Source organism: Micromonospora sp. NPDC006766 (genome assembly GCF_040636055.1).
GTDB lineage: Bacteria > Actinomycetota > Actinomycetes > Mycobacteriales > Micromonosporaceae > Micromonospora.
Genome location: NZ_JBEYIX010000045.1, coordinates 1 through 48,728, shown reverse-complemented (window position 1 = coordinate 48,728; position 48,728 = coordinate 1). Strand labels below are relative to the sequence as shown.

The following is a 48,728-nucleotide window of genomic DNA, read 5'->3' as shown; positions in this document are numbered from 1 at the left end:
AAACGCATGGGCTACGGCCGCGCCAACTTCGACCTGCTCCGCAAACGCATCCTGCTCCAGGCGTGAGCCCCCGTCACAAGATCAGCGACAGAGCCCGTCAGCGCGTACCGGACTCTGTAGCGGAACCCGTACGCCGACATCAGGCCAAGGACCGCGGTCAACTCCGCTTCGAAGTCGGCGCGCACCTGGCGGACAGCAGCGGCTTCGCCGTGCTCGGCTTCGAGCAGGACGAGCCGCCGGGTGACCTGGCACAGATGTCGCCTCGGTCAACTACGGCAAGCCGTCACCCTGGCGGAAACCGCACGGACCAGCGACCCAGCTACGAGCCCGAAGGTGTCGGCAATCCTCGACCTGCGGGCTGCTGAGGTGTACGCCAACAACCGGTCGGTTGCTGATACCCGCCGCGCGCTCGACAGCGCCTTCGATCGGCTTACCGATGGTCGGCCCGAGCATGGCGATCCAGACTGGTCCTATTGGATCAACGAAGCTCAGGCCCACGGCCAAGCCGGATACTCCTTCGTCAAACTTGAGGACTGGCCGCGCGCCCGCGAGCACCCACGAACAGCGCTGCGTCTACAGGGCAACGAGTACACCCGCGAGGGCTCGCTGCGCAATGCCCTCCTCGCGACGACCTACGTTCGGCAGGGGCACCCCGACCTGGACAAGGCACTTGCCCTCGGTGACCGGGCCGTTGCGACCCTCACCGGCCAGGTCACCTCCGCCAGATGCATCAAGCATGTCCGCAATCTGGTCGGCGCCCTGGCTCCGTACCGGCGTACCCCCGCCGTCCGTCGATTCTGTCAAGACGCAAAGGTCTCATCGCCACCTAAATGACGGGTTGCCGTCGCCGCCGTCATCCCATCCAGGTCATCCCGTTCCGTTCCCGCATCAGTGGATCGAGGCTCAGTTCTCACGTCGGGGGTGGGGCGGCGCCGCGCAGCACCAGCGCGCTGTTGAAGCCGTCGAAGCCGCGCGCCCCGACCAACGCGATCCGGCTGCGCGGCGGGCGGGGCGACCGCAGGAAGGCCAGCTCACAACCCTCGGCGGGGCGCTGCGGGCCGGCCGAGGCGGGCAGCAGGTGGTGGTCGAAGGCGAGCAGCGCGGTCGCCACGTCCAGCGCCGAACCGCCCTGGTGGGCCCGACCGGTCAGCGGCTTCTGCGTGGTGACTGACGGGGTGCACTCGCCGAACACGGCGCGCAGGGCGTCCGCCTCCGCGCGGTCGTACGCGGGCACGCCTAGCGCGTCCGGCCAGATCACGTCCACGTCGTGCGGGCGTACCCGGGCTCGGTCCAGGGCCAGCCGCAACGCGCGGGCGTAGTGGGCCGGGTCCGGGCCGGCGACGGGGTCGGTGGGGGCGGCGTCGTGGGTGGCGGCCCAACCGGTGATCTCGCCGTAGATGCGGGCACCCCGCTCCAGCGCGTGCCCCAACTCCTCCACCACGAAGACGGCCCCACCCTCGGCCGGCACGTAGCCGGCGGCGTCGACGTCGAACGGCCGGTACGCCCGCTGCGGGTCGGCGACGTCGCTGAGCAGCCCGGAGCGGAGCTGGCAGGCCAGCGCGTACGGGCTGAGCGGGCACTCGGTCGCCCCGGCGACCACCAGCGGGGTGCCCCGCCGGACGGTCCGCACCGCGTGGGCGAGGCTGTCCAGCCCGCCGGCCGCCTCGGACACCGTCACCCCGGACGGCCCCTTGAACTGGTGATGAATGGACAGCTGCCCGACGCTGGCCGCGTAGAACCAGGCGATCGACTGGTACGCCCCGACGGTCCGCGTCGGGCCGCCCCAGAGCCGTTGCAGCTCCCGCTGCCCGAACAGGTTGCCGCCCGAGGAGCTGGCCAGGGTGACCGCCCACCGGTACGGGTCGGGGGCCCGCGCCGGCAGGCCGGCGTCGGCCAGGGCGAGCCGGGTGGCGGCGAACCCGAGGTGGGTCCACCGGTCGGTCTGCACCCGCTGCCGGGAGTCGGCGAACCCGGCGGCGTCGAAGTCGGGCACCTCCCCGGCGATCCGGGTGGGGTAGCCGGCCGGGTCGAACAGGGTGATCGGCCCGATGCGCCGGGCACCGGCGAGCACGGCGGCCCAGTGCGCGTCGGCGCCGACCCCGGTGGGCGCCACCACCCCGATGCCGGTCACCACCGCCCGCACGGTCACCGCGCCACCGCCAGCCGCTGGAAGATCATCGCCGATTGGAAACCGCCGAAGCCGCTGCCGACCGACAGGGCCACGTCCACCGGCACCTCCCGCGCCTCGTTGGGCACGTAGTCCAGGTCGCACTCAGGGTCGCGGGTGGTCCAGTTGGCGGTGGGCGGCACCACCCCGTACTCGATGGCGAGCGCGCAGGCGGCCATCTCGATCGAGCCGATCGCGCCGAGCGAATGCCCCACCATCGACTTGATCGAGCTGATCGGCACCTGGTACGCGGTCGCCCCGAGCGCCCGCTTGAACGCGGCCGTCTCGTGCCGGTCGTTCTGCCGGGTGCCGGAGCCGTGCGCGCTGACGTACGACACGGCCGACGGGGCGAGCCGGGCCTGGCGCAGCGCGTCGGTGATGGCCAGGGCCATCTCCACCCCGTCGGGGCGCAACCCGGTCATGTGGAAGCCGTTGCTGCGGCTGGCGTAGCCGGCCACCTCGCAGTAGACGTGGGCGCCCCGGCGGCGGGCGTGCTCAGCCTCCTCCAACACCAGCACGGCCGCGCCCTCGGCGAGCACGAAGCCGTGCCGGTCGGCGTCGAACGGCCGGGACGCGTGCTCCGGGTCGTCGTTGTCGGGGCTGGTGGCCCCGATCGCGTCGAAGGAGGCGACGGTGACCGGGGAGATCGGCGAATCGGCGGCGCCCGCGAGGACCACGTCCGCCTCGCCGTCGACGATGAGCTGGTGGGCATAGCCGATGGCGTCGATGCCGGAGGTGCAGCCGGTGGAGACCACCTGGGCCGGGCCGTGCAGGCCGTGCCGGCAGGCCACGTCCGCGGCCAGGCTGCTGGGGACCAACGCCTGATAGAGGTACGGCCCGCCGAGGGTGTGGTCGACCAGCCAGCGCCGGCCGGAGTCGCTGACCCGGACGTACTCCCGCTCCAGCGCCATGGTGCCGCCGACGGCGGTGCCGAGCACCACGCCGGCCCGGTCCCGCTCAGCATCGGTGAGGGTGAGCCCGCTGTCGGCGAGCGCCTCGGTGGAGCAGGCGAGCGCGAACTGCACGTACCGGTCGGCGCGCTGCCGCTCGGCGAGGGTGATCCCGGCGGCGTCAGGATCGAAGTCGCACTCGGCGGCGATCTGCGAGCGGAACGGCGAGGGGTCGAAGAAGGTGATCCGCCGGGTGGCGGTGCGCCCCTCGGTGACGGCCTTCCAGAACCGGTCCCGGGTGGCGCCGCCCGGCGCCACGACGCCGACGCCGGTCACCACCGTACGCCGGCTGGTCATGACGGTTCCCGAGGCGGCGGGGTGACCTCGGTGTCGACGTGGCCCAGTTCCGGGCGGGGGGCGAGCGGTCCCAGGTGGAACACCACCTCGGCCGGTTCGTCACCGGTGTTGCGCAGCCGGTGCCGCACGTCCTTCGGCACGAAGAGCGCCTCCCCGGCACGCAGCGGCACCGGGCGGTCGTTCAGGTCGACGGTGATCCCGCCGCGCGCCACGTAGAGGAACTCCTCGCTGTAGGGGTGGTAGTGCTCGGCGATCCGCTCCCCCGGTCGCAGCGTGGCCACGCCCATGAAGCCCGAGGTGCTGCCGACCGTACGGGGGCCGAGCAGCACCCGTAGCTCGCCGCCGCGCCGCCGGTCGGCGGGAACGTCACCGGCGTGGACGGGGGCGGTGGTGATCTCAGGCATCCCGGTTCCCGTTCCCGGTCGACGCGGCTGCCCGCCGCTCGATCCGTTCCTTGATGACGGCCAGTTGCACCTTGCTGTTGGCGTTGATCCGGTCGGTCATGCCGGCGTTGTCCACGGGCGCGTCGCGCTTCATCGCGAAGTCCTGCACCCAGGTCATCCGGGTGCCGCCGGGGATCTCCTCATAGCACCAGTGGATGTGCATGTACTCGAACGGCCCGGTCTCCACCCGGTGGGCGTGGACCTGCCGGGTGGCCCGGTCGGCGGTGCGTTCGCTGACCCAGCTCCACGCCACGCCGTTCTCGTCGGGGTGCATGGTGAGCCGGAACCGCACCGTGTCGCCGGTCCGGTCGAGAATCTCGACCGCGGCGTACTCGGTGAACAGCTCGGGCCACCGGGCGACGTCGTTGGTGATCTCCCAGACCAGCGGCAGCGGCGCGGCGATGTCTGTCCCGTTCTCGGTGTGCCCGGGCGGGTCGACCCGCCGGGCCACCAGGTCGGCCACGCCGGCGATACTGAGCTGCGCGGCCTGCTCGGGAATCCGGACCCGCCACCGGTCCGCGACGACGGCGGACAGTTCGAGCAGAGCGAGCGAGTCCATGCCCAGTTCCGCCAGGCTGGCGGCCGGGGTTTGAGCGGCGGCGTCGGCGTCCAGGCCACAGCGCGTGACCAGAATGTCGATGATCTCGGCGGTGTACGGTCGATCGGAAGCGACGGTCATCAGGTGCTCCTCAAAGGCGCGGCGGTGACGGGGGAACGGCCGGCCGGGTCTGCGTCGGCGCGGACAGCGGGCACGGCGGGTGCAGTGGGCACGGCGGGGGCGGTGACCGGCACGGCGGGGGCGGTGACCGGCACGGCGGGGGCAGTGACCGGCTCGGCGGCGGGAGTGAGCAGCCGGTCGACCAGGCCGGTGGTGTGGCGTCCGGCGCGAAAGGCCGGGTCCCGCAGCACCCGCCGGACGAACGGAATGGTGGTGCGCACGCCCGGACCGGTCACCTCGAACTCGCGCAGCGCGCGGTCGAGGCGAGCGAGCGCGCCTTCCCGGTCCGGCGCCCACACCGCCACCTTCGCCAGCAGCGAGTCGTAGTGCGGGCTGACCAGAAGGCCCGCGTGGCCGTGGGTGTCGACCCGGGTGAACGGGCCGCCGGGCGGGCGGAACCGGTCGAGCCGCCCGGGGGTGGGCGCGAAGTCACGATCCGGATCCTCCACGTTGACCCGGCACTCCACCGCCACCCCGCGAAGCCGGACCTGCTCCTGCCGCAGGCGCAGCGGCGTACCGGCGGCGACGTGCAACTGCTCGTGGACCAGGTCGACGCCGGTGACCAGCTCGGTGACCGGATGCTCGACCTGGATCCGGCAGTTGATTTCCAGGAAGTGGCACTGTTCGGCCTCGTCAACGAGGAACTCGACGGTCCCGGCGCCGGTGAAGCCGACCGACAGCACGCCCCGCAGCGCCGTCTCGGCGAGGGTGTCCAGGGTGGACTGGCGCAGCGCAGGAGCAGGTGCCTCCTCGACCAACTTCTGGTGGCGGCGCTGCACCGAGCAGTCCCGGGTGCCCAGGTGCACCCCGTTGCCGTGGTTGTCGCAGAGCACCTGCACCTCGACGTGCCGGGCGTCGGCCAGATACCGCTCGACGTACACCCGGTCGTCGCCGAAGGCGACCTGCGCCGCGGCGCGGGTACGGGCGTACGCGCGGGGCAGCTCGGCGGCGGAGCGGACCACGGTCATCCCACGCCCGCCCCCGCCGGCCGCCGCCTTGACGATCACCGGATACCCCACCTCGGCGGCCACGTCGAGCGCGTCGGCGGCGGTCGGCAGGGGCTCGACGCTGCCCGGCGGCAGTGGCAGCCCCGCCTTGCTCATCAGCGCCCGCGCGGTGGACTTGTCGGCCAGCACGGACATCACCTGCGGCGGCGGGCCGACGAAGGTGAGCCCGTTCGCGGCGCAGATCTCGGCGAAGTCGGCGTCCTCGGAGAGGAAGCCGTAGCCGGGGTGGACGGCCTGCGCGCCCGTCTGCCGGGCGGCCTCGACGATCGCGGCCGCGTTGAGATAGCTCCGCCGGCTGGCCGCCGGCCCGATCCGGACGGTCTCGTCGGCGAGCCGCACCGGAAGCGTCTGGGCGTCGGCGCTGGAGTGCACCACCACGGTACGGATGCCCAGTTCCCGGCAGGCTCGCAGCACCCGCAGCGCGATCTCGCCCCGGTTGGCGATCAGCACCTTCTCGAACATCAGTCACCCCGCTCGGTGAACGGTTCCAGGGCGAGCAGCGGCTGGTCGTACTCGACGGGCTTGCCGTCGGAGACCAGCACCTCGACCACCCGGCCGGCCTGGTCGGCGGTCACCTCGTTCATCAGCTTCATCGCCTCGACGATGCCCACCACCTGACCGGGCCGGACCAGGTCGCCGACGGTCACGAAGGGCGCGGCGCCGGGTTCCGGGGCCCGGTAGAAGGTGCCCACCACCGGCGCCCGCACGGCCAGCCGGTCGGGCCCGGGCACCGCCTCCGCGGCCGGTTCGGCAACCGGCTCCGGGCCGGTACGCGGCGCGGTGGCCGCCTCGGCCGGGCCGTGCCACTCCACCTCCAGCACCGTCGCGCCGCTTCGCAACCGGACCCGGCGGACCGGGCCGGCCAGTTCGGCGACGAGCTTGCGCGCGTGCCGACTCAGCTCTTCCAGCACCTCGTCGGGATGGCTCGCCGTGGTCATCGGATCGTCCCTGCCGTGCGGGCCGCGCCGTAGCGGCGGAAGCGCTGCCGTCGGCGGCGGACCAGCGTGGCCGTCGGCACGTCGAGCAGCGGGGCGAGGTTCGCCGCCACCGCCCGGCCCAGCAGATCGGCGGCGCCGGCCGGGTCGTGGTGCGCGGCGGGGCGCGGTTCGGGCACCACCTCGTCGACGACGCCGAGCCGGCACAGATCAGCGGCGGTGAGCCGCAGCGCGCGGGCGGCCTGCGGCGCGGCCGAGCTGTCCGACCAGAGGATGGCGGCACAGCCCTCCGGGCTGATCACCGAGTAGACCGCGTTCTCGAGCATCAGCACCCGGTCGGCGACCGCGAGGGCGAGGGCCCCGCCGCTGCCGCCCTCCCCGGTGATCACCGCCACGACCGGCGTGGGCAGGACGGTCAGCGCGAGGATGTTCTCGGCGATCGCCGCTGCCTGCCCCTGCCGCTCGGCACTCACTCCAGGGTCGGCACCGGGGGTGTCCACCAGGGTCACCACCGGCAGGCGGAGCCGGGCCGCGAGACGCATCAGCCGCAACGCCTTGCGATGCCCGGCGGGGCTGGCCATGCCGAAGTTGTGCGCCACCAGCTCGGCGGTGGTGTGTCCCTTCTGGTGGCCGATCACCATCACCGGCCGCCCGGTGAGCCGGGCCACCCCGCCGACGATCGCCGGGCAGTCCGCACCCAGCCGGTCACCGTGCAGCTCGACGAAACCGTCGAAGGTCGTCTCCAGGTAGTCCAGCGTGGTGGGCCGGCCGGGGTGCCGGGCCGCGCGTACCGTCGCCCAGGCGTCCCGCTCGGGCCCCGCCCCCGTCGCGGGCCCGGCACCGGCGGCGGTCGCCGGTCGCGGCACCTGCCGGGGTACGGCCGGATTTTGCCGGGCCGCCCGCCGACCCGTCTGCCCGGCGGCGAGCAGCACGGTCAGGCGGCCACGCAGCGCGTGCCGGGGCACCACCATGTCGACCTGCCCGTGCTGGAGCAGGAACTCGGCCGTCTGAAAACCCTCGGGCAACGTGGCGCCGGTGACCTGCCGGATCACCCGGGGACCGGCGAAGCCCATCCGCGCGCCGGCCTCGGCGAGCACCACGTCGGTGTTGGTGGCGAAGGACGCCGCCACCCCGCCGTACGTCGGGTCGGTGATCACGCTGACGGTGAGCAGGCCGGCCTCGCGCAGCCCGGCGATCGCCTGGCTGACCGTGGCCATCTGCATCAGCGACAGCGCGCCCTCCTGCATCCGCGCGCCACCGGAGGCGGTGACCAGCACCAGTGGCACCTCGTCGGCCAAGGCCCGCTCGGCGCTGGCGGTGATCAGCTCACCGACCGCGCTGCCCAGGCTGCCGCCGAGGAAACGGAAGTCCATCACCGCGAGGGCGACCCGTTGACCGCCGATGCGGGCCGTGCCGCAGAGCACCGCCTCGTGCAGCCCGGTGCCGGTCCGGGCGGCACCGAGCCGGTTCGGGTACGGCAGGGTGTCGACGAAACGGATCGGGTCGACCCGGGCCGCCCGGTCCGGCAGCGGCGTGAACGAGTCCGGGTCGGTCAGTTGCGCCACCCGGTCGGGGGCGTCCAGCCGGGCGTGCGCCCCGCACTCCGGGCAGACGTCGAGGTTGCGGCGCAGCCGCTTGCGGTACAGCAGCGAGGCGCAGCCGTCGCAGCGCGACCAGAGCTGTTCGTCGCGGGGGGCGGTGGTGGTCATGGCCGCCGCCCGGGGCCGTCGTAACGGTAGAAGCAGTGGGCCATCGCGTCCCGGGGTGAGCGCCACGTCGGCAGGTACGGCGAGACGTACGGCCGCAGCCGCTCGCTGATCCGAACGAACTCCGGATGCCCCCGGGCATCCTCGACGGCGCCCTCCGTCGGCAGCTCCGTCTCCAGCAGATGAACGTAGAGATCGTGCAGCCGATAGAGCGACCGATGCCGAACGCCGACCAGGCCCGGCAGTTCGGTGGCATCGGACTCGGCGAAGATCTCGGCAACCCGAGCCTCGGCGGTCGGCACCACCTTGGCGACGATGAGCGAACGGTCCATGGTCAGCCTTTCCCCCTGGGACGCATCCCCGCCGGCGGGTGCCACCGGTCGCGCCGGACGACTTCCGCCACCGTGCCGCCGGCACCGTCAACGCCGCGTCACCCGCCGGCCATTCAGGCCGAAGTTTCGTGACGCTGCGTTGACGGAACCTGTGCCGGAGCTATGCAAAGATCATCCGACGCCAATGCGTCAGCGACACTTATTCGCAGTTCAGCACCCGATCGCATCAAACCCCGGCGACAGGTCGCTACACAGAAGGACTGTTGACGCAGCGTAACATCGATTGATAACCTCCGTTCCGGTCAGCCCGGCGAAGACGTCGTCCGCCGGCACGGCGGAGCCGTTCCGACATCGAGGTCGCGGGCCGCCGCGCCGGGCAACAGAAACGGTCGGGACGAGGGTTCCGGCGCAGGAGGGTTGCATCCGTGGGCGGTAGATCAAGGATGCCGACGGCCGGGGACCCCTCCGCACCCCGGGTTTCGCTGCACCTGCTCGGCGGCTTCCGGCTGCTGCACGACGACGCGCCGGTGGTGGTGCCCCGAGGGCTGCAACGGGTCATCGCGGTGATCGGACTGCGACCCGGCGCCACCCGCAGCCACCTGGCCGGGCTGCTCTGGCCGGAGGCATCCGAGGAGCGGGCACTGTCCTCGCTGCGCACCGCCCTGTGGCGGCTGCGCCAGGACCCGTGCTGCCCACTGGTCACCGACGGCGACACCGTACGCCTCGGCGACGCCGTCCACCTCGACGTCGACGAGTTGGTCGAGATCACCGCCCGGGTCCGGGACGGCGAGCTGCCGCCCACCGCCAGCAACACCGGCCGACACGACCTGCTCCCCGGCTGGTACGAAGACTGGGTACTGCTGGAACGCGAACGCCTGCGCCAGCTTCGGCTGCACATGCTTGAGCAACTCGCCGGCAACCACCTTGCCGCCGGCCGGCACGGTGAGGCGCTCGAGGCGGCTCTGGAGGCGATGGCCGCCGAACCGCTGCGGGAAACCCCGCACCGCCTGGTGGTACGCATCCATCTCGCCGAGGGCAACGCGTTCGAGGCGGTGCACGCCTTCTACGTCTACCGGGATCTGCTGCTGCGCGAGCTGCGCCTGGAACCGTCCCCGGCGATGTGCGCGCTGCTCGACGACACTCTCGCCCCGATCCGGCACGCCACCCGGCGCCAGCCGCCCGATCCGCGGCGGCCCACCGTCGACCCGACACCGCATTCACCATCGTCACCGAGCAGGCACCGTCCGTGACGAAGGGGTGACAGTCAGCCGGGCACGCTCTCTGCATGCCGCCGCCCCTCGCCCCCGGGCCAGGGGGTCGCCGACGAGAGGGGTCCCAATGAGTCGACTGTTGGTCGTCAGCCGGATCGTGCCGGGCGCGGAGGGGCGGGTGGCCCAGATCTTCGCCGAGTCCGACGCGACCGAGCTGCCCGCTCTGACCGGCGTCCGGCACCGGTCGCTGTACTGCCTGCACGACCTGTGCGTACACCTGATGGAACTCGCGGACGTCGACCCGGACGCGGCCGCCGGAGCCCGCAACCACCCGCTCTACCGACGGGTCAACGAGCGGCTGTCGGCACACACCTCGCCGTACCTGCCGACCTGGCATTCTCCTCGGGACGCCGTCGCCGGCTGCTTCTACAGCTGGGACGCCGCCGACGCGACCTTCTACGCCCGCCCAGGCGCGGAGGGCTGAGGTCGCCTGATAGGCGGCCAAGCTTCCGGCCTCGCTGCCATTTCCGACGTATGTGTGCGAAGCTGCCCCGTGTTCTTACACGACTGTCGTTCACATACGAGGAGGAGTTGCCCGTGTCGCCCAGTTCCGCGCTCTGGCTGGTCGGGATCCTGACTGTGGTAACGGGCCTGGTGATCTGGCGGGTGCTGGCCGGAGGCCGCACCACCGCTGGCCCGTCGGCGCCCAACGTGGAGGGTGATCCCGTGACCACCACCCCGCCGGCCACCGATGTCGTTGAGCCGGGCCCCGCCCCGGCCGAGGCGGCGCAGCCCGTCGCCGTCGAGGCCGAGCCGGTCACCATCGAGGCCGAGCCGGTCACCATCGAGGCCGAGACCATTTCCGCCACGGCCGAACCGGACCCGGTCGCCGCCGACGTGGAGCCCGCTGCGGTTCCCGCCGAGCCGGCCGCCCCGGCGATCATCCCCGCGCCGCGCGTCTCGGTCGAGAACAACACGGCCGCGACGCAGCCCGTCGCGGCCCCGGCCACCACCGAACCCGCCGACGACTTCCAGAAGATCCAGGGCATCGGGCCGAAGATGGCGGCCGGTCTCCAGGCCGCCGGCATCCGCACCTACCAGCAGCTCGCCGAGCTGGACGAGACGGCGCTGCGGGAGGTCCTCAAGGCGGCCGGCCTGCGCGCCGCGCCGGGCCTGGCGACCTGGCCGCAGCAGGCAAAGGTCCTGGCCGGCACCCCCGCCGAGGCCTAGAACGTGCCGGCTGGCGCAGGCGCCTGATTCTGTCCCGGGCCGGTGCCGACGACGTCGCCACCGGCCCGGGCGGCGCCGTTTGGCGATCGCCCGGGGTTGGGTACAAGGGGCTTCACCTCGGATCCACCTCACCCCCGTGGAGGCACCCCATGCGCGGCACCTCGATCGTCAGCGGCCTGGTCGTCATCTGGCTCATCATCGGCGCGATCGCCGCCGGACAGCGCGGGTACTACACCAGCGGCGAGAAGAACTGCGCCGAGGCGGGCACCATCCTGGTCACCATCCTCGCCGGCCCGCTGAACTACATCGGCGCCAACCCCAAGGTGGGCTGCAAGCTCCCCGAGCCGTCCAGGTGAGCCGCCACCGTCCCTCGCCCCCTGCTCAACCGACGTGGATGCCGGGGCGGTGGGTGGGATTCGGCTCGGTCTTGCGGATGATCTCGCGGACCACCGGTGGCGTGTCGCCGCGGCCGAGGATCAGATAGCGCAGCAGGTGCGCGATGGGATTTCCCTCGGACCACTCGAAGTGACAGTGCGGGCGGACCCCGGTGGCGTCCCGGAGGGCCAGCAGGATGGCGGCGATCGCGTTCGGCGCGGCGGGGCTGCTGGCCCGCAGGATCCGATACCCGCCGACCTCCACCCCATGCACCCGCAGGACCTGGCTGAACTGCGACGGGTCGCTCACATCGATCTCCAGGAACAGCACATCGGCGGCGCCCGGCACCGGGTTCATTCCGCGCTGCGCGCGCTCCTTGACCCGGTACTCCTTGAGCGAGCCGTTCTGCCGTTTGTTCGCGATCAGGTGCAGCCGCCCGTCGTGGGCGACCGACTCGGCGACGAACCGCCGGGCCGGCTCGTCGAACTCGATCCGCTCGGCGCGCAGCTCGGTGGTCCGGGACACCCGGGAGATCAGCGAGACGGCGATGATGCCGGCGATGAACAGGCCGGAGATCGCGATGCCGTCCGGTTTCTCGATCACGTTCTCGGCGAGGGCGTAGAGCAGCACCACGCTGAGCACCGTGAACCCGATCCCGGCGAAGGGGTGCCGCGCCCGGTACGCGGAGATGGTCACCGCGATCGCACCGGAGACCATCATCGCCAGGATCCCGGTGGCGTACGCGCCGGCCTGGGCGTTGACGTCCGCCCGGAAGGCGATCGTGAGGGCGATGCTGATCGCCGTGTAGACCAGCACCACCGGACGGATGGCCCGCCCCCACTCCGGCGCCATGCCGTACGCGGGCAGGTAGCGGGGCACGATGTTGATCAGACCGGCCATCGCCGAGGCGCCGGCGAACCAGAGGATCAAGATACTGCTGATGTCGTAGATCGTGCCGAACCCCTCGCCCAGGTGCTCGTGGGCCACCCAGGCCAGCGCCCGCCCGTTCGCCCCACCGCCGGGCTGGAACTCCCTGGGCGGGATCAGCACCGTGGTGACGAACGCGGTGGTGATCAGATAGACCGACATGATCAGTGACGCGGTCGCGAGCAGCTTGCGGGTGTTGCGGATCCGCGCCTCCAGCCGCGCCTCGGTGTCCACACCGTTTCCCTTGATCAGCGGCATCATGCTGACCCCGGTCTCGAAACCGGAAAGCCCCAGCACCAGCAGCGGGAAGGCCAACACGGACGTGCGAACCAGGCCACCGAACCCACCGGTGGTGGTGGTCAACCGGTGCGTCCAGTCACCGACCACCGTCGGGTTGGCGATGATGTGCGACAGACTGACGACCACGATCACCCCGTTCAGCACGAGGAAGACCGCGACGAGGGGAATGGCGACCCGCACCGCCTCTTGGAACCCCATCAGGAACACGCCACCGAGGATGAGCAGCAGGACTCCGGTCACCACCACCGCGGCGGTGCCGCCGTGCGGGAACGACTTCGGCAGGTACGGGTTCTCCAGCAGGTGCACCGTGGCATCGGCGGACGACAGCGTGATCGTGACGATCCACGACGTGGCCACGAAGCCGAGCAGCACCAGTACGAAGATCTTGCCTCGCCAGAACGGCAGCAGCCGCTCCAGCATGGCCACCGAGCCCTGACCGTGCGGACTCTCCCCGGCCACCCGTCGGTACATGGGCAGCATTCCGAACAGGGTCAGCGCCACGATCAGCAGGGTGGCCAGCGGGGAGAGCGCCCCGGCCGCCAACGCGGCGATACCGGGCACGTAGGAGAGGCTGGAGTAGTAGTCGAGACCGGTCAGGCACATCACCTGCCACCAGGGGTGCGTGGCCGTCTGGTGCTCCCGGGTCTCCGGGCCGACCGGCTGCACCTGATGCTGGGACAGCCATCGACTCAGCGGGCTGGCCGGCTCGCGCGGCCGTACCGGGCTCTCCATGCAGGCGGGGATCTCGATCGCCTTTCGGCCGGCGCGGTCGCCGTACTCCGGGTCGCGGGCGGCGCGCAGCGCCCGATCCGCCGCGGTGGCCTGCGCCTGGTTGCGCCGCCCCCGCGGGCGTCGGGGCTGCGACGCCCCGTCCCGTCCCTCCGCCATGTGCCACCACCTTCGGGCCCACAACCGACGGTAGGCGGTATCCGGCGCACCGCCCGGCCGAACCCGACAACCGGCAGAGATCGTCAGGGCGCAAGGAGTGCCGGCGCCGACGGCGGGGCGGTCAGCCGGCGGGCCACGGGCGCAGGGCGTCGCGCAGCCCCTCCGGATCGGCGACGGTCAGCGTGGCCGCCGGGTGGCGCAGCCAGAGGCCGGGGGCCAGCGCCGGCACCGGGGCGGCGAAGCGGACGCAGACCCCGGCGGCCACGCTGCTGCCGAAGGTGACCCCGGCGTCGGCGAGGGACAAATGCGGCCCGATCGCCCGCCACCAGCGGTACGGGCCGCTCAGCTCCACGCCGGTGACGTTGCTCCGGGCGGTGTGCAGCCGCCAGGGGCCGAACACCACAGCCAGTTTGTCGGGGCCCAGCTCGACCCGGGCCGTCTCCGGTCGTATCCCGAGCAGGGCCAGGGGTAGCCGGAACGGCGGGTCGAACCGGAACGCGAAGACCCGGGTCGGGCCACCCCGGGTCGGCCCGACCGTGTCGTCATGCGGCATGAGCCGGACGTACCCGGTTCGACCCGGCCGACACGCCCCGGGGGCTACGGCTACTGGAGGAACGCGCCGAGCGGCGAGAGCAGCAACCGGCCGAGCCGGGCCGCGTGGTCGTCCAGCCGCTTCCGCTCGCACTCGAGGGCTTCCGGGGCGTGCCGGCAGCGCCAGATCTTCTGCGCGTTGCGCCAGGCGACGTTTCGGGTGTATTCCACCAGTTCGCCCTGGTACCAGTCGTCGATGTCGCCGTTCAACATGTCGATCATGAGCTGCCAGTGGTCCAGGTAGCCCCGGCGCAGCTCCGGGATCCGCTCGGCGAAGATCTTGTTGATCTCCAGATAGTCGCGGTGCTGCTCACTGCCGTCGACCGGCTCGGACTCCAGGCTGTCGAACGTCGTCACCAGCGCGAACGGAAGGTCGTAGTTGATGTGCGCGTTGACCCCGGCGGCGGCCGAGGGCAGTGGCCGGGCGTCCGGGCCGCGCATCCGCTTGAACAGGCACGACCACGCCTTGGGGGTGTTCGGGCTGGACTCGGTCCAGAACCGCAACGCGTCGAAGTAGCGGGCGGCGAACTCCACGTCCAGCCGGGCCAGGAACACCGGATCGCCGAAACGGTCGTCGTAAAGGCCGTCCAGGACGCTGGTGGTGATGGTCAGATAGAGCTTGTTGAAGTCCGCCAGGGGGCAGCTCTGCTCCAGCGGAGGCAGCCGGACCAGCAGGTCCTGCAGCTTGGTGAGGTGGTCGACGACCGCCGGCACGTCGGCGGGATGGTCGGCGAGCAGCCCGACGATGTCCTGCTGCACAGGACCCCACACGGTTTCGATCATCTTCCCTCCACTGTGGCGACCGCCTGCGGCGTCACCGGCGACGCTGGACAGCCTGCCAGTCGACGCGGACCCCTCGGATCGGTAGAACGACGTATTCGCCGGGTTCTCAATGGTTACGTAGGAAGATCGCGCTGGCCTGCACCCGGGTGCGAACCTGGAGCTTGTCGAAGATGTGCGACACGTGGACCCCGATGGTCCGTTCGCTGATGAACAACCGCTGGCCGATCTCCCGGTTGGTCAGTCCCTCGGCGACGGCGGCGAGCACCTCGCGTTCCCGGGCGGTGAGCACCGCCAACTCGTCCGCCGCCGACGAGGCGGCCGGCGCCGCGGCCCGGGGCCGGGGCGCGGGACGGGCGGCCGGCACCTCCTCCAGGGGCACCCGCGCGCGGCCGGCCAGCGTCCGGATCTCCGAACTCAACGGCACCGCGCCCAGCGCCTGCGCCATCTGGTACGCCTGCCGCAGCAGCTTGCCCGCGGTGGCCACCCGGCTGCGCCGGGCCAGCAACGCCTCGGCCTGCCGCAGCCGCGAGTACGCCGCCGGGTAGGGGTGGTTGCGCCGGTCCCACTCGGTCGCCGAGCGGGCCCACAGCTCCGGGTCACCCCGGCCGTCGTCGAGCCGGCTGATCTCGGCGTCGCAGAGCGCCAGGAAGGCGTCCGCGACGTAGCGCACCGGGGCGGGGGCCTTCTCGCTCCGGCCGGCCACCCGGTCGACCACCTCGCGGAGCCGTCGTACCGCCGTCGGGTCCACCGCGATCGTCCGGCTCGCGTACGCCTCGGCCTCCGCGCGCAGCCCGTGCCAGGCGAGGGTGGCGAGCACGATGACGTCGTCCGAGCGGCTCTCGGTCAGCCCCCGCTGGACGGCCTGCCGGGCCAGGTCGTGCCGCCCCTGCCACATGGCCAACCCGGCCCGCAGGATGAGCATCGGCAGCACGTGCCGGGCTCCGCCGCCGGCGAGCATCGTGGCCACCGCCTCCAAGTCCCGGTCGGAGGCCTCGATGTCGCCGTACCCGACGGAAAGCCGGCAGCGGGCGAGCAGCAGCTCCACCGCGTCGGCACCGGAGGGACCATGCCGCAGTGCCGCCGCGACCACCTTCTCCGCCTCGGCCCACTGCCCGACCCGGAACAGCCCGTTGGTGGCGATGGCCAGCAGCCGGGTCCCCCAGGTGCGGCCGAGACCCAGCTCGGCGACCCGCTCGGCGCCCCGGCGGGCCACCACCACGCCCTCCTCGAGGATGTTCAGCGGCCCGGTCAGCAGCTCGGCCAGGTGCAGGTACGCGCACGCCACGTCTTCCGGCCGGCCGGACCGCTCGGCGGTCTCCAGGGCCTGCCGCATGACGGCCAGCCCACCGTCCGGGTCCTCCAGGAAGGCCTCGCTGTAGCCGAGCGCGGCGCTGGCCAGCACCACCTCCGAGGTGGTGCCGTCCACCGCACCGGCCAGTTCCAGCGCCTCCCGGGCCTGGTCGCCGGCCTCGGCGTACCGACCGAGGTGCAGCAGCAGCTCGGCCAGGTACGCAGCGGCGGTGGCCCGCTCGCGGGGCGGGCAGTCGGCGTCCGTCAGGGCCTGCCGGTACTCGGCCTCGGCCAACGCCGACCGCCCGGCCGCAGCCAGATACCGGGCCCGGCGGATGTGCAGGACGCAGGCCCGCAGGCCGGCGGGTTCCCCGGCCAGCTCCTCCAACAGCACCAGCGCCCGAGCGTGCTCGCCGCAGTGGTGTGCCGTCTCGGCGGTGTGCTCCAACAGCTGCGCGCGGCTCACGGTGACCCCAGCGGGCCGGTCGGCACCCCGGGAGACCGCCGCCGGGGCGGCGGCCAGCTGCAACGCCGCCGACCAGTGCCGGTGCGCCTCGGCATACCCGTGCAGCCGTTCGGCCTCGCGCGCGGCGGCCATCGCGGCCGGCAACGCCCGATCCGGTTCGCCGGCCAGCCGCCAGTGATGGGCCAGGCGGGCCTGGTGCAGCTCGGCGGTGGCCGAGGTGAGCACCTCGGCGTAGCGGCGGTGCAGCGCGGCGCGCTCGGCGGGCAGCAGCTCGTGCGCCAGCACCTCGGCGACCAGCCGGTGCCGCAGCCGGTAGCCGTCGTCGGCGCCGATCAGCAGTCGGTGCGCCACCGCGGCCCGGACCGCGTCGATCAGCTCGGCCTCGGACAGCTGGACCACTTCTGCCAGTAGCCAGTGCTCGACCGGTTCGACGCCCGCGGCGACCGCGTGCACCGCGGCGTGCGCGGGCTGCGGCAACGCGTCGACCCGCGCCAGGAACACCTCGCGCAGCGTGTCGGAGAGCCCGTCGCGGCCGTCGCGCAGGTCGCGGGCCAGTTCCTCGACGACGAACGGGTTGCCACCGCTGCGCCGCCACATCTGGTCGGCGGCGTCCGACGGTAGCGGCGCCCCGACGATCGCCGCGGCTAGTTCGTCGGTGCCGGCGCGGTCCAGCGGCGCCAGGTCGAACACCCGGACCGATCGCAGCCGGCGCAGCTCAGTAAGGACCCGACGCAGCGGATGCGCGCCCTGCAGCGCCTCGGCCCGGATCGCGGCCAGCACCGACAGCTGCAGATCGCTGAGGCCGGCGAGCAGGTAGAGCAGGAGTTGACGGGTGCTCCGGTCGACCCACTGGAGGTCGTCCAGGACGAGTACCAGCGGACGGCCGCCGGCGACCGCGTGCAGCCCTTGGGACACCCGCTCCAGCAGCGCGCCCGCGCCGTCCGGCCCCGGGGTCTCCTCGTCGAAGACCTGGAGCAGACCGCGCACCGCCGAGGCGGTCCGAGCGTCGGTGGGCTCGGCGTCGAGACGGCGCAGCGCCTGCCGCAACGGATGCAGCGGGGAGGCGTCGCCGATGTCCAGGCAGGAGCCGGTGAGCACCAGCGCGTCGGAGGACCGCAGCCCGTCGTTGACCTCGGCCAGCAGCCGGGTCTTGCCCACCCCGCTCTCGCCGGTGAGGAAGACCGCTGCGGTGTGCCCGGGCGCGACGCCGTCGAGCAGCGCCGACCGGAGCATCGTCAGGATGTCGGCACGGCCGACGAGCGGTGCGGTATCCACATCGCTGCCCATGGCCCCGCAGCCTAGCCACAGGTCCCCGCACCGTTCTACGGGATCGGGGTGCCAGTGGCACGTTCCGCGTCGACATTGCGACGAAAGGTTGCGGGTGGCCGAGATACGTCGTCCTACGGATCCCCGCACGGTCCGGCGGTGAAAGTCTCCATAGGTCGTCAGGCACCGGTCGCAGTGAAAGGGTGGGTGCGATGCCAATGGCCACGATCGTGGGGATTCGGAAACCCGCCACCGCCGCCCGTTGGCCGGTGCCCGAGGAACGACGTGTGGTCACCGTTCTCTTCGCCGACATCGTCGGCTCGACCGGCCTGATCGAGCGACTCGACCCGGAGGACGTCCGAGAGCTGCAACGGGCGTACTTCACCACGGTCGCCGGGGTGCTGCGCCGGTGGAACGGCGTGGTGGAGAAGTACGTCGGCGATGCGGTGATGGCGCTGTTCGGGGCGCGCGGCTCCGACGGGTTCGACGCGTACCGAGCGGTGCGCGCCGGGCTGGAGATCCAGGAGACGCTGAACCGGCGGGCGCCGGCCGGGACCCGGCTGCGGGTCCGGGTCGGCGTGGCGACCGGCGAGGCCCTGGTCGACCTGGCCGCCACCCGCGACGGTGGGCACGGCACGGCCAGCGGCGCCGTGATCACCACTGCGGCCCGCCTGCAGGAGTACGCCCCGCCGGGTGGGGTGGTCGTCTGCGCGGCGACCCGCCGGGCCACCGCCGGCCTGGTCGAGCAACGCCCGCTGGCCACGATGGCGGTGGCCGGCAAGGCGTTTCCGCTGGACCTCTGGCGGGTGATCGGGGTGGCCCGGCCGGCGCCGACCCGTCACCAAGGCCCGTTGATCGGCCGGCGGCGGGAGTTGGCCACCGCCTGCGACGAGATCACCCGCGCGGTCCGCGATGGCCAGCCGCGCTGGGTCTCTGTGGCCGGGCCGGTCGGCAGCGGCCGAAGCCGGCTGCTGCACGAGCTGGCCCGCGCGGTGCCGACCGTGGACGGACGACCGGTCCGCTGGTGCGTGGCCCACTGCCCGCCGTACCCGGACGGGGAGCTGGCGCCGCTGGCCGACATGGTCCGCGCCTTCGCCGGGGCCCGCGACACGGGCCCCACCGAGACCGTACGCCAGCGGCTGGCCGGGGCGTTGGACGGGCTGCTGCCGGCGGACCGGCGCGGCGCGGCGGCCCGCGCGCTGGCCGACTTCGTCGCGGCGCCGGGGGACGCGGGGGCCTCGGGTCGCGGCGCCGAGGCCTGGCGGGAGGTGCTGCTCGCCCTGGCCACCTCAGTGCCAGTGGTGGTGGCGGTGGACGACCTGGACCGCGCCGCCCCGACGCTGAGCCGATTCCTGCACCGGCTCTTCGCCGCGGCGAGCGAGCGGCAACTGCCGCTCGTCGTGGTCGCGACGCACGGGCCGGGCTGGGCCGATCTGCTGCCCGACGCCGCCGGTCGGCGTCGCCACGTGCCGCTGCCCGCGCTCGGCGCCGTCGACACCGGACGGCTGCTGCGGCAACTGCTGGACCGGGCCGGCCGCCCGGCCGCGCTGGCCGCGGAGCTGCTGCCCCTGGTCGGCGGCAACCCGGCCGTCGCGCGGGCGCACGTCCGGGCGCTCGGCGAGGACGCTGACCCGGCCGGGGTGCCGGAGGCGGTCCGGCGCATGGTCGACGCCCGACTGGACCAGCTGAACGGACACCAGCGGGCGGTGCTGATGGCGGCTGCGGCGCACCGCGCGAACGTCGACCCCGGCACGGTCGAGCAGCTGCTCGACTGGCCGGCGGGCCACGCCGAGCCGGTGCTGCGCGCCCTGCTCGCGGCCGGTCTGCTGCGCCGGGCCGGCGGTGGGTACGCCGTCGCCGACGCGACGGTCGCCCGGGTGGCGCGGCACCGGCTGCCCCGCGCGCTCCGGGCGGAGTTCGCCGGCCGGATGCTCGCCCGGCTTCCCCTGGCGACCCGCCGCACCGCCTTACCCGATGGCTTGCGCGCCGTCGGGAGATCGCCGGCACTCGCCGCGGCCTGAGCCCGGCGTCGGGGTGGAGCGGGCACGGGGCTGCTCCACCCCGGCGTCATCCCGGACGACTGCTCGCCGGCCGGCCCGGATGCGGCACCCATGTCGCGGGCATCCCGGACGGCACGGCGTTCCTCGCCTCCTACCGACCTGATGGCGTAAACGATTCAGGCCTGGTCGCCGTGGCTGGGCTCAGCCGTCGGCACCGCCTCTCGTGGCCTGGGACAGCGTGCGGCTACGACCGCGGAACTCGGCGACCACCTCGTCGTCCCGCCAGACGGTGACGTCGTAGATGCCGCTGCGGCCGTAGCGGACCCGCTCGGTGGCGCGGGCCTCGAGCAGGTCACCCTCGCGGACCGGGCGTAGGAAGTTGATCTCGCCGCCGGCGGCCACGGTGGCCGGGCCGTGGCTGTTGCAGGCCAGCGCGAACGCGGTGTCGGCGAGCAGGAAGACGAAACCGCCGTGGCCGATCGCGTGCCCGTTGAGCATGGCCGGGGTGACTCGCATCCGGGCCACCGCCGCGCCGCCGCCGGCCGTGACCAGCTCGATGCCGAGCCCCTTGGAGGCCACATCGACGTCGAACATGTCATGCGCCGCGGTGCGGCCGTCGTGCTCCACGATGTCAGTTCCCCTGCCGCTGGTCGACGATCCGGCGCATCTTACCCATCGACCGTTCCACCCCGTCGGGCTCGATGACCTGCACCGTCACGCTCACCCCGATGGTGTTCTTGACCTGCTGCACGAGGGCCGCCCCGGCCAGCTCCGCCTCGTCGGTGGCCACCCCGGTCCGCCGCTCCACCCGGACGGTGAGGGTGTCCATCCGGCCCCGCCGGTCCAGCACGCACTGGAAGTGCGGCGACAGCGCCGGCGTACGCAGGATCAGCTCCTCGATCTGGGTCGGGAAGACGTTCACCCCACGGACGATCATCATGTCGTCGGTCCGGCCGGTGATCTTCTCGATCCGCCGCATCGTCCGGGCGGTGCCGGGCAGCAGCCGGGTCAGGTCCCGGGTGCGGTAACGGACGACCGGCATGGCCTCCTTGCTGAGCGAGGTGAGCACCAGCTCTCCCTGCTCGCCGTCGGGCAGCACCTCGCCGGTGACCGGGTCGATGACCTCAGGATAGAAGTGATCCTCCCACAGGTGCAGGCCGTCCTTGGTCTCCACACACTCGACGGCGACCCCGGGCCCCATCACCTCGGACAGCCCGTAGATGTCCACCGCGTGCATGTTCAGGCGCTGTTCCATCTCGCGGCGCATGTCCTCGGTCCACGGCTCGGCACCGAAGATGCCGACCTTGAGCGAGGTGGACCGGGGGTCGACGCCCTGGCGTTCCATCTCGTCGACGATGGCCAACATGTAGCTGGGCGTGACCATGATGAGGTCCGGCTCGAAGTCGCGGATCAGCATCACCTGCCGCTCGGTCATGCCGCCGGAGACCGGAATGACCGTGCAGCCCAACTCCTCCGCGCCGTAGTGCGCGCCCAGGCCGCCGGTGAAGAGCCCGTAGCCGTAGGCCACATGCACGCGGTCGCCGGGACGGCCGCCGGAGGCGCGGATGGAGCGGGCCATGAGCTTCGCCCAGGTGGCCACGTCGTCGCGGGTGTAGCCGACCACCGTGGGCCGGCCGGTGGTGCCGGAGGAGGCGTGCAGCCGAGCGATCCGCTCCCGGGGCACGGCGAACATCCCGAAGGGGTAGTTCTCGCGCAGCTCCGCCTTGCTCGTGAACGGGAACCGGGCCAGGTCCGACAGCTCGCGCAGATCGTCCGGGTGCGCCCCGGCCGCCTCGAAGGCCCGGCGGTAGTGCGGCACGTTGTCGTACGCGTGCCGCAGCGACCACCGCAGCCGGTCCAACTGCAACGCCCGCAGTTCGTCCACCGACGCCCGCTCGACGGGTTCCAACTCGTCGGGACGAGGGGTGCGGTCCTGCACGGTTGCCTCCTGCGCGATGGCCCCGGCGCCGCCGCGCGCCGAAGGATGTCGCACACCGTACGCCCGTACCGGCCCGTCGTGCCAGGTCAGGCGCCGCCCCGGCCGGCACGGTTATGATCGGCGCAGACACCATGAGCCGACCACCCGAATTTCCCGTCGACCCCGACGTCGACCTGCACGTAGCCGCCGACCGGCGGGAGTTGATCGCCCACCCGGCGGCGGTCCTCGGTGCCATCGCCGCCGGCGGGGTGCTCGGCGCGCTGGCCCGGGCCGGCCTACAGACGGCTTTTCCGCATCCGCCCACCGGCTTCCCGTGGGCCACCTTCGGCATCAACGTCCTCGGCTCGCTGCTGATCGGCGCGCTGATGGCGGTGCTCACCGCCCGCCCGGCCGGCCCACTGGCGCGGCCGTTCCTCGGCGTCGGCGTGCTCGGCGGCTTCACCACCTTCTCCACGTACGTGGTGGACACACAGCGGGCGGCGACGGCCGGTGCGCCGGGGACGGCGCTGGCGTACCTGGCGGCGACCCTGGTCGGGGCGCTGGTGGCGGTCTGGGCGGGGGACGCGGTCGCCGGCCGGCTGCTGTCCCTGGTCGGTGGGGCGGCCCGGTGACCGTCCTGCTGATCGCGATCGGGGCCGCGCTGGGCGCCCCCCTGCGCTACCTCACCGACCGGGCGGTGCAGGCCCGCCACGGCTCCGTTTTTCCCTGGGGCACGTTGACCGTCAACGTGGCCGGGTCGCTGCTGCTCGGCGCGGTGGCCGCGGTCCCGACCGCCCCTGCGGTAGGCGCGCTGGTCGGCACGGGCTTCTGTGGCGCGCTGACCACCTGGTCGACGCTCAGCTATGAAACCCTGCGGCTGGCCCGGAACGGCGCCCGCCGCCACGCGCTGGCGAACGCGCTGGTCAGCGTGGTCGCTGGGCTTGCCGCGGCGTCCCTGGGGTACGCGTTGACTCGCGTGATCACCGGCTGACCGCTACCGAACGCACTGCTCCGCCTCGCTTGCCGGCGCCGCGTACCCCGTCTCCCGCACCAGGTGCGCGGCCCGGTCGTCCAGCCGGGCCGCCTCCGCCACCTCCCCGCTCATCCGGGCGGCACGGGCCAGGACGCGTGCCGCCCGGATCTCGATCAGCCGGTAACCGGCCCGTACGGCCAGGGCTGACGCGGCGCGGCCGTGCTCGCTGGCCGCGACCGGATCCCCGGCGACCAGTCGAGCCTCAGCGAGACCGGCCAACGCGGTCGCCTCGCCCCAGCTGAACCGGGTACGCCGCGCCAACTCCAGGGCCCGGCGGTGCTCCTGCGCGGCCTCGGCCGGTCGATCCAGCGCCAGCAGGACCCGGCCGAGCGCGTCCAGTGCCCACGCCTCGGTACCGGTGTCGCCGATCTCCCCGGTGAGCGTCACCGCCCGCTCCGCGTCCGGGTAGGCCGCCGCCGCCCGGCCCGTCGCGCACCAGAGCACCGCCCGGCCGGCGAGGGCGGTCGCTTCGCCGTACCGGTAGCCGAGGTCGCGGTTGGCCGTGAGCGCCCGCGTGTACATTTCCTCGGCTGCGCGGTGGTCGCCGAGGTCCCGGCGCACGTTCGCCAGGTCGACCAGAAGGACGGCCACGTTGTAGCGCGCCCCGGCCTGCTCGCCCCGCTCCAGCGCCGCCTGGATGTGCTCGTACGCCTGGGCCAGCGCGCCCAGCTGCCAGTACGCGAAGCCGATATTGGCCAGGGACATCACCTCCCCGCCGTCGTTGCCGAGTTGCCGGCTGAGCGCGAGCGAGCGACGGGCGCAGGCGATCGCCGCCTGCGGATCGCCCAGGCGCTGGTGCACCGCGCTGAGGTTGTTCAGCATGCCGGTGCGCCCCTCCGGCCAGCCGTCCCCGGCGTCGATCCGCAGCCCGTCGAGCAGGTGCCGGCGGGCGGCCTCGTACTCTCCGCTGGTGACGTAAACCAGGGCGATGCTCTGGTGCATGGCGGCCTGGGCCCGCGGATCCTCCTCGGCCTGGGCCGCCGCCAGGGCGACCGTCGCCGCCGCGAGCCACTCGACGCGCCGTCCCCGCTGGTGGAAGTAGGCCCGCAGCGCGTCGGTGAGCTGCCAGGCGTACCGGCGGGGGCCCTGCCGGGCCGCTTGCTCCACCGCCACGGTGAGGTTCGTCCATTCGGCGTCCAGCCAAACCAGGGCGGCCTCCGTGCTGGGGAACGGATCCACCGGCACCGGACGCGGCAGCCGGACGAAGTGCGGAATGAGCCGGCGACCCGCCGCGTCGGCCGTGACCAGGTAGTGGTCGAACAGGCGCTGCCGGAGCAGCTCCCGCTGCGCGACGTCCTCCTCCGTGGTGACCCGGTCCACCGCGTACCGGCGCAGCAGGTCGTGGAACCGGTACCGGTCTGCGGCGAGCCGTTCCACCAGGTGCGCGGCGGCCAACGCCCGGAGCAGCCGTCCGGCCGTGGCCGGGGACGCGTCGACGAGGGCACCCGCCACGCCTGCCCCGAAACTCGTGCCGGGCACCAGCCCGAGCCGGCGGAACATTCGCCGCTGCTCCGCCGACAGCGCCCGGTACGACAGCGCGAATGCCCTGGTGACCGCCGATTCGTCGGCTCCGTCAATGGTCAGCCCGGCCAGCGGATCCCCCTCGGCCAGTTCCTGGGCCAACCCGGTGATCTCCGGCTCCCCCGCGGCCTGAATGTTGGCGGCCGCGATCCGCAGCGCGAGCGGCAGGTGCCCGCAGAGCCGGGCGAGCCGCGCCGCCGCGTCCGCCTCGGCCCGGACGGTGTCGTCCCCGAGCAGGGTGGCCAGCAGGCCGGCCGAGTCCGCCGGGGTGAGCACATCCAGCGGCAGCATCCGGGCACCGGCCCGGACCACCAGTTCACCGAGGCGGTGCCGGCTGGTGACCAGCACGGTGCCCGCGGACGGGATCAGCGGCAGCACCTGCCCGGCATCGCGGGCGTTGTCCAGCACCAGCAGGACGTCCCGCCCGGCCAGCAGAGAGCGGAACAACGCCGCCCGGGCGTCCACCCCGTCGGGTATGGCTCGGGGGTCAACTCCGAGCCCACCCAGCAGGTGGCTGAGCGCGGCGGCCGGCGGAACCGGCTCCCGTTCGGCGTCGAAGCCGCGCAGATCGACGAAGAGTTGACCGTCGGGGAATGCGTCGCGCACCCGGTGTGCCCACCGCACGGCCAGCGCGGTCTTACCCACCCCGGCGGTGCCGGTGACCACCCAGAGCCGGGTGCCGCCGACCCGATCGTCCAGGGTCGCGTCCAGCCGGGCGAGGTCGGCGGCTCGGCCGGTGAAGCCGGGAATGTCGTGGGGCAGTTCGGCGGGGCGTACCGAGCCCCGTTGGTCGGTGTTCTCGGGCGGGTCCAGCGTCGGGTCGGCCCGGAGGATGAGCTGCTCGATCCGGCGCAGCTCGGGCGCGGGGTCGAGGCCGGACTCGTCGGCGAGCCGGACGCGGACCCGCTGGTAGGTGGCCAGGGCCTGGTCGGCGCGACCCTCCCGGTGCAGGGCGAGCATGAGCTGCCCGACCAGCCGCTGGCGGCCCGGACAACGGGCCACCTGGTCGGTCAGTTCACCGACCACCTGCCGGGCGCGCCCAAGCCGCAGTAGCGTCTCCGCCCGGTCCTCCACCGCCGTCCACCGGGCCTCCCGCAGCCCGGCGCCGAGCCGGTGGCGCACCTCCTCGTCGGCCACGTCCGCGAGCGGCTCCCCCCGCCACAGCCCGAGCGCCCGGTCGAGAAGGTCGACCGCGGCCTCGTCTCCGGCGGAACGGGCCCGCGCGGTCAGCGCGTTGAACCGGTGCGCGTCCACCAGGTCGGGATCGACCCGCACAAGGTAACCGGCGCCGCGACTCACGATCTCCACCGGTGCGTCGTGCCGGCGGAAGACGGCCCGCAACCGGGAGACCAGCGCCTGCACCGTGGCCCGCGCGCTGCGCGGTGGCGACTGCGGCCAGAGCAGGTCGATCAGCCGGTCCACCGGCATCACCCGGTCCGGCTTCAGCAGCAGCGCCGCGAGGACGAGCCGCGGCTGGCGGCCGCCCACGTCGACGCGGGCCCCGTCGGACCACACCTCCACCGCACCCAGGATCCGGAACTCCACGACGCGGGAGTATGCCCAATCGCCGCAGACCGGCTGCAAGCCGGTTGCAAGGACGTTGCACGGGGAAGCGTGGATCATGGTGCCGGATGGGTGAGTCCATCAGCACCCGCGGGATCAGCCAGCCAAACATCCGCATTGACCGGCGGGCACTGCGGGTGGGCCGTCGCGCGCGCCGCCCACCCGCTTCGGGGGCGGCCGGCCCGGACGGGGACGCCGGGCCGGCCGGCCCGCCGGTCAGCGGGCCGGCTGGCGCAGCACCGGGACCAGGGCGAGGGTGGGCAGCAGGAGGAGCGGCACGACACCCAGTGCGTGCAGGGTGCCCAGCTGGTCGCCGAGGAAGCCGAGCAGCGGCGGGCCGCCGAGGAAGGCGGTGTAGCCGATCACGGCGACCACACTGACCCGGGCCGGGGCCCGGTCCTCGTCGTCGGCGGCGGCGCTCATCCCGACCGGGAAGCCGAGCGACGCCCCGATCCCCCACAGCGCCACGCCGACGACGGCGACCGGCCCCGAGCCGGCCAGGACGGCCAGGGCGGCGCCGGCGGCGGCCAGCCCGATGGTGCCGTACAGCACCGGCACCCGTCCCCAACGGTCGATGGCGATCGTGCCGGCGGTCCGGCCGAGGGTCATGCCGACCATGAAGACGCCGAGCACGGCGGCACCGGCCGCCTCGCTGACCCGGTACCCATCGACGAAGGCCACCGCCAGCCAGTCGTTGGCGCTGCCCTCGGTGAACGCCATGACCAGCACCAGCAGACCGATCAACAGGGTGCGCGGCTCCCGCCAGGTGGCCAGCAGCGCCCGACGTCGGGCCGCCGGGTCCGTCGGGCCGTCCGCCTCGGCGGGTGCGGGCAGGAACGCCCGGGCACCGAGCAGCGTACCGACCAGGACCACGGCCGCGAGCGCGGGCAGATGCAGCCCGACCGGTATGTCGAGCCGGGCCGCCCCGGCGCCGATCCCGGCCCCGGCCACCGTGCCCAGGCTCCACGCGGCGTGGAACCGGGGCATGATCGTCCGGCCGAGGCGCTTCTCCACCGCCGCGCCCTCGACGTTCATCGCCACATCGCAGGTGCCGGAGCCGTAGCCGAAGGCGAACAGGCCCAGTGCCACCCCGACCGCCGAGCCGATCAGGCTGGTGGAGAGGCCGGCGACGACCGTGCCGAACGCGACGAACAGGACCGACGCCGCCACCGTGCGGGCCGGGCCGAGCCGCTGGGTGACCAGCCCGGCGACGGGCATCGCCAGCACCGCGCCGGCCGACATGGCCAGCAGCAGCAGGCCGAGCCGCCCGGCGCTGAGCCCGAGCGCCTCCCGCACCGCCGGGACCCGGGAGAACCAAGTGCCCACGGCGAGCCCGTTGAGAGCGAACACGACCGCCACCCCGTTACGGGCGGCCACGACCGGCCGTGGCACGGGGTGCCGCTCGACGACCGCGTCGGCGGTGCTGCTCATCTCGTCGTCTCCCTCTCCCCCGGTCACCGGCGGCGCCGGCCGGCCTGCCGACCATCGCACACCTGAGAGCGCTCCCAGCACAACCGTCGTCACACCGTACCGTGGGCTGGCAGCGCGCTCCGAGCGGCGGTTGGAGCGGCCGGAAGACGGGTATGCGCCAGCCGACCCGACGAACGACGAAGGCGAGCCGAGGTGACCGAGCCCGCGCCACCGCACCGGCAGCCCGAGGAGGGGCACCGGCACGGCCGGCTGAGCGCCCGCCCCACCGCTGTGGCCGCGCCCGGTCCGACCGGGCTGACGTCCCTCCCCGACCCGGAAGGCGGGCCGCCGGCGCTGCGGTACGTCCCCGCCGAGGGTGCCGGCCCGTACCGACTGGTGGTGCTGCTGCACGGCGCCGGCGGCTCGGCCCAGCAGGGCCTGGACCTGCTGCTGACCCTCGCTGACGCGCGGCGGCTGCTGCTGCTCGCCCCGCCCGCCACCGCGAGCAGCTGGGACCTGATCGCCGAGGGGTTCGGCCCGGACGTACGCCGGATCGACGCGCTGCTGGGCGCGGCGCTCGCGGAGTACCCGGTGGCCGGGGTGACGCTCGGTGGCTTCTCCGACGGGGCGTCGTACGCCCTGTCCCTGGGCCTGACCAACGGCGACCTGGTCGACGCGGTGGTGGCCTTCTCCCCCGGCTTCGCCGCGCCGCTGGTCACCCACGGCCGGCCGCGCGTCTTCGTCTCGCACGGCGCCGACGACCGGGTGCTGCCGGTGGACGTGTGCAGTCGACGCCTGGTCCCCCGCCTGCACACCCTCGGCTACCCCGTCGAGTACGTCGAGTTCCCCGGCGGCCACGAGGTGCCGGCGGAGATCCGCCAGCGGGCGGTCGACTGGCTGGCCGGCTGAGCCGATCGTAGGCATCGATGTGTTGCACCACGCCGCAAGCCCCTCTACGCTCCATGGGAGCGCTCCCGAGGCGCCGTGCCGAACTGTCCGGGCGAGTTCGCGACGGCACCGCGTGCCCCACCACCAACCCACCAGATCGGACGATCCCGCATGACCTCGATTCCGCGCCCGTCGCGGCGCCCCCTCCTCGCTGCCGGCGTCGTCGGCGCACTCGCCGTGGCCGCTGCGGCCCTCCTGCCGTCGACCAGCGCCATGGCCGCGACCGGCTGCGCCGTCACCTACACCACCAACGACTGGCAGGGCGGGTTCACCGCCAACATCACCATCAAGAACCTGGGCGACCCGATGAGCCGGTGGACCCTCGGCTTCACCTTCCCCAACTCGGGGCAGCGCGTCACCCAGGGCTGGTCGGCAGACTTCAAGCAGAGCGGCAGCGCGGTCACCGCGCAGAACCTCGACTACAACGGCACGCTGGCCACCGGGGCGAGCACCACCATCGGCTTCAACGGCTCCTGGACCACCGCCAACCCGGCCCCGACGTCGTTCACTCTCAACGGCGTGACCTGCACCGGGAGCACCACCCCGCCGACCAGCGCACCCCCGACCACCATCCGGCCGACCACCGCCCCACCGCCCACCACCACGCCGCCCACCTCGCCGCCGCCGACCGGCACGCCGGTGAGCATCAACGGCCAGCTGCGCGTCTGCGGGGTCAACCTCTGCAACCAGTACGGCAAGCCGATCCAGCTGCGCGGCATGAGCACTCACGGGCTGCAGTGGTTCGCCAACTGCTACAACGACGCCTCGCTCGACGCTCTGGCCAACGACTGGAAGGCCGAGCTGCTGCGGATCTCGATGTACGTGCAGGAGCAGGGCTACGAGACCAACCCGACCGCCTTCACCAACCAGGTGAACACCCTGGTGGACAAGGCGACGGCGCGCGGCATGTACGCGCTGATCGACTTCCACACCCTGACGCCCGGCGACCCGACGTACAACCTGGACCGGGCCAAGACCTTCTTCGCCGCGGTCTCGGCCCGCAACGCCGGCAAGAAGAACGTGATCTACGAGATCACCAACGAGCCGAACGGCGTCAGCTGGACCACCATCAAGAACTACGCCGAGCAGGTCATCCCGGTCATCCGGGCCAACCACCCGGACGCCGTCGTTCTCGTCGGCACCCGCGGCTGGTCGTCCCTGGGCGTCTCCGAGGGCGGCAACTCGGACGAGATCGTCAACAACCCGGTCCGGGCCAGCAACATCATGTACACGTTCCACTTCTACGCCGCGTCGCACAAGGACAACTACCGCAACGAGGTGCAGCGTGCCGCGACCCGGATCCCGCTGTTCGTCACCGAGTTCGGCACGGTGACCTACACCGGTGACGGTGCGGTCGACACGGCCAGCAGCAACGCCTGGCTCGACCTGCTGGACCGCCTGAAGATCAGCTACGCGAACTGGACGTACTCCGACGCCAACGAGGGCAGCGCCGCGTTCCGGCCGGGCACCTGCGCCAGCGGCCAGTACGCCGGCACCGCGCCCCTGACCACGTCGGGCAACTACATGCGCAACCGCATCCGTATCCCGAACAACTTCCCGACCAGCTGACCGTAGGGGCGGGGGCGGCGCGGCGAACGCGCCGCCCCCGTCCGGTCACGGATAGTTGACCAGATACACCGGCACGGTGGCGGTGCCCTGCGCCGTGGCGCCGGTGTCGTTGATGACGTGCGTGATCGACCCGCTGCCGCCCAACGAGACGGTCAACAGGTCGTGGAACCGGACGCCGGCCTTGTTCGGCGCCTCGAAGCCGTGATACGCGGCGATGGTGGGGTCGACGTTGAAATAGCAGTAGCTGCCCAGGCCCCAGCCTTCGAACGTGGTGACCGGATCGGCCACCTTGAAGGCCGCGTAGCCGGTCATCGTGCCGTTCTTCCAGGCACCGGCGTTGGGCGGGTCGTACGGCAGCTCGTTCTGGAAGAAGATGGTCCGGCCGTTGTTGCCGTTCCAGATCACCTCGTACTTCTGGTAGTGCTCGACGAACAGGCCGAGCGCGGTGACGTTGTTGCCGTTGACGATCAGGCCGGTGTCGGCGGTGTTGACGGTCCAGCCGACGCCGGCGCCGTGGTCGGCCCGCCAGGCCCAGATGTGGTCGATCAGCGCGTCGTTCTGGTTGACCACCAGGCTGGTGGTGGCCTTGCCCGCGCCGGCGCCGCCGATGCGGAAGAAGACGTCCTGGATCGAGGTGGGGTTGGCGGCGTGGCTCGCGGTCGAACCGGTCGGCCCGACCTGGAGCAGGATCGGCGAGTTGACCGGCCCGGCGTCGAAGAGCATCCCGGCCAGCCGGACCCCGTCGACGTCGGCCACCGACATGGCGGTGACGCCATTCTGCGGGATCAGCGTCGGGAAGCCGATGCCGAGGACGACGGTGCCCGCCCGGTTGACGGCGATGGTCTGGCTGACCGAGTAGACCCCGGGGGTGAACAACAGGTGCAAGCCCTGCGCCAGGGCCGCGTTGATGGTGGCGGCGGAGTCGCTGGGGCGCGCCACGTAGAACTGGCTCAGCGGGATGGAGGTGCCGGGGGTCGAGCCGCCCAGCCACGACGCCCCGGAGGCGTTCGTCCGGGTGGACGGGACGAAGACCTGGTAGTTGCCGGTCGCGTCGAGGTAGAGGTAGGGCACGTCCCGACTCACCGGGGTCTGGGCGAGGGTGGTGTACGGCGGGTTGGGGAAGCTGGTGGCGGGAGCACCCGCGACACCAGACTGGACCATGTTCCACACCGCGTTCTGGAAACCGCCGACGTTGCTGTCCCGGGTGTACCACTGCTGCTGCGAGTACGGCTGGACAGTGCCGGTGACCCGGCTGTCGGCGATGTATCCGCCGCTGGCCCAGCCGTAGCCGTTGGGGGCCAGGTTCAAATTGCCCTGGATATCCATCCGGCGGAACGGCGCGGCCTGGGAGACGGCCCAGCGGGTGAACCCGGCCGACGGGAAGACCTGCATGTTGGACGCCGAGCGCCAGAAGTTCTGGGTGGCGTTGCCGTTGAACCAGCCGGCATCCACTGTGACGTCGCCGTGGATGCGGACGTCGCCCGGGTTCCTGCCCAGACCCATGATCGAGGTGTAGAAGCCGATCTGCGCGTTGATCCCGCTGTAGTCGCCGGGCTTGAACATCAGCGCGTATCGCTGGGTGCCGAACTGGTTCGACTCCTGCGCGCGGAAGACGGTGTCGAGCTGGCTCTGGATGCTGGCGCTGGACATCGACGGCTCGAAGACGATCACGTTGGGTCCGAGCGGCCCGCCGCCCGGGAGGCCGTTCCCTCCTCCGGTGGTGTTCACGGTGAACTCCCAGAGCGAGTAGCCGTAGCCGGTGGCCCGCGCGGTGCCGTACATGCGCACGTAACGACCGGTGCCGGTCAGGGTGAGAGTCTCGGTGCCGCCGGCGCCGGTGGTGGTGGACCAGACGGTGGTCCAGCCGGCGCCGTCGGTCGAGGTCTGGATCTGGTACGCCCGCGCGTACGCGGCCTCCCAGTTCAGCACGACCCGGCACAGAGTGCGGACGCTGCCCAGGTCGACCTGGAGCCACTGCGGGTCGCTGGCGGCGCTGGACCAACGGGTGCCCAGGTTACCGTCGACGGCGGCGGAGGCGGGGAAGCCGGCATTCTCGGTGGAGGAGGCGGTCGCCGGTCGGCCCAGGGCGGCGTTGGTCGCGGTGTCACAGCCGGTGCCTCCGCCGGTGGTGCCGTAGACCTGGAACTCCCACAGTGAGTAGCCGTACGCGGTGGCCCGGGCGGTGCCGTACATCCGCACGTAACGGCCGGTGCCGCTGACGGTCAGGTCGACGGTGCCGCCGCTGCCGGTCGTGGTGGACCAGATGGTGGTCCAGGTGGCGCCGTCGGTCGAGGTCTGGATCTGGTACGCCCGCGCGTACGCGGCCTCCCAGATCAGGGTGACCCGGGAAACTGTGGCGGTGGCGCCGAGGTCCACCTGGAGCCACTGTGGATCGCTGAAGGCGCTGGACCAGCGGGTGCCGGTGTTGCCGTCGGTGGCGTTCGCCGCCGCGGTGCCGGCGTTCTCCACCGACGACGCGGTGGTCGGTTTCCCCTGCGAGAGCAGCGGGTCGGCCGCGTGGGCCGGCGACGGCGGGGCGACCAGCGCGGTCGCGACGAGCAGCGATGCCAGCACGGCGAGCAGCCGCCGGGCCGGGCGCGGGGGTTGGCTGGGTGACATGGGCCTCTCCAGGACGGGGTGGGTAGCCGGGATGGCGAACAGGTGCCCGCCGTGTCGCGGACACCCGCCCGGTCGGGTGGAGATTCCCCGTATCAGTGACCCATGTCAATGGATTCGTCGCGCCCGCTCGCCTTTTTTCACCTCTTGTGGAAAGTCAAAAAGCAACTATCTGAGCTGTGCTGCGTGTGGTCAGCCCTGGCGGGCCTTCTGCCGGGGGTTCGCCTTGTTGATCACGAAAACCCTGCCCCGGCGACGCACCACGATCGAGTTGACCTTCCGCTTCAGCCCGCGCAGCGAACTTCGGACCTTCATCCTGGGCCACCCCCCGTTCCTGCTGGATTTCGGCTCTCGGCTCCGCGTACCCGGCGTTGCCGGGCTCATGCGACGCGCCCGCGGCGTCAGCCCGCCCCGTCCGACGGACACCTCCGATCGGGACCGATACGCCAGGGAGGCATGTTCATGCCCCAAAGGCATATCGCTCTCAAAGACCTCGTCATACGTGACCGAGGCCATGCGCGGCCACAAGGCGTGGGAGCAGTTCCGCGCCGAGCAGGCCCGCCGAAGCGTCCCGCTCACCGAGCACGGCATGGCTGAGTGCAGTGCCCGCCGGTACGAGCTGCGGTCCCAGTGGCCGGCCGAGCGATGCGATGCCCTGCGCGAGCGGGTCCGTCGGCACGTCGACGACGGACGACGGAACAGCACCGGGCGTCGATCCTGACCGGCGAGGGACACCGTTACGGCGAGGTGCTGCCGGACGCCTCGGGTGAGGCGCCCGGCAGGTCGGCCGTCAGGCAATCGTGCAGGGAGCCCCGTTGAGCGTGAACGAGGCGGGCTTCCCGGCGTTACCGGTGTGGTTGGCCTGGAAACCGATGTTGGTCGACCCGTTCGGCGGGATGGTCGCGTTGTAGGAGACGTTGCGGCCGGTCACCGTGCCGCTGGACGGCGTGTACGTGGCGTTCCACCCGCTGGTGATGGTCTGCCCGCCGGGCAGGGTGAACACCAGACTCCAGCCGTTGACCGTCGCGGAACCGGTGTTCGTGATCGTCACGTCCGCCGTCAGGCCGTTGTTCCAGGCGTTCACGACGTACGCGACGCGGCACCCGCCGGACGGCGGCGGGCTGCTGGGCGGGGCCGTGGTCGGCGGCGCCGTCGTCGGGCGCGTGGTGGTCGGGGGCGTAGTGGTCGGCGGGATGTTGGTGTCCAGGCCGAAGAAGCGGATCGCCTGGGCGGCGTCGACCGGGAGGTTGTGCGACACCCCCTGCATGCTGATCGCCTCGACCGGCGCCGTGCCGCCGCTGCTGCCGTAGCGGGTACGGGTGTAGCCGGCCTGCGGGCTGTCGGTGTACGTCGGGGTCTGACTCAACCCGTTCAGGTTGGTCCACTGCTTGACCTCTTCACCGAAGTTCGGATAGCGCAGCGTGTCGTCGCTGGTCCCGTGCCACAACTGCATCCGAGGCCGCTTGCCGTTGTACCCCGGGTACGCGTTGCGGACCAGGTCGCCCCACTGCTGCGCGGTCTTGATGATCTGCCCGTTGGCGCAGTCGCTGTTCCACTCGGAGCCGTTGGTGGTGGCGAAACAGCCGAAGGGCACCCCGGCGAACGCCGCGCCGGCGGCGAACACGTCCGGGTAGAGGCCCAGCATGACGTTCGTCATCATCGCCCCGGACGAGACGCCGGTGGCGAAAATCCGGCTCGGGTCCACGTTGTAGCGCTGCCGCACGTAGTTGACCATCGACATGATGCCCACCGGGTCGCTGCCGCCGTCGCGGCGCAGCGCCTGCGGCGAGGAGACGTCGAAGCACTGGCTGCTGCGGGTCACCGACGGGTAGACCACGATGTAGCCGTACCGATCGGCCAGCGAAGCGAACTGCGAGCCGGAATAGAACGCCGGCCCGGTGCCGGTGCAGTAGTGGATCGCCACCACCAGCGCCGGCTGCGGCGCGACCCGGTCCGGCACGTACAGGTACATCCGCAGGTTGCTCGGGTTCGTGCCGAAGTTCGTCACCTCGGTCAGCGCCGCCGCCGACGCGGGCGTCGCGGCCGTGACGGCGGCCACCGCGGTCAGCACGGCGGCGACCAGGGCCGCGCCGAACAGTTTGATCCTCTTTCTCAACATGGCTCTCCTCAGGTGGTGGGGACGCCGCGCCACGACAGACAGACGCGACGTGCTCGCCGGCGAGGCGCCATCACGGCGGCCCGGACCCTCGGAGACGAGATAGACGGCCGCAAATCATTGCGGTCGGGGTGGAGTTTACGGGCCGGCACGGCCACCAACAACGGGTCGCCCACCTGACGGACCGGCGACCGGCGGCGCCACTACCGGTCCACGCGCCGGCGTACCTGCTCAAGCATCTCGTCGACCGATCCGGCCGGGTCGGTCACCGGGAACTGCACCACGCGCACCACCGACTCCGGGTCGATCAGCAGCGTCAGCCGCTTGAACCGCGCCACCCCACCCGCCCGGAAGGTCGGCAGCAGCAGACCGGCGGCGAGTCGGCCGTCCTCGTCGGACAACAACGGGTACGGCAACTTGGCGTGCTCGGCGAAGGCGCTCAACTGGTCCGGGCGCTGGGTGCTCGCGCCGCGCACCTCGGCGCCGGCGGCGCGGAACAGGGCGTGCCGGTCGGCGTACGTCCGGGACTCGAGCGTGCACCCGACGGCGCCGGGGATCTCCCCCCAACTCGGCGGGAGACCCTGCGCGCCCGGCGCGAACGCCCCCGGAAAGAGGTAAAGGACAGCCCACCGACCGGGCACGGCCGGTGGTTCCGCGCCACCGTCGTGCCGGCGCAGCGCCAGCTCGGGCAGGCGGCGGCCGACCAGGCGGTGCACCCGCCGCGCCTCGGCGGAGTCGGCGGTGGCGGTGGCGGTGAGCGCGCCGTCGCCCATTACGTGCCGGGTGCCCCAGTCCTGCAACGCGACCAGGACCGGCAGCAGCGCCTCACCCTTGCCGGTCAGCAGGTAGTCGTGGCGCGGCGGATGCGCCGAGTACGGCTGCCGACGCAGCACGCCCTGCTCGACCAGGCCGCCGAGCCGCTCGGTGAGCGCCCGCCGGCTGACGCCCAGCTCCCGCTGGATCGCGTCGAATCGGCTGGTGCCGCCGGCGATCTCACGGACGATCAGGAAGGTCCACCAGTCGCCGAGCACGCCGAGCGCCTGGGCGATGCCACAGTCGGTGTCGCCGAGATCCGCCCGCTTCACATCCCACCCCCGCTCGTCCGGCCGCCTCGACTATAGTCCGTTTCAGTTTGGAACTCACTGGCTCGGATCGGGGGTGACGGCATGTCCGTCGGGCAGGGGGCCGGGGTGTTCTGGCGCTGGTGGACCGCCGGCACGACCAGCTCGGTCGGGTCGGCGGTCGGCGCGGTGGCGCTGCCGTTGACCGCGCTGACCGTGCTGGACGCGTCCGCGTTCGAGATGGGGCTGATCGCCGCCGCCAGCTACGTGGCCTGGCTGGTGATCGGGCTGCCCGCCGGCGTGATCGTGCAGCGGCTGCCGCTACGCGGCGCTCAGGTCGGCGCCGACCTGGCCCGGGCGGCGGCCGTGGCGTCCATCCCGCTGGCCTGGTGGTGGGGCTGGCTGACCGTGGCCCAACTGGTCATCGTGGCGCTGGTGGTCAGCTTCGCCAACGTGCTCTTCGACGTCGCCAACGCCACCTTCCTGCCCGCCATCGTCAGCCGGGAACAATTGCACGCCCGAAACAGCCTCACCTCGGCCACCCACGCCGGCACCCAGCTCAGCGGCCCGGCCCTGGGCGGCCTCGCGGTGCAGGCGTTCGGTGCGGTGCCGACGGTGCTGCTCGACACGGCCAGCTACCTGGTCTCCGCCGCGCTGCTGTGGTCCCTGCCCGCCCGCCGGGCCGACGCCCCGGATCGCTGGCCACCGGTACGCGCGATGATCGCCGAAGGCTGGCGGTACGTCACCCGTCACCCGATCATGGGGCCGACGATGTGGTCGGCCACGGCGGCCAACTTCGTCTGCGGCGCGCAGCTCGCCGTCTACCCGCTCTACCTCGTCCGGGAACTGCACGCCCCGGCCGCGCTGGTCGGCGTCCTGCTCGCGGTCGAGGGAGTCGGGTCACTGGTCGGCGCGACCCTCACGCCGTGGATCACCGGGCGGTGGGGCACCGCCCGCTCCCTGGTGGTCGCCTGCCTCGTCGGCGTCGGGGGCGCGTTCCTGGTGCCGGTGGGCGCCGGCTGGCCCGCGTACGTCGCGTTCGCCGCGGGCAATGTGGTCTTCGCCGGGGGCATGGTGGTGCTCAGCGTGACCACCCGCACCTACCGGCAAATGGCCAGCCCGGCCGACCTGCTCTCCCGGGTGATGGCCACGGTCCGCTTCGTCTCCTGGGGGGCGATCCCGGTCGGTGGGCTGGTCGCCGGGGCGCTCGCCGGCCTGGCCGGGCCGCGCGCCACCCTCTTCGCATTCGCGGCGGCGATGGTGCTGGCGCCCCTCGCGCTGTTCCTCTCCCCCGTACGCGGGCTGCGCGACCTCGCCGACCTGCGGGTCGACGACCCGGCGGAGCCACGGCCCGTCGCGTCGGTCGGCTGACCGTCAGCGCTCCGCCCGTCCGGCCGCACCCCACGTCCACATCGCCGCTTGCCAACAACCAAGAGGCGACTACACTTTGCATTGCAAAGTATCGCGCTGATGCAAAGCTGAGGAGCGCCATGGATCAGGCGAGCGAGGGACAGGTCACCCAGACGTTGGCCGAGCTGGAACGACTACGACGACGGACCCGGACACGGGCACACGGCGGGGCATGGCTGCCGGCCCTCGGCATCGCCGTGCTGCTGCTGGCAAGCAGCGCGCTCTACCGCCACCCATTCGCCGCGACCTACAGCATCTCTGTCGACTCCCCCTACTGGGCTGGACTGCCCGACGAGCAACGCGACCCGCTCGCGTCGTACCTCTTCTGGTTCCTCGGCACGCCACTGCTGCTCGCCGCCGTTGGCGCCTGGTATCGGTGGCGGTCGCGATCGGTGGGCCTGCGGGTGGCCTGGCCATTGTTCGCCGGTACCGGCCTCGGCGTACTGCTCCTGCTGGCCGTGCTCGCGGCCGTGCCGACCCAGGAGCAGCAACAGTCCGACTCTTTGAAATCGAGCCCGGACCACTTCTGGCTGGCCGGTCTGCTCACACCCTTGCTGCCAATCGCCGCGGCCGTGATTGCCCTGGGCTGGGCAGAGCGCAGCCGGAGTCTGACGATCGCCGGCGGATGGAGCGCCATCCTCACAGTCTGGCTGTGCGGCTGGCTCCCGATGGGACATCTACCAGGGTGGGCCACCGACATCCTCGGCGGCGACCTGACCGGCCTGATGAACGGGGCTCCGAACTCCCTCGGCGGGCAGGTCGACCTGAGGCCGGGAATCTGGCTCACCCTGATGGCGCTGCCGCTGATCATGTTCGCAGCGATCCGGGGCTGGCAGAGCTGGCGGGTGGCCAGCGGTGGCTGATTCGCCGTCGCTACCCGAACCACAGCCCCCGGCTCATCCAGCGCTGGCGCTGAACGATGTCGTGCACCAGCGCGTGCGACTCGCCATTCTCACCGTGCTGAGCGAGACGCAGGAGTGCACGTTCTCCACCCTTCGCGACGAGCTGAAGCTGACCGACGGCAACCTCAACCGACACCTTCGTGTCCTCGAAGAGGCGAGCCTGCTCCAGGTGGTCAAGGGATACGAAGGTCGGCGCCCCACCACCTGGCTACGACTGACCAGACAAGGCCGAGCGGCGCTGCGCGCCGAGATTGCCGCGCTGGAGCAGTTGGTCTCCCGCGTCCGGAAGGCAAGCACCGCCCACCTGAACAACGACACGGATGCCCCCTGACCGAGTTGCCGCAACGCCCATCCAATGGGGCAGGGAGAACGTCACCGGGCCGGGGACGAACCCGGGGCGGACGGGCGGACGGGCGTAAACACCCGGGCGGCGGTGTTGCGGGCCGCCAGGCCGAGCCGGGTACGCGGCACCAACAGCCCGGCCGCGTACCCGGCGAACCGCTGCTTCGGCTCGGTGCGGCGGCGGTGCACCGCCTCGTAGCGGCGGAACGCCGCGCCGTGCTCGTCGCCGGCCAGGGCCTCGGCGAGGGTATGAGCGCCGGCGATCGCGAGGCTGGAGCCCTCGCCGAGCAGCGAGACGCAGGAGGCGGCATCCCCCACGAGCCCGATCCGCCCCCGCGACCAGCGGGCCAGGCGCACCCGGCTCACGCCGTCGAAGTAGAGGTCGTCGGCGGCCCGCACCCGGTCGAGCAGTTCCGGCACCCGCCAGCCCCGGTCGTCCTGGTACGCCTCGACGACGATCCGCTTGTGCTGCGCAAGGTCGCGGTGGTCGAAACCGTCGACCATCGCGCCCCAGAAGATGAACGCGGCCATGGCGTTGCCCCGGGCCGGGTGCACCGAGGCGAGCCGCCCCGGCGTGTTGTAGAGCAGCACGTGCCGCGGATCGTCGGCGGGGCCGCCAAGCGGCAGGCCGGCAACCCACAGACCCAGATGGCGGACGTGCTCTGTCTCCGGCCCGAAGGCGAGGCGACGCACCGTCGAGTGCAGGCCGTCCGCCCCGACGACCAGGTCGAAGCGCTGGGGCTCGCCCCGGGCGAAGGTCACGTCGACGCCGCCCGTGTCCTCGGCCAGCTCGGTGATCGTGTCGTCGTACCGGAACTCGGCATCGTCGGCGACGGCCTGCTGCAGGATCGCGGCCAGGTCGGCACGCGCTACGCACCGTGACCACCGACAGCGAGGAGATGGGCAGCCGGCTCGCCGCGCTGCGCCTGCGGCTGATCCGCGACGTGCCGGTCGTCCGCGGGCGTGCCCTGCAACTCCAACTCGACGCCCAGCGGGAGATCGCCCGGCACCTCGCCGCCGCGTACCCGGAACAGCTCGACCCGGTGTCGGCGGCGGCGCTGGTCGGGGCGTTCGTCGGCGCGGTGGCCGGCGCGCTCCAGGTGCTCCTCGACGACCCGGACCAGGCCGCCGACCCGGCGATCGTGCAGGCCGCCCTGCGCCGGGCCACCGAGATTGCCCTCACCGGCTGGACCGCCACCACCCCGACCGGCTGACGCCCGCAGGTCAATCCGCCTGCACCGCCGCGGCGACCCGCCGTACCCGCTCCGGGTGGGTGAGCACGTCGACGTTGTCGACGTACTGGTCGACGGTCCCGACCGGCGGGCGGGCCCGCAGCGCCGGGTCCTGAACCGCGGCACGCAGCGCGGCGACGAACCGGTTCGCGCCCATGACCAGGAAGGGCCGGTCGTGGAACGGCCGGGCGGTCGGGTCGACCACGGCGGCCAGCCCGGTGTCGTTGGTCCAGGTCGCGACGGTCTCCAGCGCCCCGACCAGCCCGGCCTGCCGTGCCGGCCAGTCGCCGGGCCCCAGGGCGGCGGCCAGGGCGTCCAGCACATGGTCCGCCGCCGGCAGCGCGGCGAAGACGGTGCCGAGCCACTTCGCGTACGGGGGCCAGCGCTGGTGCAGCAGCAGCCCGAGCCGCATCAGGTCCCGGGCCAGGCCACCGGTCACCACCCGGCTGCCCAGCTCGTCGCCGACCTCGGCGCACCGGCCGGCCAGGTGCTCGGCCTGGCCGATCCGCTGCCAGCCGGCCGCCAGCACATACCGCCACACGTCGTCGGGATACCAGGCCAGCCGGGCGCGGGCGGCGGTCAGCGCCCCGTCGAGCCCGTCGTGGAAGACCGCCCCGCCGGTCAGCTCGGCGAGCCGCTGGGTGGGTACGGACAGCCAGTCCGCCACCGCCATCCCGGCGCGCGGGTCGCAGCCGAGCCGCCCGCGCAGCCACCCGCCCAACTCGTCGACGTTCACCCCGTGCCGGTCGCCGTCGACGCGGGCCACCCCGAGCCGGACGTCCGGGCCGCCCACGAACCGGGCCGGCCAGCCGAGGAACTCCCCCGGCAGCTCCGCATCCAGGACCGCCCGTACCGGCGCGACGTCGGCGGAATCGGCGACGAAGAGCTGTGCGCGCGGCCCCCAGTCGTGGTCGGTGGAGCGCGGGGTGTCCAGCCCGAGCAGTTCCGAGCCGCCGTCGAGCAGCCCGGCGGCGTAGCGGAGGCGGGGCAGACGGCGGGCCAGCAGCGGCCCGACGACCTCGTCGTGGAAGCGACGGCAGAGCGTCAGGCCGGGTACGAAAGCCATGCCGTCAGTCTGCCGGCCGCGCACCGGAGCACCCAGCGGTTATCGGCCGGTGTCGCCGTCCCGCCTCGTCACACCGTTGTGCCACTCTGGTGCGCGTGGCACACAAACCCCCGATCCTGCTGATCGACTCCCCCAGCCTCTACTTCCGCGCCTACTTCGGCATACCCGAGTCGGCGGCGAAGACGGCCGACGGCCAGCCGGTCAACGCCGTCCGCGGCTTCCTCGACATGCTCGCCCAGCTCATCCGCACCCGCCGGCCCGACCGGATGATCTGCGCGCTCGACCACGACTGGCGGCCGGCGTGGCGGGTGGAGCTGCTGCCGTCGTACAAGGCGCACCGGGTCGCGCCGGAGGGCGGCGAGGTGGTGCCGGACACGCTCTCCCCCCAGGTGCCGATGATCCTGGAGGTGCTCGACGCGTTCGGCATCAGCGCGGTCGGCGCCACCGGCTACGAGGCCGACGACGTGCTGGGCACCCTCTCGGTGACCCAACCCGGCCCGGCGGAGGTGGTCTCCGGCGACCGCGACCTGTTCCAGCTCGTCGACGACGCCCGCCAGGTGCGGCTGCTCTACATCGGGCGGGGCGTGGCCAAGCTGGACGACTGCGACGACGCGGCCGTGCGCGCCCGTTACGGCGTCCCCGCCGACCGCTACGCCGACTTCGCCGCCCTGCGCGGCGACCCGAGCGACGGGCTGCCCGGTGTGCCCGGCGTGGGCGAGAAGACCGCCGCCCGACTGATCGACCGCTACGGCGGGCTGCCCGGTATCCTCGCCGCGCTCGACGACCCGGCGTCCGGCTTCGCTCCCGGGCTGCGGGCCAAGCTGGCGGCGTCCCGGGACTACCTGGCGGTCGCGCCGAAGGTGGTCCGGGTGGCCACCGACGTGCCGCTGCCGGAGCTGGCCACGGCGTTGCCGACGGCGCCCGCCGACCCGGACCGGCTGCTGGAGCTGGCGCAACGGTGGAACCTGGCCGGCTCGTGCCGACGCCTGGTCGACGCCCTCGCCGCCGGATCCTGACCTCCGAGGCCGCCGGGCAGGGCCACTCAGGTGGTGCCGTGGTAGGCCAGGACGCCCCGGTTGACGGCGGCGATCGCCTGCCGGGCGGTGGCCCGCAGCTCCGCGGACGCGCCGCCGGAGTCGGCGAGCTGGCCGAGCAGGTCGACCACCTGCCGCGCCCACCGGACGAAGTCGCCCGCGGGCATCTCGCCGTCGATCTGGTGGCCACTGGCGAGCACCTTGGCCAGTGCCTCACCGCGCGCCCAGCGGTAGATCGGCCAGGCGAAGCCCAGGTCCGGCTCCCGGGTGACCGCGAGCCCGCGGCCGGCCTCGTCCGCCTCGATGTCGCCCCAGAGCCGGAGGGTCTCGTCCACCGCGTCGACGACCGCCCCACGCGGCAGGGAGGCTCGCTCGTCGACGTCCCGGCGCGCCTCGAAGACCACCACGGACACCGCGGCGGCCAGTTCCGCCGGCGACAGCCCGTCCCAGACCTTGCGGCGCAGGCACTCGGCGACCAGCAGGTCCGCCTCGGTCCAGATCCGGCCGAGCATCCGGCCGGCGTCGGTGACCTCACCCTCGGTCGAGAGGTAACCCCGCGCGGTCAGCAGCGCCACGATCCGGTCGAAGGTGCGGGCGAGGGAGCCCGTCCGGCCGGCCACCCGCTGGCGCAGCTCCTCGGTGTCCCGCTCCAGACGGCGGCGCCGCTCCGCCCAGCGGGCGTGCTCCTCCCGCTCCGGGCAGGCGTGGCACGGGTGCCGGCGCAGCTCGGTCCGGAGCTGGCTGAGCCGGTGGTCCTCGCCGGCGGCCTGCCGGGACCGCCCGCCGCGACGGCCGCCGTGCCGGTCCAGCCCGGTGCCGCTGACCGCCGCGGCCAGGTCCCGCCGGGCGGCCGGGGACCGGTGGTTGAAGTGTTTCGGCACCCGGATGCGGGCGAGCACCTCGGCCGGCGTGGTGAAGTCGCCGGGGGTGACCCGGCCGGCCCACCGGTCCTGGGTGAGCACCAGCGGGCGCGGCTCGCCGAAGCCGCCGGTCGCCGGGTCGAGCACCACGGCGAGGCCGGCCCGACGGCCGGACGGCACCCGGATCACGTCGCCGACCCGCAGCCGCTCCAGCGAGGCGACGGCGGCGGCCTTGCGCTGGGTCTGCCCCTGCCGGGCGATGGCGCGTTCCCGGTCGGCGATGGCCACCCGCAGGGCGAAGTATTCGTCGAAGTCGCCGTGGTGGCAGGCGGCCTCCGCGCCGTACGCCTCGATCGTCTCGGTGTTGCGCTGCACCTGCCGGGCCAGGCCGACCACCGACCGGTCCGCCTGGAACTGCGCGAACGAGGACTCCAGCAGCGCGCGGGCGGGCTCGGCGCCGACCGTGCCGACCAGGTTGACCGCCATGTTGTACGACGGCCGGAAGCTGGACCGCAGCGGATAGGTGCGGGTGGAGGCGAGGCCGGCGACGTGCCGGGGGTCGGTCTCCGGCGACCAGACGACGACCGCGTGGCCTTCCACGTCGATGCCCCGGCGACCGGCCCGACCGGTGAGCTGCGTGTATTCCCCCGGGGTGAGGTCGACGTGGGCCTCGCCGTTGAACTTGACCAGGCGTTCGAGCACGACGCAGCGGGCCGGCATGTTGATGCCCAGCGCCAGGGTCTCGGTGGCGAAGACCGCCCGCACCAGGCCACGGACGAACAGTTCCTCGACGACCTCCTTGAACACCGGCAGCATGCCGGCGTGGTGGGCGGCGAGCCCGCGCTCCAGGCCGTCGAGCCACTCCCAGTAGCCGAGGACGGTCAGGTCCTCACCGGGGATGGCGGTGACCCGGGACTCCACCACCCGGCGGATCTCCGCCCGCTCCTCTGGCGAGGTGAGCCGCAACCCGGCGGCGAGACACTGCTGCACCGCTGCGGCGCAGCCGGCCCGGCTGAAGATGAAAAGGATCGCCGGGAGCAGCCCCTCCCGGTCGAGCCGGTCGACGATGTCGGGGCGCAACGGACCGCGCCAGCGCGGGCCACGCCGCCCACCGCCGGGGAAGGCGCTACGCCCCTCCCCCAGCTCGAGCCGGCGCATCGTGTCCCGGGTGTAGCGCAGCAGCTCCGGGTGCACGTCGTGCTTGCGGGCGGCGTCGGCGTCGTGGAACAGGTCGAACATCCGCTTACCGACCAGCATGTGCTGCCACAGCGGCACCGGCCGGTGCTCGCTGACCACCACCGCGGTCTCGCCGCGCACGGTGACCAGCCAGTCGGCGAACTCCTCGGCGTTGGAGACGGTGGCCGACAGGGAGACCAGGGTGACCGAGGCGGGCAGGTGGATGATCACCTCTTCCCAGACCCCGCCGCGGAACCGGTCGGCGAGGTAGTGCACCTCGTCCATCACCACGTAGGCCAGGCCCTCCAGGGTGGCCGAGCCGGCGTAGAGCATGTTGCGCAGCACCTCGGTGGTCATCACCACCACGGGCGCGTCGCCGTTGATCGCGTTGTCGCCGGTGAGCAGGCCGACCTGCTCGGTGCCGTAGCGGTCCACCAGGTCGTGGTATTTCTGGTTGGACAGCGCCTTGATCGGCGTGGTGTAAAAGCACTTGCGCCGGGTGGGTGGCTCCGCGCCGCCGTCGGCCGCCGCCGGCCGGTCGGGCGTGCCACTCAGCGCCAGGTGTACGGCGAACTCGCCGACCACGGTCTTGCCGGCGCCGGTCGGGGCGCACACCAGCACGCCGCTGCCCCGTTCGAGTGCCTGGCACGCCTCGCGCTGGAAGTCGTCGAGGTCGAACCCCAGATCTCGGGCGAATTCATCCAGGGCCGGGAAGGCGGAAGCCTGCGCGGCCCGGCGGCGCGCTGCGGCGTACCGCTCAGCGGGGCTCGACATGCCCCCAAGATTAATCGGTCCGCCTGACGACCACCGGCCAAGGCCATCCGGCAACCGGGTCGGTAGGGTGCACGACGTGCCGGACCGTACCGAACCGCCTCACGCCTCGAACGGCGCTGACGATGCCCGCCCAAGCGCGTCCCGCCGCACCGTGGCGGCGGTGCTCTTCGACTTCCACGGCACCCTCGCTCAGGTGGAGGAGCCCCGGGAGTGGGTGCTGGCCGCCGCGGCGGCGTGCGGGGTGGAGCTGGACCGGGTCCGGGCCACCGCACTGGCCGACCGGCTGCTCACCGCGGGCCGGGCGGGCGGGCCGCTGCCGACCCGGGTGCCGCCCCGGCTGGCCGAGCTGTGGGCCGACCGTGATCTCTACCCGTACGCCCACCGGGGCGCGTACACGGGGCTGGCGGAGACCGTCGACGCGGGCATCGACGGGTTCGCCGAGGCGCTCTACGAGCGCGTGCTGGTGCCCGAGGGCTGGGTGCCGTACCCGGACACCGAGCCGGTACTCAAGGCGCTGCGCCGGGCCGGGGTGAAGGTGGCGGTGGTCAGCAACATCGGCTTCGACATCCGGCCGTTCTTCGCCGCCTGGGGGCTGGACGGGCTGATCGACGCCTACGCCCTGTCGTACGAGGTGGGGCGCTGCAAACCCGACCCGGGGATCTTCTACCGTGCCTGCGGAATGCTCGGCGTCGACCCGGAGCAGGCGCTGATGGTGGGCGACACGCCCGCCGACGCGGGTGCCGTCGGAGCCGGCTGCGCGGTGCTGGTGCTGCCCTGCGCCGACGCCGGGCGTCCCAACGGCCTGGGCGCGGCGCTCGACCTCGCCGCGCCCGCCTGAGGCGTTACGCGGCCCCGGGAACCCGCCGTGGCCTCGGTGCCGCACGCCGGCCAGAGTGACCGCCGACGCTCCCCGCCACGCCCGGCGATCAGGCGTTTCACCTGGGGTTTAGCGTCACGGGCATGACGACCGTCCCCACCTCGCCCGCACCCGCCCCGGCCCGGCGTACCGGTCGCCTCGGCGCCGTCGGGCTGGTGCTGGGCGGGGCGCTCTCGGTGCAGTTCGGGTCGGCGGTCGCCGCGCTGCTCTTCCCGCACACCGGGGTGGCCGGCGCGGTGACGCTGCGGCTGGCCATCGGCGCGCTGCTGATGCTGGCCGTGTGCCGGCCCCGGCTGCGCGGGTACGACCGCGCCGACTGGGCCGCCGTGGTCGCCTTCGGGCTGGCGCTGGCCGGCATGAACTCGATCTTCTATCAGGCCATCGAGCGGATCCCGCTCGGCCCGGCGGTGACCCTGGAGGTGCTCGGGCCGCTGGCGTTGTCGGTGGTCACCGCCCGCCGGCCGGCCGCCTGGTGCTGGGCCGCCCTCGCCCTGGGTGGGGTGGCGCTGCTCGGGCAGGGGGGCTTCGCGCGGCTGGATCCGGTCGGGGCCGGGCTGGCGCTGGCCGCGGGCGCGCTGTGGGCGGCGTACATCGTCTGCTCGGCCCGGGTCGGCGGGCGGTTTCCCCGCGCCGACGGGCTGGCCCTGGCACTCGCGGTGGCCGCGCTGGTCACCCTGCCGATCGGGCTGGTCGACTCGGGCGGCCGGCTGTGGCACCCGACGGTGCTGGGGCTCGGCGCCGGGCTGGCCCTGCTCGCCTCGGTGCTGCCGTACACCCTGGAACTGGCGGCGCTGCGACGGCTGCCCACGGCGACCTTCGCTGTGCTGATGAGCCTCGGCCCGGCGATCGCCGCGCTGGCCGGCTGGCTGGTGCTCGGTCAGCAACTGGCGGCGGTGGAGATCGCCGCGATCGGCCTGGTGATCGCCGCCAGCGTCGGCGCGGTCCGGGCCGCCACCCCCGCCGCCGGGCCTTCGGCCGGCCCCGCCGGGCCCCCGGCCGACCGGCCCCGGGCGGACGACGTGGACCTGGTCAGCGCAGCAGCCGCACCGCGGCCGGCACCGCGGTGATCCGCACCGGCAGGTCGGCCGCCCGCTCCCCGTCCGCGTAGGTGGTGATGCCGGGGGCGTCCAGCTCCACCGTCCGAGCCCGGTGGACGCGTACCAGCGGGTGCGCGACGTGAGTGCCCTGATAGATGCGGGGCTTGACCCGGATCAGGGTGCGCCGGTCGAAGCGCCCGCCCACCACCACGTCCAGCAGCCCGTCCGTGGGGTCGGCGTCGGGGCAGATCCGCATGCCGCCGCCGTAGCTGGCGCAGTTGCCGACGGCGACGAGGACGGCGTCCACCTCGTGCTCCACGCCGTCGAGGCGCAGCCGGTAGCGGCGCGGCCGCAGCCGGGCCAACTCGACCAGAATCGCCAGGTCGTAGCGGCGCGGGCCGCGCGGCCAGCGCATCCGGTTGGCCCGCTCGTTGACGATCGCGTCGAAGCCGGCCGCCAGCACCGCCCCGAACCAGCGGTCGCCGCCGCCGGCGTCGGTGATCCGCCCCAGGTCGACGGGACGGGTTCGGCCGGCGCGTAACGCCTCCGCGATCACCTCGACGGCCGCGAGCGGGTCGGCGGGGAACCCGGTCTCGGCCGCGAAGTCGTTGCCGGTCCCGGCGGGAACCGGGCCGAACGGCACGCTGGTGCCGGCCACAGCCTGCAACGCCCGGTGGATAGTGCCGTCCCCGCCCACCGCGACCAGCGCGCCGGCGCCGTCGGCGACCGCGGCGTGGCAGGCGGCCTCCGCCTCGGCCGGGGTACCCGCCTCCAGCACCCGGACCGGCCGGCCGGCACCCGCCAGCCGGTCCAGCAGCCGGGGCAGCAGGCCACGGTGGCGTCCCCGGCCGGCGGTCGGGTTGGCGAGCACGGCCACCGGGCCGGGCGGGACAGGATCGTGCGCGGTCACGGCGAGCACCGTACGGCACGACCGGCGCCACCCACCAGGTCAGAAGGTGATGCGCACCTTCAGTGCGGTGCGTTCGTCCATCGCCCGGTAGCCGTCGGGCACCCCGTCGAGGGTCACCGACTGGTCGAAGACCGGGGACGGGTCGATGGTGCCGGCCAGCACGTCCGCGAGCAGTTCCGGCAGGTACGCCCGGGCCGGCGCGACGCCGCCGGCGAGAGCCACGTTACGTTCGAACATCTGCCCGAGGTCGACCCCGGCCCGACCGCCGTGCGGGACGCCGACGTAACCCACCGTACCGCCGTCCCGGGCCACCGAGATCGCGGTACGCATCGACTCCACGGTGCCCACGGCCTCCAGCACCGCGTGCGCGCCCTGTCCCTTCGTCAGCTCCCGGACCGCGGCGACCGCCGCCTCGCCCCGCTCGGCGACCACATCGGTCGCGCCAAAGGAGCGGGCGATGTCGGTGCGCGCGGTATGCCGGCCCAGCGCGATGATCTGCTCGGCGCCGAGCCGCTTCGCGGCCAGCACCCCGCACAGGCCGACCGCGCCGTCGCCGACGACCGCGACGGTGACTCCCGGGCGGACCCGGGCGGCGAGGGCCGCGTGGTGACCGGTCGACATCACGTCGGACAGGGCCAGCATCGCGGTGAGCAGCCGCTGGTCGCCCGCCGCCTCGGCGGGCAGCCTGACCAGGGTGCCGTCGGCGTACGGGACGCGGACCGCCTCCCCCTGGCCGCCGTCCGAGCCCGGCGAACCCCAGAAGCCGCCGACCGGGCAGGAGGTGTGCAGCCCGCCCCGACAGAAGTCGCAGACACCGTCGGACCACACGAACGGAGCCACCACCAGGTCACCCACCCGCACCGAGCCGACCTCGGCGCCGACGGCCTCCACCACACCGAGGAACTCGTGCCCGATCCGCTGCCCCGGCTGGCGCGCGGCCACCCCCCGGTAGGCCCACAGGTCGCTGCCGCAGATGCAGGCGAGCAGGACACGGACCACAGCGTCGGTGGGATGACGGACGGCAGCGTCCGGCACCTCCTCGATGCGGATGTCGTTCGGACCATGGATCACGGTGGCGCGCATACGCCCATTCTCCTCCCCGCCGAGCGGCACGATCGTCACCCCCCGCCGGCGCCCTCGACCCGAGCCGGACGCCACCGCCGCTGGAGCCGGGTCGCCCGGGTCGCCGGGCTCAGCATTCGGCACTATCACTCGTCTCCTACGAACTTGATGTCGTGAACGACTCACGGGCCGAGCCGAGATCGCTGAGTCATCTACGACATCAAGTTCGTAGCACCGGGTGCGGCTGTCCGGGGCCGGCGCAGTCGAGGACCGCGGTGACCTCGGGGCGCGGCCTGGCGGAGAGGATCTCCACCTTTCCCCGGATGCGGAAACGCCGCCCCACGTGGTTCCGGGTGGCAGGTCACCGGCGAGGTACCGGCCTGGCCTGCTGTTCATCGCTCCTCCGTCC

43 protein-coding genes are annotated in these 48,728 nt (G+C 73.2%); 18 read left to right on the top strand and 25 right to left on the bottom strand.

The annotated features are described in order from the left end of the window. Window positions 1-333 precede the first annotated feature (333 nt). Complete coding sequence (locus tag ABZ671_RS26100; RefSeq protein ID WP_357862827.1) at window positions 334-834, top strand: hypothetical protein; 501 nt, start codon at window positions 334-336, stop codon at window positions 832-834. A gap of 76 nt (window positions 835-910) precedes the next feature. Here ABZ671_RS26100 and ABZ671_RS26095 read toward each other — a convergent pair whose 3' ends face one another. Genes ABZ671_RS26095 through ABZ671_RS26060 form a run of 8 tightly spaced genes read right to left on the bottom strand, consistent with a single transcriptional unit; the run spans window position 911 to window position 8,555 of the window. After that, a complete protein-coding gene (locus ABZ671_RS26095; RefSeq protein WP_357862825.1) occupies window positions 911-2,149 on the bottom strand; it encodes a beta-ketoacyl synthase N-terminal-like domain-containing protein in 1,239 nt (412 codons plus the stop codon). Next, window positions 2,146-3,414: a beta-ketoacyl-[acyl-carrier-protein] synthase family protein gene (locus ABZ671_RS26090; RefSeq protein ID WP_357862823.1), complete on the bottom strand. Its 1,269-nt coding sequence runs from the start codon at window positions 3,412-3,414 to the stop codon at window positions 2,146-2,148. The genes ABZ671_RS26095 and ABZ671_RS26090 overlap by 4 nt, the downstream gene beginning before the upstream one ends. Next, window positions 3,411-3,818, bottom strand: coding sequence for a cupin domain-containing protein (locus ABZ671_RS26085; RefSeq protein ID WP_357862821.1), 408 nt, complete (start codon window positions 3,816-3,818; stop codon window positions 3,411-3,413). Before ABZ671_RS26085 ends, ABZ671_RS26090 begins: the two co-directional genes overlap by 4 nt. Next, entirely contained in the window at window positions 3,811-4,536 is a 726-nt protein-coding gene (locus tag ABZ671_RS26080) for an SRPBCC family protein (RefSeq protein ID WP_357862819.1), read from the bottom strand. The genes ABZ671_RS26085 and ABZ671_RS26080 overlap by 8 nt, the downstream gene beginning before the upstream one ends. Further along, complete coding sequence (locus ABZ671_RS26075; protein ID WP_357862817.1) at window positions 4,536-6,044, bottom strand: acetyl-CoA carboxylase biotin carboxylase subunit; 1,509 nt, start codon at window positions 6,042-6,044, stop codon at window positions 4,536-4,538. The genes ABZ671_RS26080 and ABZ671_RS26075 overlap by 1 nt, the downstream gene beginning before the upstream one ends. Continuing rightward, the gene (gene accB / locus ABZ671_RS26070; protein ID WP_357862815.1) at window positions 6,044-6,520 is read right to left on the bottom strand and encodes an acetyl-CoA carboxylase biotin carboxyl carrier protein; all 477 of its coding nucleotides are present in this window, start codon (window positions 6,518-6,520) and stop codon (window positions 6,044-6,046) included. Before accB ends, ABZ671_RS26075 begins: the two co-directional genes overlap by 1 nt. Continuing rightward, the gene (locus tag ABZ671_RS26065) at window positions 6,517-8,226 is read right to left on the bottom strand and encodes an acetyl-CoA carboxylase carboxyltransferase subunit alpha (RefSeq protein WP_357862813.1); all 1,710 of its coding nucleotides are present in this window, start codon (window positions 8,224-8,226) and stop codon (window positions 6,517-6,519) included. The genes accB and ABZ671_RS26065 overlap by 4 nt, the downstream gene beginning before the upstream one ends. Beyond that, window positions 8,223-8,555 (bottom strand): TcmI family type II polyketide cyclase, encoded by a 333-nt coding sequence (locus tag ABZ671_RS26060; RefSeq protein WP_357862811.1) that lies wholly within the window; start codon window positions 8,553-8,555, stop codon window positions 8,223-8,225. The genes ABZ671_RS26065 and ABZ671_RS26060 overlap by 4 nt, the downstream gene beginning before the upstream one ends. A 443-nt stretch (window positions 8,556-8,998) precedes the next feature. Here ABZ671_RS26060 and ABZ671_RS26055 point away from each other — a divergent pair, with 443 nt between their 5' ends. From ABZ671_RS26055 to ABZ671_RS26040, 4 genes are all read left to right on the top strand, one after another. Further along, on the top strand, window positions 8,999-9,805 hold the full coding sequence (locus tag ABZ671_RS26055) for a BTAD domain-containing putative transcriptional regulator (RefSeq protein ID WP_357862809.1): 807 nt from the start codon (window positions 8,999-9,001) through the stop codon (window positions 9,803-9,805). 88 nt (window positions 9,806-9,893) lie between these two features. Next, on the top strand, window positions 9,894-10,250 hold the full coding sequence (locus tag ABZ671_RS26050; RefSeq protein ID WP_357862807.1) for a TcmI family type II polyketide cyclase: 357 nt from the start codon (window positions 9,894-9,896) through the stop codon (window positions 10,248-10,250). A 113-nt stretch (window positions 10,251-10,363) separates the two neighbouring features. After that, on the top strand, window positions 10,364-10,996 hold the full coding sequence (locus ABZ671_RS26045) for a helix-hairpin-helix domain-containing protein (RefSeq protein WP_357862805.1): 633 nt from the start codon (window positions 10,364-10,366) through the stop codon (window positions 10,994-10,996). A gap of 149 nt (window positions 10,997-11,145) precedes the next feature. Beyond that, window positions 11,146-11,352 (top strand): hypothetical protein, encoded by a 207-nt coding sequence (locus tag ABZ671_RS26040; RefSeq protein WP_357862803.1) that lies wholly within the window; start codon window positions 11,146-11,148, stop codon window positions 11,350-11,352. Between the two features lie 25 nt (window positions 11,353-11,377). Here the strand turns inward: ABZ671_RS26040 and ABZ671_RS26035 are convergent, their stop codons facing one another. The 4 genes from ABZ671_RS26035 to ABZ671_RS26020 all read right to left on the bottom strand — a co-directional run bounded on the left by ABZ671_RS26035 (window position 11,378) and on the right by ABZ671_RS26020 (window position 17,903). Further along, entirely contained in the window at window positions 11,378-13,486 is a 2,109-nt protein-coding gene (locus ABZ671_RS26035) for an amino acid transporter (RefSeq protein ID WP_357862801.1), read from the bottom strand. Window positions 13,487-13,607: 121 nt separating this feature from the next. After that, on the bottom strand, window positions 13,608-14,039 hold the full coding sequence (locus ABZ671_RS26030; RefSeq protein ID WP_357862799.1) for a hypothetical protein: 432 nt from the start codon (window positions 14,037-14,039) through the stop codon (window positions 13,608-13,610). Window positions 14,040-14,089: 50 nt separating this feature from the next. Then, complete coding sequence (locus tag ABZ671_RS26025; protein ID WP_357862797.1) at window positions 14,090-14,860, bottom strand: DUF5995 family protein; 771 nt, start codon at window positions 14,858-14,860, stop codon at window positions 14,090-14,092. 106 nt (window positions 14,861-14,966) lie between these two features. Continuing rightward, window positions 14,967-17,903, bottom strand: coding sequence for an AAA family ATPase (locus ABZ671_RS26020; protein ID WP_357862795.1), 2,937 nt, complete (start codon window positions 17,901-17,903; stop codon window positions 14,967-14,969). Between the two features lie 197 nt (window positions 17,904-18,100). On the opposite strand from ABZ671_RS26020, the gene ABZ671_RS26015 reads away from it, so the two are divergent. Next, window positions 18,101-19,903: an adenylate/guanylate cyclase domain-containing protein gene (locus ABZ671_RS26015; protein WP_357862793.1), complete on the top strand. Its 1,803-nt coding sequence runs from the start codon at window positions 18,101-18,103 to the stop codon at window positions 19,901-19,903. Window positions 19,904-20,083: 180 nt separating this feature from the next. On the opposite strand, the gene paaI is transcribed toward ABZ671_RS26015, so the two are convergent. Continuing rightward, window positions 20,084-20,476: a hydroxyphenylacetyl-CoA thioesterase PaaI gene (gene paaI / locus ABZ671_RS26010; RefSeq protein WP_357862831.1), complete on the bottom strand. Its 393-nt coding sequence runs from the start codon at window positions 20,474-20,476 to the stop codon at window positions 20,084-20,086. A 37-nt stretch (window positions 20,477-20,513) separates the two neighbouring features. Beyond that, the gene (gene paaK / locus ABZ671_RS26005) at window positions 20,514-21,821 is read right to left on the bottom strand and encodes a phenylacetate--CoA ligase PaaK (RefSeq protein ID WP_357862791.1); all 1,308 of its coding nucleotides are present in this window, start codon (window positions 21,819-21,821) and stop codon (window positions 20,514-20,516) included. A gap of 131 nt (window positions 21,822-21,952) precedes the next feature. Between paaK and ABZ671_RS26000 the strand changes: the two genes are divergently transcribed. After that, a complete protein-coding gene (locus ABZ671_RS26000; RefSeq protein ID WP_357862789.1) occupies window positions 21,953-22,432 on the top strand; it encodes a CrcB family protein in 480 nt (159 codons plus the stop codon). Then, entirely contained in the window at window positions 22,429-22,791 is a 363-nt protein-coding gene (crcB, locus tag ABZ671_RS25995; RefSeq protein ID WP_357862787.1) for a fluoride efflux transporter CrcB, read from the top strand. Before ABZ671_RS26000 ends, crcB begins: the two co-directional genes overlap by 4 nt. A gap of 3 nt (window positions 22,792-22,794) precedes the next feature. On the opposite strand, the gene ABZ671_RS25990 is transcribed toward crcB, so the two are convergent. Together ABZ671_RS25990 and ABZ671_RS25985 are read right to left on the bottom strand one after the other, a co-directional pair. Continuing rightward, window positions 22,795-25,899, bottom strand: coding sequence for a BTAD domain-containing putative transcriptional regulator (locus tag ABZ671_RS25990; protein WP_357862784.1), 3,105 nt, complete (start codon window positions 25,897-25,899; stop codon window positions 22,795-22,797). A 234-nt stretch (window positions 25,900-26,133) separates the two neighbouring features. Continuing rightward, window positions 26,134-27,348: an MFS transporter gene (locus tag ABZ671_RS25985; RefSeq protein ID WP_357862783.1), complete on the bottom strand. Its 1,215-nt coding sequence runs from the start codon at window positions 27,346-27,348 to the stop codon at window positions 26,134-26,136. A gap of 192 nt (window positions 27,349-27,540) precedes the next feature. On the opposite strand from ABZ671_RS25985, the gene ABZ671_RS25980 reads away from it, so the two are divergent. Both ABZ671_RS25980 and ABZ671_RS25975 read left to right on the top strand, forming a co-directional pair. Continuing rightward, window positions 27,541-28,236 carry a phospholipase gene (locus ABZ671_RS25980; protein ID WP_357862780.1) on the top strand — a complete coding sequence of 232 codons (696 nt, stop codon included), beginning with the start codon at window positions 27,541-27,543 and terminating at the stop codon, window positions 28,234-28,236. Between the two features lie 150 nt (window positions 28,237-28,386). Beyond that, window positions 28,387-29,844 carry a cellulase family glycosylhydrolase gene (locus tag ABZ671_RS25975; RefSeq protein WP_357862778.1) on the top strand — a complete coding sequence of 486 codons (1,458 nt, stop codon included), beginning with the start codon at window positions 28,387-28,389 and terminating at the stop codon, window positions 29,842-29,844. Window positions 29,845-29,889: 45 nt separating this feature from the next. On the opposite strand, the gene ABZ671_RS25970 is transcribed toward ABZ671_RS25975, so the two are convergent. Further along, complete coding sequence (locus ABZ671_RS25970) at window positions 29,890-32,463, bottom strand: discoidin domain-containing protein (protein ID WP_357862776.1); 2,574 nt, start codon at window positions 32,461-32,463, stop codon at window positions 29,890-29,892. A 189-nt stretch (window positions 32,464-32,652) separates the two neighbouring features. Beyond that, entirely contained in the window at window positions 32,653-32,775 is a 123-nt protein-coding gene (locus ABZ671_RS25965) for a 50S ribosomal protein L36 (RefSeq protein ID WP_357862774.1), read from the bottom strand. A gap of 187 nt (window positions 32,776-32,962) precedes the next feature. Here ABZ671_RS25965 and ABZ671_RS25960 point away from each other — a divergent pair, with 187 nt between their 5' ends. Further along, the gene (locus ABZ671_RS25960) at window positions 32,963-33,181 is read left to right on the top strand and encodes a hypothetical protein (protein ID WP_357862772.1); all 219 of its coding nucleotides are present in this window, start codon (window positions 32,963-32,965) and stop codon (window positions 33,179-33,181) included. A gap of 69 nt (window positions 33,182-33,250) precedes the next feature. On the opposite strand, the gene ABZ671_RS25955 is transcribed toward ABZ671_RS25960, so the two are convergent. Continuing rightward, window positions 33,251-34,579 carry a PHB depolymerase family esterase gene (locus ABZ671_RS25955; protein ID WP_357862770.1) on the bottom strand — a complete coding sequence of 443 codons (1,329 nt, stop codon included), beginning with the start codon at window positions 34,577-34,579 and terminating at the stop codon, window positions 33,251-33,253. A gap of 200 nt (window positions 34,580-34,779) precedes the next feature. Then, window positions 34,780-35,661: a winged helix-turn-helix transcriptional regulator gene (locus tag ABZ671_RS25950; RefSeq protein ID WP_357862768.1), complete on the bottom strand. Its 882-nt coding sequence runs from the start codon at window positions 35,659-35,661 to the stop codon at window positions 34,780-34,782. 81 nt (window positions 35,662-35,742) lie between these two features. On the opposite strand from ABZ671_RS25950, the gene ABZ671_RS25945 reads away from it, so the two are divergent. From ABZ671_RS25945 to ABZ671_RS25935, 3 genes are all read left to right on the top strand, one after another. After that, complete coding sequence (locus ABZ671_RS25945) at window positions 35,743-37,008, top strand: MFS transporter (protein ID WP_357862766.1); 1,266 nt, start codon at window positions 35,743-35,745, stop codon at window positions 37,006-37,008. A gap of 119 nt (window positions 37,009-37,127) precedes the next feature. Next, on the top strand, window positions 37,128-37,910 hold the full coding sequence (locus ABZ671_RS25940; protein WP_357862765.1) for a hypothetical protein: 783 nt from the start codon (window positions 37,128-37,130) through the stop codon (window positions 37,908-37,910). Window positions 37,911-37,971: 61 nt separating this feature from the next. Beyond that, window positions 37,972-38,280, top strand: coding sequence for a transcriptional regulator (locus ABZ671_RS25935; protein WP_357862763.1), 309 nt, complete (start codon window positions 37,972-37,974; stop codon window positions 38,278-38,280). Between the two features lie 41 nt (window positions 38,281-38,321). Here ABZ671_RS25935 and ABZ671_RS25930 read toward each other — a convergent pair whose 3' ends face one another. Then, window positions 38,322-39,080 (bottom strand): FAD-dependent monooxygenase, encoded by a 759-nt coding sequence (locus ABZ671_RS25930; RefSeq protein ID WP_357862829.1) that lies wholly within the window; start codon window positions 39,078-39,080, stop codon window positions 38,322-38,324. A gap of 89 nt (window positions 39,081-39,169) precedes the next feature. Here ABZ671_RS25930 and ABZ671_RS25925 point away from each other — a divergent pair, with 89 nt between their 5' ends. Continuing rightward, entirely contained in the window at window positions 39,170-39,505 is a 336-nt protein-coding gene (locus ABZ671_RS25925; RefSeq protein ID WP_357862761.1) for a hypothetical protein, read from the top strand. Window positions 39,506-39,515: 10 nt separating this feature from the next. Here the strand turns inward: ABZ671_RS25925 and ABZ671_RS25920 are convergent, their stop codons facing one another. Beyond that, on the bottom strand, window positions 39,516-40,589 hold the full coding sequence (locus ABZ671_RS25920; protein ID WP_357862760.1) for a DUF4037 domain-containing protein: 1,074 nt from the start codon (window positions 40,587-40,589) through the stop codon (window positions 39,516-39,518). Window positions 40,590-40,684: 95 nt separating this feature from the next. Between ABZ671_RS25920 and ABZ671_RS25915 the strand changes: the two genes are divergently transcribed. Further along, window positions 40,685-41,605, top strand: a complete 921-nt coding sequence (locus ABZ671_RS25915; protein WP_357862758.1) for a 5'-3' exonuclease — start codon at window positions 40,685-40,687, stop codon at window positions 41,603-41,605. Between the two features lie 26 nt (window positions 41,606-41,631). Here ABZ671_RS25915 and ABZ671_RS25910 read toward each other — a convergent pair whose 3' ends face one another. Beyond that, window positions 41,632-44,433 carry a DEAD/DEAH box helicase gene (locus tag ABZ671_RS25910; RefSeq protein WP_357862756.1) on the bottom strand — a complete coding sequence of 934 codons (2,802 nt, stop codon included), beginning with the start codon at window positions 44,431-44,433 and terminating at the stop codon, window positions 41,632-41,634. 76 nt (window positions 44,434-44,509) lie between these two features. On the opposite strand from ABZ671_RS25910, the gene ABZ671_RS25905 reads away from it, so the two are divergent. Further along, the gene (locus tag ABZ671_RS25905) at window positions 44,510-45,271 is read left to right on the top strand and encodes an HAD-IA family hydrolase (protein WP_357862754.1); all 762 of its coding nucleotides are present in this window, start codon (window positions 44,510-44,512) and stop codon (window positions 45,269-45,271) included. A gap of 122 nt (window positions 45,272-45,393) precedes the next feature. Further along, on the top strand, window positions 45,394-46,377 hold the full coding sequence (locus ABZ671_RS25900) for an EamA family transporter (RefSeq protein ID WP_357862752.1): 984 nt from the start codon (window positions 45,394-45,396) through the stop codon (window positions 46,375-46,377). On the opposite strand, the gene ABZ671_RS25895 is transcribed toward ABZ671_RS25900, so the two are convergent. Both ABZ671_RS25895 and ABZ671_RS25890 read right to left on the bottom strand, forming a co-directional pair. Beyond that, window positions 46,340-47,266 (bottom strand): diacylglycerol kinase, encoded by a 927-nt coding sequence (locus ABZ671_RS25895; RefSeq protein ID WP_357862750.1) that lies wholly within the window; start codon window positions 47,264-47,266, stop codon window positions 46,340-46,342. The genes ABZ671_RS25900 and ABZ671_RS25895 overlap by 38 nt on opposite strands. 30 nt (window positions 47,267-47,296) lie before the next feature. Then, window positions 47,297-48,340, bottom strand: coding sequence for a zinc-dependent alcohol dehydrogenase family protein (locus tag ABZ671_RS25890; protein WP_357862748.1), 1,044 nt, complete (start codon window positions 48,338-48,340; stop codon window positions 47,297-47,299). Window positions 48,341-48,728: the final 388 nt, after the last annotated feature.

Bases quoted from the DNA above. Each gene is read 5' to 3' on its own strand.
- ABZ671_RS26015 (WP_357862793.1), top strand. From the start codon at position 18,101: ATGGCCACGATCGTGGGGATTCGGAAACCCGCCACCGCCGCCCGTTGG.
- ABZ671_RS25940 (WP_357862765.1), top strand. From the start codon at position 37,128: ATGGATCAGGCGAGCGAGGGACAGGTCACCCAGACGTTGGCCGAGCTG.
- ABZ671_RS26060 (WP_357862811.1), bottom strand. From the start codon at position 8,555: ATGGACCGTTCGCTCATCGTCGCCAAGGTGGTGCCGACCGCCGAGGCT.
- ABZ671_RS26080 (WP_357862819.1), bottom strand. From the start codon at position 4,536: ATGACCGTCGCTTCCGATCGACCGTACACCGCCGAGATCATCGACATT.
- ABZ671_RS26065 (WP_357862813.1), bottom strand. From the start codon at position 8,226: ATGACCACCACCGCCCCCCGCGACGAACAGCTCTGGTCGCGCTGCGAC.
- ABZ671_RS25955 (WP_357862770.1), bottom strand. From the start codon at position 34,579: ATGTTGAGAAAGAGGATCAAACTGTTCGGCGCGGCCCTGGTCGCCGCC.
- ABZ671_RS26085 (WP_357862821.1), bottom strand. From the start codon at position 3,818: ATGCCTGAGATCACCACCGCCCCCGTCCACGCCGGTGACGTTCCCGCC.
- ABZ671_RS26090 (WP_357862823.1), bottom strand. From the start codon at position 3,414: ATGACCAGCCGGCGTACGGTGGTGACCGGCGTCGGCGTCGTGGCGCCG.
- ABZ671_RS25985 (WP_357862783.1), bottom strand. From the start codon at position 27,348: ATGAGCAGCACCGCCGACGCGGTCGTCGAGCGGCACCCCGTGCCACGG.
- ABZ671_RS25965 (WP_357862774.1), bottom strand. From the start codon at position 32,775: ATGAAGGTCCGAAGTTCGCTGCGCGGGCTGAAGCGGAAGGTCAACTCG.
- ABZ671_RS26025 (WP_357862797.1), bottom strand. From the start codon at position 14,860: ATGATCGAAACCGTGTGGGGTCCTGTGCAGCAGGACATCGTCGGGCTG.
- ABZ671_RS25920 (WP_357862760.1), bottom strand. From the start codon at position 40,589: ATGGCTTTCGTACCCGGCCTGACGCTCTGCCGTCGCTTCCACGACGAG.
- ABZ671_RS25970 (WP_357862776.1), bottom strand. From the start codon at position 32,463: ATGTCACCCAGCCAACCCCCGCGCCCGGCCCGGCGGCTGCTCGCCGTG.
- ABZ671_RS26035 (WP_357862801.1), bottom strand. From the start codon at position 13,486: ATGGCGGAGGGACGGGACGGGGCGTCGCAGCCCCGACGCCCGCGGGGG.
- ABZ671_RS26050 (WP_357862807.1), top strand. From the start codon at position 9,894: ATGAGTCGACTGTTGGTCGTCAGCCGGATCGTGCCGGGCGCGGAGGGG.
- ABZ671_RS25910 (WP_357862756.1), bottom strand. From the start codon at position 44,433: ATGTCGAGCCCCGCTGAGCGGTACGCCGCAGCGCGCCGCCGGGCCGCG.
- ABZ671_RS25890 (WP_357862748.1), bottom strand. From the start codon at position 48,340: ATGCGCGCCACCGTGATCCATGGTCCGAACGACATCCGCATCGAGGAG.
- ABZ671_RS25975 (WP_357862778.1), top strand. From the start codon at position 28,387: ATGACCTCGATTCCGCGCCCGTCGCGGCGCCCCCTCCTCGCTGCCGGC.
- ABZ671_RS26020 (WP_357862795.1), bottom strand. From the start codon at position 17,903: ATGGGCAGCGATGTGGATACCGCACCGCTCGTCGGCCGTGCCGACATC.
- ABZ671_RS25945 (WP_357862766.1), top strand. From the start codon at position 35,743: ATGTCCGTCGGGCAGGGGGCCGGGGTGTTCTGGCGCTGGTGGACCGCC.
- ABZ671_RS26040 (WP_357862803.1), top strand. From the start codon at position 11,146: ATGCGCGGCACCTCGATCGTCAGCGGCCTGGTCGTCATCTGGCTCATC.
- ABZ671_RS26075 (WP_357862817.1), bottom strand. From the start codon at position 6,044: ATGTTCGAGAAGGTGCTGATCGCCAACCGGGGCGAGATCGCGCTGCGG.
- ABZ671_RS26030 (WP_357862799.1), bottom strand. From the start codon at position 14,039: ATGCCGCATGACGACACGGTCGGGCCGACCCGGGGTGGCCCGACCCGG.
- accB (WP_357862815.1), bottom strand. From the start codon at position 6,520: ATGACCACGGCGAGCCATCCCGACGAGGTGCTGGAAGAGCTGAGTCGG.
- ABZ671_RS25900 (WP_357862752.1), top strand. From the start codon at position 45,394: ATGACGACCGTCCCCACCTCGCCCGCACCCGCCCCGGCCCGGCGTACC.
- paaI (WP_357862831.1), bottom strand. From the start codon at position 20,476: ATGTTCGACGTCGATGTGGCCTCCAAGGGGCTCGGCATCGAGCTGGTC.
- ABZ671_RS26000 (WP_357862789.1), top strand. From the start codon at position 21,953: ATGAGCCGACCACCCGAATTTCCCGTCGACCCCGACGTCGACCTGCAC.
- ABZ671_RS26055 (WP_357862809.1), top strand. From the start codon at position 8,999: ATGCCGACGGCCGGGGACCCCTCCGCACCCCGGGTTTCGCTGCACCTG.